Origin of the sequence: Lacrimispora sp., assembly GCF_032078915.1 — a bacterium.
In the GTDB taxonomy this organism is placed as follows: domain Bacteria; phylum Bacillota; class Clostridia; order Lachnospirales; family Lachnospiraceae; genus Lacrimispora.
The window spans coordinates 1-53,469 of record NZ_DAMAUN010000034.1 but is presented as its reverse complement, the minus strand read 5'-3'; the positions used below and the strand labels follow the sequence as shown (position 1 = coordinate 53,469).

At 39.4% G+C, this 53,469-nt stretch carries 59 protein-coding genes and 1 pseudogene; 14 read left to right on the top strand and 46 right to left on the bottom strand.

From position 1 onward, the window contains the following. The 5 genes from RT269_RS14710 to RT269_RS14690 all read right to left on the bottom strand — a co-directional run. Nucleotides 1-296 (bottom strand): response regulator (locus RT269_RS14710; protein ID WP_313183649.1); only part of this gene is annotated, 296 nt, incomplete at its 3' end. Nucleotides 297-641: 345 nt separating this feature from the next. Then, a complete protein-coding gene (locus RT269_RS14705; protein WP_313183647.1) occupies nt 642-2,273 on the bottom strand; it encodes a glycoside hydrolase family 43 protein in 1,632 nt (543 codons plus the stop codon). A gap of 19 nt (nt 2,274-2,292) precedes the next feature. Continuing rightward, entirely contained in the window at nt 2,293-3,465 is a 1,173-nt protein-coding gene (locus RT269_RS14700) for a glycoside hydrolase family 5 protein (protein ID WP_313183646.1), read from the bottom strand. 25 nt (nt 3,466-3,490) lie between these two features. Further along, on the bottom strand, nt 3,491-3,718 hold the full coding sequence (locus tag RT269_RS14695; protein ID WP_313183644.1) for an HPr family phosphocarrier protein: 228 nt from the start codon (nt 3,716-3,718) through the stop codon (nt 3,491-3,493). Between the two features lie 29 nt (nt 3,719-3,747). Beyond that, a complete protein-coding gene (locus tag RT269_RS14690) occupies nt 3,748-5,118 on the bottom strand; it encodes an MFS transporter (protein ID WP_313183643.1) in 1,371 nt (456 codons plus the stop codon). A 244-nt stretch (nt 5,119-5,362) separates the two neighbouring features. On the opposite strand from RT269_RS14690, the gene RT269_RS14685 reads away from it, so the two are divergent. Continuing rightward, nucleotides 5,363-6,226 (top strand): AraC family transcriptional regulator, encoded by an 864-nt coding sequence (locus RT269_RS14685; protein WP_313183642.1) that lies wholly within the window; start codon nt 5,363-5,365, stop codon nt 6,224-6,226. A 314-nt stretch (nt 6,227-6,540) separates the two neighbouring features. Here RT269_RS14685 and RT269_RS14680 read toward each other — a convergent pair whose 3' ends face one another. The 5 genes from RT269_RS14680 to RT269_RS14660 form a co-directional block, all read right to left on the bottom strand. Continuing rightward, a complete protein-coding gene (locus RT269_RS14680; RefSeq protein ID WP_313183641.1) occupies nt 6,541-7,035 on the bottom strand; it encodes a DUF4489 domain-containing protein in 495 nt (164 codons plus the stop codon). Between the two features lie 329 nt (nt 7,036-7,364). After that, on the bottom strand, nt 7,365-7,502 hold the full coding sequence (locus RT269_RS14675; RefSeq protein ID WP_313183639.1) for a hypothetical protein: 138 nt from the start codon (nt 7,500-7,502) through the stop codon (nt 7,365-7,367). 161 nt (nt 7,503-7,663) lie between these two features. Continuing rightward, nucleotides 7,664-8,521 (bottom strand): aldo/keto reductase, encoded by an 858-nt coding sequence (locus RT269_RS14670; RefSeq protein WP_313183637.1) that lies wholly within the window; start codon nt 8,519-8,521, stop codon nt 7,664-7,666. Nucleotides 8,522-8,706: 185 nt separating this feature from the next. Continuing rightward, entirely contained in the window at nt 8,707-9,126 is a 420-nt protein-coding gene (locus tag RT269_RS14665) for a cupin domain-containing protein (RefSeq protein WP_313183635.1), read from the bottom strand. Next, the gene (locus RT269_RS14660; protein WP_313183634.1) at nt 9,123-9,632 is read right to left on the bottom strand and encodes a flavodoxin; all 510 of its coding nucleotides are present in this window, start codon (nt 9,630-9,632) and stop codon (nt 9,123-9,125) included. The genes RT269_RS14665 and RT269_RS14660 overlap by 4 nt, the downstream gene beginning before the upstream one ends. Nucleotides 9,633-9,750: 118 nt before the next feature. On the opposite strand from RT269_RS14660, the gene RT269_RS14655 reads away from it, so the two are divergent. The 8 genes from RT269_RS14655 (at nt 9,751) to RT269_RS14620 (ending at nt 15,798) form a co-directional block, all read left to right on the top strand. Then, nucleotides 9,751-10,647 (top strand): LysR family transcriptional regulator, encoded by an 897-nt coding sequence (locus tag RT269_RS14655; RefSeq protein WP_313183632.1) that lies wholly within the window; start codon nt 9,751-9,753, stop codon nt 10,645-10,647. 124 nt (nt 10,648-10,771) lie between these two features. Beyond that, complete coding sequence (locus RT269_RS14650) at nt 10,772-10,963, top strand: hypothetical protein (RefSeq protein ID WP_331664163.1); 192 nt, start codon at nt 10,772-10,774, stop codon at nt 10,961-10,963. Between the two features lie 328 nt (nt 10,964-11,291). After that, nucleotides 11,292-12,200, top strand: coding sequence for a helix-turn-helix transcriptional regulator (locus tag RT269_RS14645; RefSeq protein ID WP_313183631.1), 909 nt, complete (start codon nt 11,292-11,294; stop codon nt 12,198-12,200). 92 nt (nt 12,201-12,292) lie between these two features. Beyond that, a complete protein-coding gene (locus RT269_RS14640) occupies nt 12,293-13,096 on the top strand; it encodes an SDR family oxidoreductase (protein ID WP_313183630.1) in 804 nt (267 codons plus the stop codon). Nucleotides 13,097-13,130: 34 nt separating this feature from the next. Continuing rightward, nucleotides 13,131-13,469, top strand: coding sequence for a nuclear transport factor 2 family protein (locus RT269_RS14635; RefSeq protein ID WP_313183629.1), 339 nt, complete (start codon nt 13,131-13,133; stop codon nt 13,467-13,469). A gap of 68 nt (nt 13,470-13,537) precedes the next feature. Beyond that, nucleotides 13,538-14,644, top strand: a complete 1,107-nt coding sequence (locus RT269_RS14630; RefSeq protein ID WP_313183628.1) for a DNA alkylation repair protein — start codon at nt 13,538-13,540, stop codon at nt 14,642-14,644. 27 nt (nt 14,645-14,671) lie between these two features. Further along, a complete protein-coding gene (locus RT269_RS14625) occupies nt 14,672-14,959 on the top strand; it encodes a Dabb family protein (RefSeq protein WP_313183627.1) in 288 nt (95 codons plus the stop codon). 290 nt (nt 14,960-15,249) lie between these two features. Beyond that, a complete protein-coding gene (locus RT269_RS14620; RefSeq protein ID WP_313183626.1) occupies nt 15,250-15,798 on the top strand; it encodes a DUF6143 family protein in 549 nt (182 codons plus the stop codon). A gap of 657 nt (nt 15,799-16,455) precedes the next feature. On the opposite strand, the gene RT269_RS14615 is transcribed toward RT269_RS14620, so the two are convergent. The 3 genes from RT269_RS14615 to RT269_RS14605 all read right to left on the bottom strand — a co-directional run bounded on the left by RT269_RS14615 (nt 16,456) and on the right by RT269_RS14605 (nt 18,668). Further along, complete coding sequence (locus tag RT269_RS14615) at nt 16,456-17,619, bottom strand: sensor histidine kinase (RefSeq protein WP_313183625.1); 1,164 nt, start codon at nt 17,617-17,619, stop codon at nt 16,456-16,458. Continuing rightward, nucleotides 17,612-18,292 (bottom strand): response regulator transcription factor, encoded by a 681-nt coding sequence (locus RT269_RS14610; RefSeq protein WP_313183624.1) that lies wholly within the window; start codon nt 18,290-18,292, stop codon nt 17,612-17,614. The genes RT269_RS14615 and RT269_RS14610 overlap by 8 nt, the downstream gene beginning before the upstream one ends. Nucleotides 18,293-18,368: 76 nt before the next feature. Beyond that, a complete protein-coding gene (locus RT269_RS14605) occupies nt 18,369-18,668 on the bottom strand; it encodes a hypothetical protein (protein WP_313183623.1) in 300 nt (99 codons plus the stop codon). A 144-nt stretch (nt 18,669-18,812) separates the two neighbouring features. Between RT269_RS14605 and RT269_RS14600 the strand changes: the two genes are divergently transcribed. From RT269_RS14600 to RT269_RS14590, 3 genes are all read left to right on the top strand, one after another. Beyond that, nucleotides 18,813-19,433 (top strand): recombinase family protein, encoded by a 621-nt coding sequence (locus RT269_RS14600; protein WP_313183622.1) that lies wholly within the window; start codon nt 18,813-18,815, stop codon nt 19,431-19,433. A gap of 583 nt (nt 19,434-20,016) precedes the next feature. Beyond that, nucleotides 20,017-20,265 carry a GlsB/YeaQ/YmgE family stress response membrane protein gene (locus tag RT269_RS14595; protein ID WP_313183621.1) on the top strand — a complete coding sequence of 83 codons (249 nt, stop codon included), beginning with the start codon at nt 20,017-20,019 and terminating at the stop codon, nt 20,263-20,265. A gap of 123 nt (nt 20,266-20,388) precedes the next feature. Beyond that, complete coding sequence (locus RT269_RS14590; RefSeq protein ID WP_313183620.1) at nt 20,389-20,631, top strand: CsbD family protein; 243 nt, start codon at nt 20,389-20,391, stop codon at nt 20,629-20,631. 704 nt (nt 20,632-21,335) lie between these two features. On the opposite strand, the gene RT269_RS14585 is transcribed toward RT269_RS14590, so the two are convergent. From RT269_RS14585 to pduA, 16 genes are all read right to left on the bottom strand, one after another. Continuing rightward, nucleotides 21,336-23,585: a DEAD/DEAH box helicase gene (locus RT269_RS14585; RefSeq protein ID WP_313183619.1), complete on the bottom strand. Its 2,250-nt coding sequence runs from the start codon at nt 23,583-23,585 to the stop codon at nt 21,336-21,338. 6 nt (nt 23,586-23,591) lie between these two features. Further along, a complete protein-coding gene (locus RT269_RS14580; RefSeq protein ID WP_313183618.1) occupies nt 23,592-24,908 on the bottom strand; it encodes an ATP-binding protein in 1,317 nt (438 codons plus the stop codon). A gap of 4 nt (nt 24,909-24,912) precedes the next feature. After that, nucleotides 24,913-26,601 (bottom strand): TerB N-terminal domain-containing protein, encoded by a 1,689-nt coding sequence (locus RT269_RS14575; protein WP_313183617.1) that lies wholly within the window; start codon nt 26,599-26,601, stop codon nt 24,913-24,915. 296 nt (nt 26,602-26,897) lie between these two features. Further along, complete coding sequence (locus RT269_RS14570) at nt 26,898-27,194, bottom strand: BMC domain-containing protein (RefSeq protein WP_313183616.1); 297 nt, start codon at nt 27,192-27,194, stop codon at nt 26,898-26,900. 12 nt (nt 27,195-27,206) lie between these two features. Continuing rightward, entirely contained in the window at nt 27,207-27,995 is a 789-nt protein-coding gene (locus RT269_RS14565; protein WP_313183615.1) for a glycyl-radical enzyme activating protein, read from the bottom strand. A gap of 18 nt (nt 27,996-28,013) precedes the next feature. Further along, nucleotides 28,014-30,542 (bottom strand): glycyl radical protein, encoded by a 2,529-nt coding sequence (locus tag RT269_RS14560; RefSeq protein WP_313183614.1) that lies wholly within the window; start codon nt 30,540-30,542, stop codon nt 28,014-28,016. A 20-nt stretch (nt 30,543-30,562) separates the two neighbouring features. Further along, nucleotides 30,563-31,342: an MIP/aquaporin family protein gene (locus RT269_RS14555; protein WP_313183612.1), complete on the bottom strand. Its 780-nt coding sequence runs from the start codon at nt 31,340-31,342 to the stop codon at nt 30,563-30,565. 4 nt (nt 31,343-31,346) lie between these two features. After that, nucleotides 31,347-32,465 carry a 1-propanol dehydrogenase PduQ gene (locus RT269_RS14550; protein ID WP_313183611.1) on the bottom strand — a complete coding sequence of 373 codons (1,119 nt, stop codon included), beginning with the start codon at nt 32,463-32,465 and terminating at the stop codon, nt 31,347-31,349. Nucleotides 32,466-32,483: 18 nt separating this feature from the next. Further along, entirely contained in the window at nt 32,484-32,747 is a 264-nt protein-coding gene (locus RT269_RS14545) for a EutN/CcmL family microcompartment protein (protein ID WP_313018724.1), read from the bottom strand. 14 nt (nt 32,748-32,761) lie between these two features. Further along, nucleotides 32,762-34,234, bottom strand: coding sequence for an acetaldehyde dehydrogenase (acetylating) (locus tag RT269_RS14540; protein WP_313183655.1), 1,473 nt, complete (start codon nt 34,232-34,234; stop codon nt 32,762-32,764). A gap of 21 nt (nt 34,235-34,255) precedes the next feature. Then, on the bottom strand, nt 34,256-34,999 hold the full coding sequence (locus tag RT269_RS14535; protein ID WP_313183609.1) for a flavoprotein: 744 nt from the start codon (nt 34,997-34,999) through the stop codon (nt 34,256-34,258). A gap of 7 nt (nt 35,000-35,006) precedes the next feature. Beyond that, complete coding sequence (gene eutJ / locus RT269_RS14530) at nt 35,007-35,900, bottom strand: ethanolamine utilization protein EutJ (RefSeq protein ID WP_313183607.1); 894 nt, start codon at nt 35,898-35,900, stop codon at nt 35,007-35,009. Next, a complete protein-coding gene (locus tag RT269_RS14525) occupies nt 35,875-36,507 on the bottom strand; it encodes a phosphate propanoyltransferase (RefSeq protein ID WP_313183606.1) in 633 nt (210 codons plus the stop codon). The genes eutJ and RT269_RS14525 overlap by 26 nt, the downstream gene beginning before the upstream one ends. Continuing rightward, a complete protein-coding gene (locus RT269_RS14520) occupies nt 36,504-37,052 on the bottom strand; it encodes a BMC domain-containing protein (RefSeq protein ID WP_313183604.1) in 549 nt (182 codons plus the stop codon). Before RT269_RS14520 ends, RT269_RS14525 begins: the two co-directional genes overlap by 4 nt. Before the next feature lie 28 nt (nt 37,053-37,080). Then, nucleotides 37,081-37,866, bottom strand: coding sequence for a propanediol utilization microcompartment protein PduB (gene pduB, locus RT269_RS14515; protein ID WP_313183602.1), 786 nt, complete (start codon nt 37,864-37,866; stop codon nt 37,081-37,083). A 17-nt stretch (nt 37,867-37,883) separates the two neighbouring features. Next, nucleotides 37,884-38,168 carry a propanediol utilization microcompartment protein PduA gene (gene pduA / locus RT269_RS14510; protein WP_097003575.1) on the bottom strand — a complete coding sequence of 95 codons (285 nt, stop codon included), beginning with the start codon at nt 38,166-38,168 and terminating at the stop codon, nt 37,884-37,886. A gap of 317 nt (nt 38,169-38,485) precedes the next feature. Between pduA and RT269_RS14505 the strand changes: the two genes are divergently transcribed. Further along, a complete protein-coding gene (locus RT269_RS14505; protein ID WP_313183600.1) occupies nt 38,486-39,706 on the top strand; it encodes a sensor histidine kinase in 1,221 nt (406 codons plus the stop codon). 20 nt (nt 39,707-39,726) lie between these two features. Then, the gene (locus RT269_RS14500; RefSeq protein ID WP_313183599.1) at nt 39,727-40,473 is read left to right on the top strand and encodes a response regulator transcription factor; all 747 of its coding nucleotides are present in this window, start codon (nt 39,727-39,729) and stop codon (nt 40,471-40,473) included. Between the two features lie 433 nt (nt 40,474-40,906). Here the strand turns inward: RT269_RS14500 and RT269_RS14495 are convergent, their stop codons facing one another. The 17 genes and pseudogenes from RT269_RS14495 to RT269_RS14415 form a co-directional block, all read right to left on the bottom strand. Next, the gene (locus RT269_RS14495) at nt 40,907-41,053 is read right to left on the bottom strand and encodes a hypothetical protein (protein WP_313183597.1); all 147 of its coding nucleotides are present in this window, start codon (nt 41,051-41,053) and stop codon (nt 40,907-40,909) included. A 423-nt stretch (nt 41,054-41,476) separates the two neighbouring features. Then, entirely contained in the window at nt 41,477-41,683 is a 207-nt protein-coding gene (locus RT269_RS14490) for a helix-turn-helix domain-containing protein (RefSeq protein WP_313183595.1), read from the bottom strand. Nucleotides 41,684-41,693: 10 nt separating this feature from the next. Then, nucleotides 41,694-42,173: a DUF2975 domain-containing protein gene (locus RT269_RS14485; protein WP_313183594.1), complete on the bottom strand. Its 480-nt coding sequence runs from the start codon at nt 42,171-42,173 to the stop codon at nt 41,694-41,696. 378 nt (nt 42,174-42,551) lie between these two features. After that, nucleotides 42,552-43,139 (bottom strand): hypothetical protein, encoded by a 588-nt coding sequence (locus tag RT269_RS14480; protein WP_313183593.1) that lies wholly within the window; start codon nt 43,137-43,139, stop codon nt 42,552-42,554. Between the two features lie 50 nt (nt 43,140-43,189). Continuing rightward, on the bottom strand, nt 43,190-43,474 hold the full coding sequence (locus RT269_RS14475) for a hypothetical protein (RefSeq protein WP_313183591.1): 285 nt from the start codon (nt 43,472-43,474) through the stop codon (nt 43,190-43,192). A gap of 171 nt (nt 43,475-43,645) precedes the next feature. Beyond that, a complete protein-coding gene (locus RT269_RS14470) occupies nt 43,646-44,293 on the bottom strand; it encodes a hypothetical protein (RefSeq protein WP_313183589.1) in 648 nt (215 codons plus the stop codon). A 211-nt stretch (nt 44,294-44,504) separates the two neighbouring features. After that, nucleotides 44,505-44,840 (bottom strand): hypothetical protein, encoded by a 336-nt coding sequence (locus RT269_RS14465; RefSeq protein ID WP_313183588.1) that lies wholly within the window; start codon nt 44,838-44,840, stop codon nt 44,505-44,507. 128 nt (nt 44,841-44,968) lie between these two features. Next, the gene (locus RT269_RS14460) at nt 44,969-45,316 is read right to left on the bottom strand and encodes a YtxH domain-containing protein (RefSeq protein WP_313183586.1); all 348 of its coding nucleotides are present in this window, start codon (nt 45,314-45,316) and stop codon (nt 44,969-44,971) included. Nucleotides 45,317-45,426: 110 nt separating this feature from the next. Further along, a complete protein-coding gene (locus RT269_RS30395) occupies nt 45,427-45,567 on the bottom strand; it encodes a lmo0937 family membrane protein (RefSeq protein ID WP_313183584.1) in 141 nt (46 codons plus the stop codon). Nucleotides 45,568-45,827: 260 nt separating this feature from the next. Beyond that, a complete protein-coding gene (locus RT269_RS14450; protein ID WP_313183582.1) occupies nt 45,828-46,208 on the bottom strand; it encodes a recombinase family protein in 381 nt (126 codons plus the stop codon). 276 nt (nt 46,209-46,484) lie between these two features. Further along, nucleotides 46,485-46,625, bottom strand: coding sequence for a hypothetical protein (locus RT269_RS14445; protein ID WP_313183580.1), 141 nt, complete (start codon nt 46,623-46,625; stop codon nt 46,485-46,487). A gap of 214 nt (nt 46,626-46,839) precedes the next feature. Further along, a pseudogene (gene tnpC / locus RT269_RS14440) lies at nt 46,840-48,353 on the bottom strand (IS66 family transposase). A 186-nt stretch (nt 48,354-48,539) separates the two neighbouring features. Then, nucleotides 48,540-48,881 carry an IS66 family insertion sequence element accessory protein TnpB gene (gene tnpB / locus RT269_RS14435; protein WP_313183578.1) on the bottom strand — a complete coding sequence of 114 codons (342 nt, stop codon included), beginning with the start codon at nt 48,879-48,881 and terminating at the stop codon, nt 48,540-48,542. Beyond that, nucleotides 48,875-49,237: an IS66 family insertion sequence element accessory protein TnpA gene (gene tnpA, locus RT269_RS14430; protein WP_313183576.1), complete on the bottom strand. Its 363-nt coding sequence runs from the start codon at nt 49,235-49,237 to the stop codon at nt 48,875-48,877. The genes tnpB and tnpA overlap by 7 nt, the downstream gene beginning before the upstream one ends. Nucleotides 49,238-49,958: 721 nt before the next feature. Then, nucleotides 49,959-51,875 carry a hypothetical protein gene (locus RT269_RS14425; protein WP_313183575.1) on the bottom strand — a complete coding sequence of 639 codons (1,917 nt, stop codon included), beginning with the start codon at nt 51,873-51,875 and terminating at the stop codon, nt 49,959-49,961. A 536-nt stretch (nt 51,876-52,411) separates the two neighbouring features. Beyond that, nucleotides 52,412-53,245, bottom strand: coding sequence for an HNH endonuclease (locus RT269_RS14420; protein ID WP_313183573.1), 834 nt, complete (start codon nt 53,243-53,245; stop codon nt 52,412-52,414). After that, nucleotides 53,238-53,469, bottom strand: a 232-nt coding sequence (locus RT269_RS14415) for a hypothetical protein (RefSeq protein WP_442913820.1), incomplete at its 5' end; no start/stop codon positions are given. The genes RT269_RS14415 and RT269_RS14420, both read right to left, overlap by 8 nt.

The following is a 53,469-nucleotide window of genomic DNA, read 5'->3' as shown; positions in this document are numbered from 1 at the left end:
ACCCGGTATTTTAAGGCCTGTTTAGCATATTCGAAATTATCATAGCCGCTTAATATGACCACACAGATATGCGGGTATTCCCTGGAAATCAGGCGGCTTAACTCCAGACCATCCATATAAGGCATACAGATATCCGTCAGAACCACCTCTACCGGATTGTCACGGATGTAATCCATGGCATCCTCCCCATGCTGAAAGCACCCCTTCAGTTCAAATCCCCTGCTGCCCCAGTCCATGGTTTCCTTTACTGCCTCACGGACTAAAAATTCATCATCAACAAGAATCACACGATACATAAACCTTCCCCATTTCTGACTCTCATTATAATACACAGTGCTTCTTTTGCCTAGAAAAAAACAAGGCTTAAGCAGACGAATCCTCTTAAGCCTTTGGTTTTATGCTATTCTGTTATTTTTTGATCCACTTTCCCCAATATTGATTCTTACTATATAGTTTTTTGATAAGTCTATTATACTATTGCCGTCATTTTGTTTCTTGTGATATAGTAGCAAAAATCATAATAATATTCATGTTTTTTTCCAAATATTATCAGATACTAGAGAGAGGTACCTGCTCTATTTTAATCACAACAAACAAAACTCGTATAAACTCTTGGTTGTTTTATTGTTTTTATGTATTATTTATGAAATATCTTCGTATTTAAAAAAATCAAAATCTGCAAAATGTTTGTGAAGCATTCGATCTGCACAGGTCATACCTACAAATGTTCCTGTAAACTCTCCATATTTACAATATTCATCTGAAAACTTCGTAGTATCAAACTCTTTGCCAATCCGAAAATACTGTTCTCCATCGTAACTCCATTCAAAAAAGGTCTTCCTATTATCAATTCGAAGCCGGAGATAAACAGGTGCATCCTTTACCGGAGTTCTAGTATCCAGATACTCTGTTCTTGTCCCGTTTTCCAACTGTATCACGGAAATAGCGCTTTGTCCCAATGTCTGACTATAATATTTCCTTAAATTGATGTAATTCATATTATCATAATACATGATCAGTCCTGCACTATGCTGATATATCTCCGGCTTAAATTCCATTTTAGTGGTTATGACTGCATTTACTGAGGTTAACTTTCTGGCAAGGATGCTCACTTTGTTTAATGATGTTCTGGATTCCTGACCTCGAATACGCACATATCCTGGCCTTGCTTTGACGTCTGTAAAGCTTTCCGGTGAAATTCTTGGTGCATAATACTGGATTCCTAATGTATCGCTGTTAAAATCATCAAAGCCCGGAATCTGCGGCATCGGGTATTCCGGAAGCTTGCTTTCTTCAAAATTTTCTTTCGCAAAATTGCTTTTATCTGCCATTCGCAGCCACCCATCATCTGTCCACATCATTTTCTGCATGGCTGTTTCTCTTCCCAGCGTACACCGCAGCTCTGGTACAAACGGTCTGGCTGTTAAATGTACCAGATAAACTTCTCCCAATTCATTTTCCACATAGCTTCCATGCCCTGATTTTTGCAGCACGGACTCTGGATTGTAATATTTCGGTTTTAAATGATCCGGATCTTTTCTTTCGTTAAACTCTCCGGGAATAGAAGTCACGATTGGATTCATGGGATCTTTTTCATAAGGACCCCAGACATTCTCTGAACGTCCCATAGTTACGCTGTGACCATACCCTGTACCGCCTTCCGCACACATGATGTAATAAAAACCTTTGCGCTTATACAAATGCGGTGCTTCAATGCATCCCCTGTCTGTTCCCCCCTGCCAGAAACGTTTGGGATAACCGATGATCTTCTTTTCAACTGGGGAATACTCTGCAATACAGACTGCACCCGGCTTTTCATATCCTTCCCTCGTCTCCCATTCCAGTGAAACTATATATTTTTTACCGTCATCATCATGAAGGATAGACGCATCAAAGCCTGCCGAATGAAGATAGATTGGTTCACTCCATGGACCCTTTATATCACTGGCTGTAATCAGATAGTTATCTACATCGAAATATCTTGCGTTCATAGAATTCATAACACCATAGATCACATAAAACAGCTTCTCTTCTTCGCAATATGTTAAGCATGGTGCCCAGATTCCTTTCGCGGACGGTAATTTTCTAATATCCGCCTGTTTTTCACTGCGAATGACATGAGTATACAATTCCCAGTTTTTTAAATCTTTAGAATGATAAATGGGAAGTGCCGGCATCCACTCAAAAGAAGATACTATGACATAATAATCATCTCCTGCCTTACATATACAGGGGTCGGGATTAAATCCTGGAAATATTGGATTTTTCAACATATTATCGCCATCTCCTTCTTTATGCATGTTCGATGGGAAACCACCCCTGGGCTACTGATTTGTCAAAATCCCAGGAATCCCAGCCAATCCATACCGGTTCATTGACCGTATCCAGCAACAGCTTATAATTCCAGTAAAAATATCCATTTCCGCCATTCCATGCATCCAGCTGTACTTTTGCAAGTTCCTCATAGATTTCCTTTTTTTGCTTAGGCGTATAAAATTCCTTTTCCACCCCTTCTATGCCATTGAGTACCGATTGTCCGCCTTTGGTGTCATGTCCGCATATAAGCGAATTAAACAAACTCCATTCTCCGCAAATCACAGGGCAATACTGCGCCATCTCTTTGATGGGAGCCTCATATTTTTCTTTCACATAAGTGACATATCCTTCCACACTTTGCGGACAACCGTCTATTTCTGCCATCATCAGATATTGGTGGGTATCCAGAATAATATTTTCAAACTCTTCTTTCAGCATGAAATCCTTCCAGACGGAAAAATTAAATCCATCATGAAATACGACTGACTTTTCTGCCGTCATATGTTTCCGAATCCGCCCGTACGCTTCCCTATAGAATTGTTTGAGAAACTCCATAGGAACCGGGGCGTTATTCTTTGCCATCTCCTTATCTGCCGGTTTGTACCTTTCCTCTATATTGAAGGAATCCCATGCTGCTTCCGTTAATGGTTCATTGACAGGCTCTATGCCAAGAAGACCTTTTCTATTTCCATATCTTTCCGCTAATTTTTCCAAAAGGTCTAAAGTGAATTCCACATTTTCTCTGCTTCCTGCCCAAGTACACACCCCGGATAATCCACCATTATCAAATCCGTTCTGGCCGCCTGGCACTGTATGCAGATCAATCAAAATCTGCAATTCATACTTTTCTGCCCAGCCAAACGCCTTATCCAGTTCTTCAATACAACCAATAAACGGCGGGCAGTCACCAAATATAAAATAAGGAACCGGTATTCTGACTGCATTCATATGATGAGATTTAATAATCGCAAAATCCCTTTCCGTGATATACTCACTGCGATGCACCTTTATTCTTGCCTCATATAATTCTTTTGACAACTGTCTGGGAAGATAGTATTCATCTTCAGCTGTTGTTCCGGCAAATAATGCCGGACTCATCCATTTCTCCAGCACCAGCCAATTACCAAGATTTACGCCTTTGATCTGCATTGTTGTCCTCTCCTCCTTCTCTTTACTATACAAGAAAATCTCTGAATTTTTCTGTCACTTCTATATCATCATCACTATCCACCAGTAATGTCAGCGGCTGTTCCAAATCCAAACTGAAAATTCCCATAATAGATTTTGCATCTACATAATATTTTCCAGTCTGTAAATCTACATCACAGCTGAATTTTGAACATATATGATTAAACTTCTCCACTTCTTTCATGCTGTTTAATTTTACACTTTTTTTTACCAAAATTTGAACCTCCGGTGATTTTTCTATTTTTATTTGACTGCACGTTCTTTTAAGTCTGCAATAATTCCATCAAATTCTTTATCCAGTTTCCAGAACTTCATAATAACCAATCCGATCGCATATACCCCTATTGGTATCAATACAAAGCAGATACGAATAGAGAACAATGCGGAAGCTGACTGTACTGCCGCTCCTCCTATGTATCCTCCCGCTGCCAGAATCCAGCCAAGCATTGCAGAGCCAAGACCGCTTCCAACCTTGTACCCGAAACTGCAGGCGCTGTTCACCAATCCAGCCGTCCGATATCCTGTCTTCCACTCTCCATAATCAATGGTATCCGATACCATTGCCCACATGGTAGCTCCGCCACAGGCTCCACCGATACCGCGAACGATACTGGAAATTATAATTAACGTTGCCGAACCGCCTGAACAGGTAAGAACCAGCATTCCCGCAATATTTACAACTAACCCTGCCACAAATACATCTCTTTTTCCAAACCTCTTTACAAAGTTTGCTATAAGAAACATACATAAAATTTGAGCTACATTCATTGTACTGTTAATGGTCGCTACCAAATTAGAATCGCCAAGAATTTCTCTTGCAAAATAAACAGTTGCACCTCCGCTGATCGAAAGATTCAGAAAGAAAATGGCAAGCACTACCGTAATCATAATCCAATACTTGTTTTTCAACAGTGCTTTCATTCCTTCTTTAAATGAAACGACAGTTACTTCCCCTGTTTTCTCTTCCTCCACCGTTTTTACTCTTTCCTTTGTACCAAAGAAATTAATTAAAAATGCAAACACGGACAATACCCCTAACACACAAAATGCCTTTGTCCATGCACTGGCATTATTTCCAAAGAATTCCACTAACGGCAGGGTAAACGTGTTAATGATCAATGTTCCTGCTGTTGCCAGCAGATTTCGGAAAATACTAAGTACGGAACGTTCATATGGATCCTGTGTCATTAACGCATTCAATGTAGAATATGGAACATTAATTGCAGTATAGATAATGGTAGAAGCCAAATTGTAAGTAATAAATACATACACTAATTTAGGTGTCTGTGCCCATCCCGTGGGTACTGAAAACAATAAAATTCCCGACACTGCAAATGGGATACACATTCTCAACAGCCAAGGTCTTGCTTTCCCAAAACGAGATTTTGTTCTATCTACAATCACCCCCATAATAATATCACTGATTCCGTCAAAAACTCTGGATACAAGCATAATTGTTCCTACTGCCGCTGCACTTACCCCAGCGTAATCTGTGTAATAAAATAACAGAAAAGCTGTCATTGCAGTGTAAATAATATTACACCCGAAATCTCCACACCCATAGGAAAAACGCTCCACAAATCTTCGCAAAGTTAATTTTGTCTTTATTTCCATAGTTTTCTCCTTATATTTTACAAAAAACGTTTGCCATAAAAGTTAATATCAAGTTCAGCGCGCTTTATATTGTGCTTAAAATATATCATAAATACATTTTTCATCATAGATTTTATCTTGACGATAAGGTAGGTTAATATTGACTTTTTTTCTCCATGCATTATACTTAATTTGAATTTATTCAGAACCGGACTGAAATCATTGATAATAAACTATCAAAACTTGGTTTAGGAGAGGCGCCTATATGAAAGAACCAGCAGAACAGCTTCGCATACATGAATATGTGGAAATACCATCTACAAAAGATATTTATTTCAAACATTATTTTGATCAGGGGCGTCTGGTATCTAACCACTGGCACAATGAAGTGGAGATTATTTATTTGTTAAAAGGAAATCTGGATGTCTCCATTGGCAGCAAGACCTTGCATTATCAGAAAAACGACCTTGTTCTTATTAATTCCAAAGTAGTTCATTCTACTGTATGTACAGCACCTAATGAATCTATATTGGTACAAATCCCTTATACCTTTTTAAAACGGTATATTCCGGACGTCGATAGATATATGTTTTATATAGACTGTTTTTCTACAAATCCGATTGTCCAGACAAAAATTACCCAGCTAAAAGAAACGCTTCAAAAAATGCTCATTGTTACAGAATATCATCCTGAAGGAGAATGGTTACACTTTGGTTCTCTTCTATTTGAATTGCTATATCTTCTATACCACGATTTTAAAATTACAGATCCTCAGGCCGGGTTTCAACAACAGGCAAAAAACCTAAATAAATTGGATTCTGTATTAGATTACACACAAAAGCATTACAACAAATCGATTTCGCTAGATGAAATTGCTGATATTGCAGGATTCCAGTCCCAATATTTTTGCCGTTTGTTTAAGAAAAATATGGGGGTGACTTATCTGCAATATCTAAATGAAATCCGCTTATCACACATTTATCAAGATTTAATTACAACGGAACTTCCTATCCATGAAATATTGGAGCTTCATGGATTTACCAATTATAAATTATTCCGGAAAGTATTTGCTCAGAAATTCCAAATGACACCTTCAGAGATCAGAAGTTCACAAAACAATAAGCAATAATAACTATACTTCCTTGCCGGACAGCTTATCACATTCCCTATTTATCTTATAGCCGAAAGTGCGGCAGATGCATGTATTGATGTTTCATTTAATAAAAAAAGCTGCCAATAATAAAACCCCCAGCGTTCTTGAGGCTGCTATGCGGAAATTCAGGTTTACCAGCTATTTGAGACAACAGTTAAATTTCACACGCTTCGCGTGTTCAATAGGGTCACGACCCATATAAAAAATGGCATTGGTTCTTTATCTCTCCAATGCCATTTTACTCTCTCCATAAACAATCTACACTGTCATTTGTTTTATAGAGGAGATTATTAATATACAGAATTTTTGCAGCCATTTTCGGTAACAATGGCGCTGAGTGTTGCACCACCGATAACAGGACTAACATTAAACGTAACTACAGCCAGATAGGTGCAGCAGTCATTCATGCAGGACTCACAATCACATACATTAAAACTAAAAGTATCAGATACCGTTGTAGCAACTGATCTGGAATATTCATATATTCCGCTAACCGGAATGAGGGCCATCTGATCTGAACACTCTTTAAAGATTTGAAATCTATAGCTACCTATTACACCTATAACAATATTCGCAGTAAAAGAAAGCAGGATACAGGGATGCTCAAATCCTGAAGTATTAATCTGTAATGTAGCAATAGTACTCGTTATTTCTACTCCAGTTAAATTAGCAAATGAAACATATCCTGGACTTCCGCATCTTAATACAGCTGCGTTTAATTCTTCTTGTTTCTTCTCACGGCAACAGTCATCGCAGTAGTATTCACATTCACAGTCATGATTCATATAAAAACTCCTTTGTTTAGGATGATTTTAATTAAACTTGATAACAATTTTATTAATTTTTACCTGCATCTTATACATTATTATAGTACGATAATTTTAGAATTGTGAATGGCCCAGGAAAATTGTACTTTTAAATAGCATCCTTATGAATATATCAGGCTTAAAGTCTTGCTTGTCCACAAAGCTGATACTGTCCCAATTGCTCAAAAAACGAAAACCAGGGCGATTCTGCCTAGGCTGATAGCCTTGACATTCAGAATTGTTTTTTAATAGTGAAATAAAAAAAGGCCATAGGCTATCCACATATGGAAAAGCCTATGGCCTTAATTTTAAATTGGCACTGGTACTTTTTTTAACTTTTGATAATCCTGATTCCAACTATCTTTTGTACTATCCCATATCTCTTGCTGGCCAATCTTTGCTTTTATATCTGCATGCTCCAGTGCACTGGTTACAATCGTTGCCATTAGCTCATCCCCTTTCCTCGATCAAGCAATCCGATTGATTCAGGTAATCTCTTATCTTCTTTTGCTGAAATCCTTCGGATGCTTGATTTCGCATCTATAATGGTATACCTGATAAGAAAACAGCCTCATGGCGTTTCACCATGAACGGTATGTGCGTTTCCTTAATTATTTTTGCGTTCTTCAACCATTTTCACAAACCATTCTACCATAGCAGGATCATAATGAGAGAAGAAGGAACTTTCATTTTTATCAAATGCAGAAATTATTTCCATATCGCTATCACTCAATTCAAAATCGAATACGTTAAAATTTTCTTCCATTCTCTCATAATGGGTTGATTTTGGAATAACAACAACACCACGCTGAATATGCCAGCGAAGCATAACCTGTGCCGTTGTCTTTCTGTATTTATCTCCGATTTCTTTAAGCGCCTTGTCTTCAAATAAACCCCCTCGTCCCTCGCCAAACGGTGCCCACGCTTCAATCTGAACGCCATATTTATCCATATACTGCTTGGCTGCAGTCTGCTGATTGTATGGGTGCGTTTCAACTTGATTTACCATAGGTCTGATTCTGGCAAAAGAAGCGATATCTACCATGCGGTCAGGATAGAAATTTGAAATGCCGATTGCACGAAGCTTTCCCTCCTCGTACAAATCCTCCAAAGCTCTCCACGCGCCATAGTAATCCGAGAAAGGCTGATGCAAAAGCATAAGATCAAGATAGTCCGTTTGTAGTTTTTTCAATGATTCTTCCACAGACCTTTTACAGTTTTCATAACCATAATGCTCAATCCAAACCTTTGACGTCAGAAAAATCTCTTCCCTTGGAATACTCGATTTTTTGATTGCGCTGCCTACTTCCTCTTCGTTAAAGTAGGATTGTGCTGTATCAATGGAACGGTATCCTGCTTTCAGCGCATCCAATACACAGCGTTCGCATTCGTCCTTTGTCACCTGGTAAACTCCGTAACCCAGTATTGGCATTTTTACTCCGTTATTAAGCGTTACATATTCCATAATAAACCTCCTCGTATTATTTCAAATTTGTCTTAAAGAATTCTTCCATTTTATTAAACGGAATCGCATCCTTGCCACCGCCATCATACAAGTCTGTATGCACGATACCGGGAAGAATTAGCAATTCTTTGTTATCTGCATAAGTATCACCTTATCTCATTCTTCTGTCATATTCAATTGTACTATCATACACCTATCTCCAAATTCTCGAATTCGCTGCCCGAAACCGGCTCGCACCATTCTGTTTTGCAGTTCTCTCCAGGTACTTCCATGGCCAAATGCTGAAACCATGAATTAGCCGAAGCGCCATGCCAATGCTTAACACCCGCCGGAATGTGAACCACATCTCCCGGCTTTAGCTTTCTCGGCTTCTGTTCCCACTCCTGGTACCAGCCCTCGCCAGCAGTAACAAGCAGCATCTGACCGCCGCCATGATCAGCGTGATGAACATGCCAGTTGTTACGGCACTTCGGCTCAAAGGTTACGTTGCCGATTGCCACCTGTTCGGTGGAAAGCATATTCAAATAACTCTGTCCGATAAAATACTTTGCAAACATATCATTTGTATTACCAATGGGGAACACACTCATTTCTGTTGGTTTCATTCTTTTGTCCACCTTTCCATCGCTTTTCTTGATTTTTCTACATTACTTCCGTGAATTGCAAGACCTTTAGCAACTTTAGCAGTCGGACACAGCCGTTTTATGTCCTTTTCGCTTACTCCCATACCGCTGCCCTCATGAGTACAAAACGGCTTAATCGTTTTGCCGCTGAAATCAAAATGCTCCAGAAACGCAAATACTGCCATGGGCATAGTACTCCAGTAATTCGGAAAGCCAAGATAAATGGTATCGTACTCACTGAGGCTGTCGGGATATGTCTTTAGTTCAGGGCGGGCATCTCGTTTTTGATCGGCCTGCGCCTCAGCGATGCACTCGTTGTAACCTTTTGAATAGGGCCTTACCTGTTCGATTTTTAATATATCTGCATCCGTAAACTCTTTGATGATAGACGCAGCAACTTCCGTATTTCCAACAGTAAGATATTTCAGTATGCCGCTCACATAGTTTTCATCCGCTCTTGAATAAAATGCTATTAATTTATCGGACATTTCCTGCACCTCTTTCTTTGCTCCTGCCTTTATTATAGAGCGGAATCCCTTGACCGGGAATCTCCGATGTGTTAATGTAGTATAAACTATAAGTTTATACTTTTGTTGGAGGTATGACATGTATAATCCACTTTTAAATACATTTATTACTGTTGTCGATTGTGGCAGCTTTGCAAAAGCAGCCGGAGTTCTGTATATTTCCTCAACTGCTGTTATGAAGCAGATGAACTCTTTGGAAAATCATCTTGATTTGAAGTTAATCGAACGCACTCCTGCCGGAATACATTTAACCGAAGCCGGAGCCGTCATATATCGTGATGCGAAATTTTTGATTGACTATTCCAAAAAATCTGTTTCAGCCGCAAAAGCAGCTTTACATGCAAATGACACAACCTTTTGTGTTGGTACCTCCTTACTGAACCCTGCGAAACCTTTTATGGATTTATGGTACCGTGTAAACAAAAAATTTCCCGAATACAAGCTGCACCTTGTCACCTTTGAGGACAACCACGAGGGCATACTCTCGGAAATTGAAAAGTTAGGAGAAAAATTTGATTTTCTTATTGGCGTATGTGACTCACAGAAATGGCTTTCACGCAGTAATTTTCTGCCGCTTGGGCGATACAAAAAGATGATTGCGGTATCGAGAGAACACCGTCTTGCAGAAAAAAAACGCATAGATATAGAAGATTTGTACGGAGAAACGCTGATGATGGTACAACGTGGGGATTCCGGCATAAACGATTTCATCCGCAACGATTTGGATAAGCACCACCCGGAAATCCATATTGAGGACACACCGCATTTTTACGATCTATCTGTCTTTAACCGTTGTGCAGAAACAGGAAATGTCCTGCTTACTATTGAATGCTGGCAGGATGTTCACCCCGGACTGATTTCCATTCCAGTCAATTGGGATTACAGTATCCCCTATGGACTACTGTACAGCATGGCTGCACCGGAGGATGTACTGAGATTTGTTCAGGCAGCAAAGAATATCATTGAGAATACTTGATTGAGGATAGCAATAGCAATTATACAATTAATAAATAACAGGGTATTTCTGACTCTGTGGCTTATCTAAAACCTATTTTTCTGAACATGAATATAATATTTTTCTGAAGATATAAAGAGGCGGTTTGTTTGACCGCCTCTTTGCTTTTTTAGGAGGTGTTACTATCGCTGCCACACGCATGATTTCCATTCGCCAAAACAAAGGTAAAACCATTGCGGATTGTCTTGCCGACCGCACCGATTACGCCAAAAATCCTGAAAAGACAAACAAAGGCGAATATATCAGCTCTTATAAGTGCGCCCCCAAAACAGCGTAAGGAGAATTCCTGTTAGCTAAGCGGATTTACAATGAATTACAGGCAGAGAACAGACAAATGATGTTATTGCCATGGGGATACTCCCCAACAAGCAGATTTGCCCAAAATCCTGTAAGGGAATTTTGAACAAAATCGTAAGGTGTGTACTGCCTAACCATGCTTGCCACTTTTGTTTCACCATCAATATGGATCTCCAAAAGAATGTAAATTATAAAGTTTTTCATTTAATTCTGCCAACAAATGTATAATTACACAATTGCTTTCACTGGTATAACATGCCATACTGTTGTCAAGTTATATATCTTATAATGTATGTGAGGTGATTACTATGCAAATGAATAGACTTTTTGAAATTGTATATATTCTGTTAAATAAAAAAACGACCACAGCCAAAGAACTGGCCGAAAGATTTGAAGTGTCTGTAAGAACAATTTATCGGGATATAGATATATTATCTTCGGCAGGTATACCCGTTTATGCAAGTCAAGGAAAAGGCGGCGGCATATCGTTGCTTGATGATTATATCCTAAATAAATCCGTGCTCTCGGAAGATGAGCAAAATGAAATTTTGTTTGCGTTGCAGAGCCTGACCGTAACACAAAACCCTGAAACTGACAAAGTGCTTTCAAAATTAAGCAGTCTGTTTAATAAAAGCAAGACCAATTGGATTGAAGTAGATTTATCGCCCTGGGGCAGCGATAAAAATAAAACATGCGAATTTACTATCCTTAAAAACGCCATTCTTAACCACCAGATTATTGAATTTACTTATTTTAATACATCTGGTGAAAAAAGCAGTCGAAAGGTCGAACCTATAAAGCTCATCTTCAAGGTTCACGCATGGTATCTCCAAGGGTTCTGTCTGGCCAAAAATGAATATAGAACTTTCAAAATCTCACGTATGTCTAATTTAGAGATAACACAGGAATTTTTTACGGATAGGATGCCGGAAGGACTTTCAGTAGATGAAAATGAGCAGAACTCCCAAAAGTGGATTAACGTACAAGTAAAGATTTCCCCTCAAGGAGCTTATCGAGTGTTTGATGAATTTGACGTAAATGAAATAACCAGAAATCAAGACGGCTCTTTTACGGTCGCGACCTCTTTACCGGAAAACGAATGGCTGTTTCACTATATCCTCTCCTTTGGAACCGATATTGAAGTATTATCTCCACAAAATATTCGTGAAATGATTCAAGGCAAATTGAATGAAATTATTTGGAAATACAAAAAATAAAAATGATAACTTGACCCAATGTCGTCAGGTTATAATCAGTATAATTGAAATATGGTAATGAATAACCATAAAATCATAAAAAGGAGGAAACTATGGCAGTTTTAACGGATAAATCATTTTACGAGAATGAACTAGATGGAAAGCGCGTTCTTGTTACAGGCGGAACAAAAGGAGGAATAGGAGAAGCGATTGTGAAACGCCTCACCCATGCAGGTGCAACAGTTATCACTACTGCACGAAAAACGCCAGATGAAATGAAAACATCAGATTTATTTATTCAGGCAGACATTAGCACACCCGATGGAACGAGTAAAATTGTAACCGAGATACTTGAACGTTTTGGCGGTGTTGATATTCTGGTCAATAATGTTGGAGGTTCTTCTGCGCCAACCGGAGGCGTACTCGCACAAAGCGATTTTGATTGGCAGTCAGCCTTTGAAACAAATTTGTTTGCAGCAGTTCGCCTTGATCGGGGATTACTTCCCCCAATGCTCGAACAGGGACATGGAGTTATCGTCCATATTTCATCTATTCAGAGGCGATTCCCCGGTGAAAATACAATGGCATATTCGGCTGCTAAGGCAGCTCTCACAAACTACAGTAAAGGGCTGGCAACAGAGCTTGCGCCCAAGGGAATACGTGTAAATACTGTCGCACCCGGATTCACTGAAACAAAAGCCGCAGAAGAACTTATGAAGCGAATGGCGGAAAGTTTAGGTACAGATTATGCTGGCGCACGGCAAAATTTGATGGATTCACTTGGCGGTATCCCATTAGGGCGTACTGCACGGCCAGAAGAAGTGGCTGAACTTGTTGCTTTTTTAGTATCTGACCGTTCTTCGTACATTATTGGAGCAGAGCATACAATTGACGGCGGTATTATCCGAACAATCTAAATGCACCTTATAAAAGAAAAGGAGAATAACAACTATGAATTTACAATTACCAGAAGCTATTGAAACTTTCTTTCAGGCATCAAATTCTTATGATAGCAACCTGCTTGCCAAGTGCTTTGCAGAAGATGCCATACTCTATGATGAGGGATTAGTTTATCACGGCCCAACTGCTATACAGACTCATATTGTAGAAGCAAATAACGATTTGCTGGTTAAGACTGATGTTACAAATGCCGTAGAAAAAAATAAGGAAACGGTTGTCACAGCTACACTTTCCGGAAACTTTGACGGAAGTCCGGTAGCGCTTGACTACTATTTCACCATGAAAGATCAGAAAATTGCCACGCTGAGAATCGTATTAGCTGGTGAATAAGAAGGAATTTGTAAAACAGTATTATTACTATTGGATTTGCAATTGCTGCTTTTAGGGAGGTGATAAAGTTGGCAGAAAAATTAAAAGATATTTATACGAAAGCTTTTTTGTTAGAGTTTAGCAGAAAAGTTCAATCGGTATACCCCGATTTCCGTACAGCCGACTATATTACTTCTGTAATGGATGAAACATGGGACAAGCTGGCACTCAAGGCTCGTACTCGACGGATTTCCGAAAAGCTTGGAGTTTTTTTGCCAGACAGATATGAATCCGCTCTGGACATTCTATTTGAGATTGCCGATGATTGTGTAGGGTTTCCCTATCTTTTTTTCCCGGATTTTGTAGCTGTATATGGACAGGAAGAAAAACATTGGGAACTTTCCATGAGGGCACTAGAATACTTCACACAGAAATCATCTTCTGAATTTGCCATAAGGCCGTTTTTACTGCGTGACCCGGAACGGGTAATGAATCGTATGACTGCATGGGCAAAGCACAGTAATGAACATGTGCGGCGGTTTGCCAGTGAAGGTTGCCGCCCCCGTCTTCCATGGGGGGAGGCGCTGCCCATGTTTAAAAAAAATCCGACACCCGTTCTATTTGTTTTAGAGCTACTTAAGGAAGATTCCTCGCTGTATGTGCGCAAAAGTGTCGCCAATAATCTCAATGACATTTCAAAGGACAATCCTGACCTTGTGCTTGAAAACGCCCGTCAATGGGCAGGTAAAAATTCCGGCACAGATTGGATTATAAGGCATGGTTGCCGAACATTAATCAGAAACGCAAATCCAGAAGCAATGGTATTATTCGGCTATTCAAAGAAACCGATACTTACCACTCACGCTTCAATAGCGGCACAGCCTACCGTATTGACGATAGGTGAACGCTGTGAATTACAATATGAAGTTGATATTCAACCAGGCGAATCCGTATATGTCCGTATCGAATATGGAATCGACTTCATAAAGGCAAAAGGACAGGTATCACGGAAATCATTCCTTTTGTCGGACAAAACAGTATCCGGCGGAACACATCTTACCGGAACGAGAGTACACAACTGGTCGGATATGACAACACGCCGTCACTATCCGGGCGACCATCGAATTGTACTTTTAGTGAATGGGCAGGAAGCCGCTCATACCGTGTTAAGGCTTCAACCGTCGCCAAACAGATAATATCATAAAAAATTGGAGAACAAAAAAATGATAACGAACACTTTGCTTATTAAATTAAAAGAACGAAATAATGAAACTATTGAAAAGACAAAATCTGTGCTTTTAAGCATGGAGGGTAAAATTGAAGTCCTACGAGGAATACAGGTTCAGGCAGATATACGACGCGGAGAATCTTCGTATGATATTCTCTTAATCACTCATTTTTCCTCAATGGAAGATATGGAGGCTTATCTAATTAATCCTGTTCATGTAGAAGTATCGAAGTATATTGCGGGTGTAATAGAATCAGGCGCATCTGTATGCTTTGATGAATAAAAAGCTGCTGCAGGTAAGGCTTGCCTGTAAACCACTTCTACACAAAGGCATTGAATCCTATCATGATATGGTTTGCAAAGCTCACTGCTCTCTTGACCGTGGCGATGGAATTGAGCTACCACCTTACAGGTATAGTGTGTCTGTATGCTATTTTAAATGTACCGTATAATTTCATAATCTATGACAAAATGAAGTGCCCGCATACCCCTGAAAAGATATCCGGTATTAACATTTCAAAATAATTGCCATATAATGTTGTACAAACAGAATTACAGGTAAGGAGAATGTTAATGTATAATAATTCATTTTGTCCCCCGATTTATCAAAAAGCATCAGAGCAAATCCCAATTTCATTATCTAAATCCCTTCAGGGCAAATATTTTGCGGGGTTGAGCCGTGAAGAATTTGGTGGGGGCAAACATGCATGGGCCGGCCTTTTTAATCCCAGTTGTTCCGGTGTATTGCTTTTCGTAAATGTTTTTACGGTAGGTAATGTTACTGAAATTCCTTTTTCCTTTCAGGTTTGGCTGAATGCAACAACATCGGGAACAGCGAAACCAACTGATATGCAAAGTTCCGCAAATACGGCAATACAACCTGTTCCAAAGCCGAAGATCCAGTTTTTATATTCAGATAATGTTGATGGGGAACCTACGGGAGGAACGTTGATATTCGGGCGGCGTTGTCCTGCTGAAACAACAATCGTATCGGAAGAGGATGGAAAATTTATTTGCCCGCCAGGCGGAAATTTCTTGATAAATTGTCTTCCCCCGGAAACAAGTGACGAAAAAATAGTGGGCCGCATTGCATTTGGCTGGTGGGAAGAGCCTTGTAAATAATGTCTGCTGAATGAGGTGGCATTCCGATGCTCGGGAGCCAGTCAATCTGCTCCGAAGAGCCACTCATTCCGATTAGAGAGCCATAGACATTGAATGGGCAATCCGATGTTGAGAGCCACCTTTTTAATCCTATATAATAAACTTGCGGATTATTCCGTAATGCTTCAAGAGGAAGACGCAGACATCGTTTAGAGGGTACAGGCATTCATCAATCGTACTTTCCATCCTGTTTTCCGCATCCCATTTTACGTTCTCGGCAATCAGCATCAGTCAAATACTCCGCTGAAAGGAATTGCCGCTTTTCAGCTTGTTTCAAAAAGTATCCCAATGCGGATAAACATCATCATAAAATAAGGACCGGCTCTGCAGAAGAAGAAATACATACCATTAATAACAAGGGAACCGGCTGCCTGGTTTTAGGCGCAATCGTGATAACCGGTCCTCATGCGGCCAGTTTTATCATTCAAGAGGATAATGCCAGTGGCGGAACCTGAAGCCGGGCGAGAGCGCTGCCTTAAGCATTATCTTTTGCCCGGCCGAAGTTTGTTATTAGTCTGCGTTTTTGGCGATATCCAATAATGATCCTGAAAGTCAAAAATATATAGTTCCATTGATGGGAAAGGGAATTCTTATTTGCATAGCTCTTCTTATTTACAGTTACAGAACTACGATAACTTTTGTGCCGATGTTAATTTTGCTTTCTAAAAGAATCTCTCCACCGTGCCGTTCTATAATAGTCTGTATGATGGGCATCCCCAGGCCGTTGCCGGGAATCTGTTGTAAGCGGGAATGCTCTGCTCGAAAGAACGGCTCGAATGCCCGTACCGCATCTTCTTCTGTCATTCCAATGCCTGTATCACATATTAATACAGAAATTTTTCCGTCAAGAGTATTTTGAAGTTTCGCCTCCACCGTGCCGCCGTCTTTGTTATACTTGACGGCATTTTCAAAAAGGTTGTAAAAAGCAGATCTCAGCAGCATACGGTTGCCTGTAATCAAACAGTCATTTTGGGGAAGGATACAACAGAGATTCTTACGTTGAATAGCTTCCTTAAGTTCTTCCGCTATCTCACAAAACAAAGTGCGCAGAGAAATCTCATCATCCAATTCTGTTTTTCCCTGGGAGGATAATAATAGCAAATCGCTGACAATACAAATCAGCCGGTCAACATTTTGCTCCATAACCAGAATGGTATCCTTAAAGTCGTCAGCGCTTGGTAAATCGTCCAGACGTAACACCTGTAAAGATGTCTTCATTGTGGCAAGCGGCGTTTTTAACTCATGGGCTGCGCTGGCGGAAAAGCTTTTTTGTTGCTCAAAAGAGTTCTTAAGTCTGTCAAGCATACTGTTAAATGAAGCGGTGATACTACCCACCTCATCTTTCGCAATACTTTCTTCAATGGGCTTGCTTAGATTATGCTCGTTGATGTCGTGTATGGTTTCACTTAGTACCGTAAGAGGCCTCAACGCCCGCCCCATGATCCAATAGGTAACGCCGAGGCCAAAAATAATAATTGCAATTAACACTGTGACGCTTTGAAGGGAAAATCCTCTTTGTGCGGCCGTGATTTTTGTTTGAGCCGATAGGTTATTCAAAGTATCCGTATTCATATCATGGTTACTGTCTATCAGGGTGCTGTCTATGGGGGTGCTGTCCAGAATCACTTTGTTCAGTTTCTCATAAGCACCTTCCTGTAATTGTGGGGTGACAAAGTAATAGTTAGCGCTCAAAATTGACACTATGGTCAGCATCGTTGTAAGCAGTACAAGAAGAAGTCCTACCAAAAGAGTAATTCTAAGCCTGAGAGAAATTTTATGCATCTTGGTTCCCCTCTCTTATGACATAACCCTGCCCCCGGATATTTTTTATGCAGTCTCCCCCACCAGCCGACAGCTTCTTTTTCAGCGAATGCATGTGATATTTAAAGGAGTGGGAAAATAAATCAACCTCGCTGTCCCATACATGCTCAATGATTTCTTCGGCACTGATAACTTTTCCTATATGGAACATCAGGTACTCCAAAATGGAATACTCTTTATTGGTAAGGTTTATGGGCAAACTGTCTACGGAAACAGCCTTGCCTAGCATATCCAGTTCAAGGCCGCCGCAAATTAAAAGACTTTCCTTATAAGTAAAAGACCAGCGCAAAAGATTTCGTATCCTGGCAGTAAGTTCTTCAAAATCAAAAGGCTTTGATAAATAATCATTTGCGCCGCAGTCCAGCCCCATCACCTTGTCCTCAATCTCGCTTCTTGCAGATAAAATCAATACCTTCAACTCGGTGTCTGTTCCGCGAAGCGTCCTCAATACTGTAATGCCGTCCACCTTTGGCATATTAAGGTCGAGTATAAGAAGGTCATATTTATTTATCTCAAGATATTCCAACGCTTCCTCCCCATCATAGGTTTGGTCTACCGCGTAGCCCACTTTTTTAAGTCCTTTGGCAATTGCTGAGGACAATAATTTTTCATCTTCTGCCAACAGTATTTTCATATCTTCTCACCTTCTTTAATGCCTCAAAACCGCACAATATCTGTGCGGCTTTGAGATAATTTTACCATTTGTTCGGTTATTCTTCAACAACCACTTTTTTCAAAAGTTCAGCTCCGTCCGGTATCGATGGCGCCTCATCTTCATCATAGACTTTCAGATTTGCGTCAGCAGATACGGTTATGTCTACGAATTCTTTGCTCAACGTGACGGCATATGCGGGAATACCCGGCATTTCACCTTCGGCATAGGTTTGGATATCAGCAATGATACTGCTTACTGTTCCCTTAAGTTCGTGGCTGGCTGCATATGCGCTCACTCCTGTGGTTGCGACTAAAGCCATTGCAAAAGCTAGAATCATAGTTTTCTTTAATTTCATTTTTAATACCTCCATAAACTTTTTGTTTTTTTGTTTCTCGGCTACATCTTGAGTATACATGGATGAAGGTTAGATGAAAGTTAGGTTTAAAAATACTTTTTTCTTTAGCGCTAATACTTTCCATAAATGTCTTTGCTTCTTCTAATGATTTCAAAAGAAACCACTGCAAATAGCAATTTAAGCGCTATAGGAAGCACCGAGTTTAAAATCGGAGAAAATACCGGCTTCCCGCCTCTCAGGTATAGCTTTGATCCTGGAACAAACAATCTAATCATAAACCCATATGAAGATGAAATTGTGCGTGAAGTTTTCCGTCTCTTCCTTGCTGGGAAATCCATTGGACATATCTTTAGATGTATGGAAAAGACAAATGGTAATTGCAATTGTAACAGCACTGCTGTCCGACGCCTTCTGACAAATCAAACTTATGCCGGAAAAGTTACATTAGGGGATTTATGTTGTGATGGTATTTATGAGGTGATTATTTCAGGAAAAGATTTTCTTTCTGCTAGAGCTATGCTGGAACATAACCAAGAAATTTATAAAAGAACATATGGATTTAATACAGAAAAATATGAGGTGATTTATATGTTAGGAATACGTGGGCTTGAGGAAGACATTAACAGGTGTCCCCATTACCTTAGAGATAAAGAAGGACGCGGAACTGACCATACAAGCTGCGGATTTTATCGGAACCTTGAGACTAAAAAAGAAATAAGCAATCAAAAACAGCCCAAGTGGTTTGAACAATACTATGATAGATAGGCATCTATATGGGAGTATTTGGAATCGGGACAAATGTAAGGAAAATTGATAGCGTTTTAATCAGAGGCAATACATACCCCGTTGCTTGCATGGCTTTGTATGCTCCCGGCCACCCTCCGCGACCGCTACTTTTTAAATTTTGGGGCGAGGACGGGATTTTACAGACGATAACTGAGCTAAAAATAATCCATACTGATTTTAAGTGTTATGATGGTGATCAAGTAAATGAGTATAGGTGTTATGTGGTTTTCGGTGGTGTTCGATTTGGATTCAGGCTTATTATCTATATCTTGAGCCGTCAATGGGTTATGGTCGTTTGAATAAATATCATCGCATATTAGCACACTACCACTATCAAAAAGGCGGGTCCGGATAACGGATACCCACTTTTAAAAATATTAGTTCATCAGAATTCCGCGCTGCATTTAAAGAGGTAGGTTAATAAAACAAATGAAGACATTTTCATCTTGACATAAATTAGATGTTATAAAATACAGAAAATATATTTTATTTTTTAAAATATATTGACATTATATGATAATATATGTTATATTTAGAAAATGAATTAAGTTGGGAGATTATTATGGGAATTATCGGTTGGATTATCATTGGCGCTATCGCTGGTTGGCTTGCAAGTATGGTTACCGGAAACGATAGAAAAATGGGTGCACTCGCAAATATTGGAGTGGGTATTATTGGAGGTCTTATCGGCGGATTCATAATGAGTTTTCTAGGCGGTGAAGGCATTTCCGGATTTAATCTTTGGAGTCTTTTAGTTGCCTTTATAGGCTCATTAATTGTTTTATGGATATTTAATAAAGTTAACAAATAAAATAAACAGCTATTTTTTATTGTCTTTGAAGTAAAATTGAATGGCAAAATATGTTGACATAAAAAGTAGCTTATATTTTAATAGGTTTGTGGAAAGATTAGCTAAATAAAGGAGGCGTAATTTATGAATGATTCTATTAGAAGTAAAACGGATAAAGTTGTAGGTACTGTGAAGGAAAATATTGGAAAAGCAATAGACTCTGAACAAATGGAGCTGGATGGTAAATTGCAAAAGCTTACCGGCGAAACTAGAGAAAAAGTTGAAGAGACTAAGGAAAAATCCGTACAATTCAGCAAGGATATCAAAGAAGCAATTGCTGAAAAGGCAAATGATTTAATTGATTCGGTGAAGAAAAAAAATAAGTAAGTACTTGTTTTGATACTTTAACCTTGCTTTTTCTTCAATTAAATCTAATGTTTTAAACAAAACTGACGGAACAGACAGCGAAAGACCGACTATCGGCGTAAAACTAATAGTCGGTCTTTTATATTCTGCTTTTAATGTGACTCTCTCAGACGCTAATTAATAAGCATACTCCTCTTCCTCGACCAATCAATCCGATTGATGCATGGGGCCTCTTATCTTCTTTTGATGAAATCTTTGAAAACGGCACCCAAAGGAAACTCCTCGCATTATTCATTCCTCAATAGACCGAATTATTGTCTTAAATGATAACATTACTATATATTGGTCATTCTGTTAGTTCTAGCTCTGCCACAGTTTCCTCATTCCTCGATACCGTGATACTGATGCCGGGAGAGCATGGTCTGGCCTTGAAGGCTTCATGTTAGAATTTATAAATTTGAATTATACAGAATTTTCAGATAGTACAAAATACAATCTAAATTTATTCGCAGTTGCCAACTTCTCTATCATTCCATTAAACAATTTTAAGTGTTACTTGTTTCATTTCGCTATCAATTCTGCGAATTCTCTTAATTCCGAATGTATAAAATATGTCAATCAGTTCTCTTGGGCTTTCAGTATGTGTAAAAAACATCTATCATAAGTGATAATTCCCTAACAGATTATTTGTACTAAAATAATTTTAAAGCAAAGCGAACCATCCGCTATTTTACAAATCCCTGTCTCGTTTCATTGTTCCCCATTAATACAGATCCCCTGTACTCAAGTGCCTCTTTTAACCCTTCAAAATCCAAATAGTCCTCAATAAATTGCTTGCGTAGCAAGTTAAAAGGAATAAACTCGTTATATTTACCGTCGATCTGCACTTTCTCAGGTAAAGGAAGCTCATATAAATCTAAATCAGATTTTAAGATATCGGAAATAATATGTTCCAATTCTTCTTTCGCACCAGTAAAATTTACCTCTAAATAGACACAAGTAATCCAAGGATGTTTACTTCTTATTTTCCTTTTCAACAACGCATAATGAAGAGTTAATAGCTGTCGTGTCCCCACCCAAGGGAACACTGCGTATTTTATATCGGAAAGAGGGGTAACCAGATTTTCTAAAATACCGCTATTCCGGGCAATGTATTGTATTTCCGTTAATCGTTCACGGCACCTTTCACTAAGGTACGGATACGACAAATCACCTTGAAGAATGCTGCGGATCTTTTTTACTAAAACAGTATGCAGCTCCGCATCGAAATCCACGTCCCAGTCAACGACTGAAATACCTGGTACTTTTTTAACAAATATAACCTTTGATTTTGTATTGACATCAACCGTTTCCCATGTCATGCCCGCCAATGCAAAACGAGTACCAACAGGATAAATCTTATCAACAGTACCGATTGTACGGTTTTCATCTTTAACAAGCAAATATTCTGGTGCAAGGAAAACCGTGAGAAAATGATGACTATTTACAATTTTTTCTCCTTCTCTGCCGATCATCAAGCCCCCATGTTCTGTTCGCTGTAATTGCTCAATATTAATAAGATGAGTCAATAACTGTTTATAATCCTCCTGGGAAATATGGCTAAAACAACCCAAAGTAAGGATAACCTGTGCAAGAGCTGCAGGGGAAAGTTCACCACTACTTTTTAAGTGGCTCATCGTTTGATGATACAGAAGGTTATAGGCATGATGATGGGGATAAATTGGTTCTATCCAATGGTCCTTAATATACAGCTCAATAATAGCAATCGTTCGGATAAATTCCCAATTGATAGGCCCCAGTGTATCAGCTGGATTGATTCGGATATCTTCAACAAAGGTGAATAGCAGTTGTGGAACCTGACCTCGGCGTCCACATCTGCCAAGCCGCTGTGCAAAGCTGGAAACGCTGAGCGGAGCGCCGACCTGTACTGCCTGATCGAGCGAACCAATGTCAATACCCAACTCCAATGTAACGGTTGCACCGGTGACAATTTTATCATCACTTGATTTCATCTCATCCTCTGTGTTTTCGCGAAGTAACGCAGAAACATTTCCGTGATGAACCCGGTAAACATCGGGCGCTTTTTTTTGTAACGCAATTTCACGAAGATTCGCCATAACAAGTTCGGTTTCTTCCCGGCTGTTTGTAAAAATGATAGTCTTTTTATCAAGTGTCATCTTAAATAAATATTCATAATGCTCACGATCACCCATATTCCCGCCTGTTGCAGCCTTGTTATCGCTTGCGTCGTTGTCAGCGATATCACGCTCATCGTGCAGGTTAACAAAACGTTCCACATGAAGTTTGATACGCTTCTTTCCATCTTCCGTTATAGGAGCGGCACAGCTACGACCGGTTCCTGTATTTAGCCAATTCTGCGCGAAAGACACATCACCCAGCGTTGCCGAAAGGCCGATACGCCTTGGATTTACGCCAGTCAGCTTTTGAAGACGTTCTAAGATGCACAACAGCTGAACACCCCGGGAATCGCGCATAAACTGATGTACTTCATCAATAATGACAAATCGCAAATCAGAGAACATTTGGAGGCAGGCGCCACGCTTATTGGTCAGAAGGCTTTCAAGTGATTCCGGGGTAATTTGGATAATCCCTTCTGGATGCTTGATCAACTCATTTTTCTTGGTTTGTGATGCGTCACCGTGCCATTTGCAGACAGGAATATGTGAATCAACAAGTAACTGCTCAAGACGTTTGAACTGGTCGTTAATAAGAGCTTTCAGCGGCGAAATATACATTACGCCTACCGAACGGGAAGGCTTCTCATACAGCTCCGTAAGCACAGGCAAAAAAGCCGCTTCGGTTTTTCCAGAGGCTGTACCAGAGGAAAGCAGTAAATTGTCATCACTGTCCCAAATGACCTCGCAAGAGGCAACCTGAATTCCACGTAATTCCTCCCATTTGTTCTGATATATGAAATCCTGTATGAAAGGAGCAAGTCTGTTAAATACATCCATCTTAGTTTACACCTCAAAATCTAAAAAATCACTGTGTATCGTTTCATCGGACAGACCACCCTTGGCCATCTCAAAGCTGTTGCTGCCTAAAATATCAGACACACTTCTCTTTGGGTTCTGATGCAGAATATTGACAAGTTCGATGAAATCGCGGATGATTTCTCTCGGAGTGATATGTGTGCCTGCACCAACACGATTATATTCCACCGTCAGAAAGTACAGTAAATCCTCGTGACTCATCGTAGGTGTATAGTTGTATAGCTGTGCATGAATGTCCCGCAGTTTTTCAACGAGAACATACACCTCTTCTTGTGTAAGCATTTGCAGCCTGATAATGGGAGCTGTTAAGTCCTTTATCTCGTCAGTGGCAAAATGTCCTTCTGCAAGGCGAGACCGAAGTGCTTCATAACTGAACAAACCTTTGTATTTATCTTCAATACACTGAGGTGTACCGCCGATTAAAAATCCAATATGCTTTGCTTTGCCCTGTAACACGTCGTTATACATGGTCAGAATTTTTTCATAATTGTTTTGTCTTGTGATGGAGTTTGGAATCTTAAAGATATTGACAAGTTCATCAATGAAAACCAATAACCCCTTATATCCGGCGTTTACTAAAAAAATAGCAAATATTTTCAAAAAATCATACCATGTTTCATCTGTAACAATGAAATTAATATCCAAATCTGCCTTTGCCTCTTTGCGGGATGTATATTCACCGCGAAACCACTTCAGTACATTTGATTTCATTGCGGCATCATCTTGTTGGTAGGCTCTCCAGTAAGCAGCAATTGCCTTGGCGAACTCAAAACCGTTAACCATACCCTCAAGAGAACCAGCTACGGCATATATCTGTTTTTCAACTAATCGATTGAACTCTTCGCCTTCTGCTTCGGACTGTGCTCTTATAGACGCTTGTATGCCTGAGATCCATTTTTCCAAAATCAACGGCAGTGCACCACCATCCGGCTTTGATTTCGTTGAAAGATTTTGGATCAGTTCTTTGTATGTTGCAAGTCCCTGCCCTTTAGTTCCCGCAAACCGCCGTTCAGGTGAAAGGTCAGCATCAACCACAGCAAAGCCTTTTGCAGTCGCATAATTGCGTATGGTTTGAAGTAAAAAACTCTTACCGCTGCCATACTTACCAACAATAAACCGAAAAGAAGCACTTCCATCCTCAATCATTTCAATATCATGTAAAATCGCTGCGATTTCCTGTGTTCGTCCTACCGTGATGTATTCAAGTCCTACGCGGGGAACGACACCGCCCTTTAATGCATTTATTAGTATATTGGCTATCCTCAACGGCAATTTATTTTCCATAACATTACACCATTTCCTTAATTTTAGTTATATATTCTTCATATATAGTTAAATAATCGTCAAGTTCAAGAATGTTATCACCAATTGTGTCAATCGCCTTTTCATTAATACTGTCAGCCAGCACTTCCAGCATAACTCCGTTGGCATCTGCAAAATGTTTCAGATTTGTATCCCCTTGAAGGATTAATTTAAGCGCATTCACTTCTGTTTCCCCGAGTATATTAAAAAGACTTGTCCAATCGTCTTCAATTGCTGCAGAGGCATCGGCAAAAACAGTTTGAGATATAACAGGACTGGCCTCTACTGTGCTTGATTCAAAATATATCATAGGCTCAGTATCCGGAACAACTAGTTTTTCCTGAGTATTATCAGCTTCCAGTCTTATTTTATGAAGAGAAGTTTCATCCACGGATACAACAACTTTTGTCGCTTCTTTGTAATACTCATTCACCGCTTCGTGAATAATATTTTTAAGGGAAAGGCCCACAGATTCAAGCTTTTTTATAAACTCTCTGTCAACCGCATTAATATCAGCAGACAGCTTGTGTCTGAATTTTGTAACTTTTCGTAACTCGGATTCTGTTTGTTTCATAATATAGCCAATGAGCTGCCGGCCGCTATTCATAGCCAGCGTGGAGCTAAAAGACCAATTGTTTTTAGAACATATATATATTTCTTTATCGGAAAACACAACTTTCTTATCCGGTATCTTAATCGCTGAATAAAACAATGCATCCTTAAAAGGCGTCCATACAGACATCTTATTTGTCGGATAAAAAATCAAATCGTCAAAAATGATACCAGCTCTATTAAAAATAATTCTAATTTTATGGATTACTGTACAAAAACAATCTCTGAGCTGCCCTTTTGTATCGTCGGTAAAAAAAACTGATTTTCTGATATCATACTTTGAAATATTGCAAAATAAATCAAAGTTGTCGTTCATGTCTGTTTCGTACATGAATACTTTGGCATAATATGCTTGCAGATTATTTTCACAGACAAATTCCTTAAATGGCTTGGGGAGGTCATAATAAATATGATAATCCTTTATCCATTTAATCACATATTTATCAATCGAAGAGTTAAAACGCTTGAAAGCTCTCCAAAAAAACATAAGCTTATCAAGGCCTTCCTGAGAATCAACCACTCCGATATTATGAATCAGCTCATAAATATAAACAAAGGCATATGATAATGAAACGTTTGTGACATTACCTTTTCTTACATCAGTCCGCCACGTAAAATATGTTCTGAGCTGCGCATAACTCATTTGCTGGTAATAAGGAAAGTAGTTTAAAAACTCTACATAACCATTGTAATTATCCTCGTAATCCTTCATAAAAACAGCTTGTTTATAGAATACTTTAGAATTGTTAATCCGTGTTTGTTTGTCATAAAAATGAGAATTGAATTTAAAAGGAATCTGGATATCTCTTGCTATTTGTCTCATTTCATTAAATATCTTACGATTCTCATCAACGACAGGATTTACTACTTGTGCCTGAGGTATAGAAAATGCCTGATTACTGTTTGTTCCTCCGTCAATTTCAATCTCAGCAAAAACCTCATCTTCAGAGGAAACAGAAGTGACACTTTGTAGAAACTTTTTTAATTGATTTTCCTTTTCTTCAAAAAAAGAAATTTGGCCCGGTATTTTAACAGATTTATATTTCTTGTCATTATTGTTCATACGCATTTTAATTACGAGAAATACCCGCTACCTCCTTTTTTTGATATAATCAGTCTCTCTTAAGAGTCTATTCCTTTCAATCATTGACAGCTGAAACAAACTTAATTGATCATCATCTTCATCACAATTCTTTTATTGCGGCCTATATAGATAATATATCATATTAATTTGGATAAAGCAAACAAATGTTCTTACCATTGATTCATTTCTGGTAACTTAAAAATGGTTCTCAGAGCATCACTCTAAGAACCATTTTATTTCTTTTGCCTCACCCGAGAGTTATTCGTACTATCAGCTTATGAAAGCTGCTTTACAGACTCCATTGACGCATTTACAGCTGCCGTATCACCCATGATTGCAACAAGGACAATATGCTGGGGACAAGTTCCATTTATCTCTGCTACTTCTACGTCTGCAGTCTTTTCAGCAACATCCATAGCTGCTATAATAGAGCCTAATGGTCCCTGGATCAGCCCAACTGCTTCAATGCTTCCATCTGCCAGCCAATCCTTTATTCCCTTATCATGAATCCTGTTTTTAAGTAACGTCATTACGCTCTTTGACGGACGATTGATGATTGTAAAAGACATCATATCTAATCTCCCTTATCCACCGATCTGGCAATCCAGACCTGACCTTTTGGCAACTTTGAGCAGCACTTCCATCTGTTCACTTTTCATGGGTTCTATTCCCTTTAAGGAATAGTCTTCTCCGAGTCCTTCATATTTTGCCTCCCCTAATCGGTGGTACGGCAGAAGATGAAGACGCTTTACGCCCTGTATGGAGGCCGCGTAGGTGGTGATCATTTCAATCTCCTTTTCCGTATTATTGAATCCGGGAACAACCGGTACACGAATGATCAGTTCTATTTTTGCCAGGCCGATCCTCCTGATATTTTCCAGTATTCCTCTGTTTGACTGTCCCGTAAATTTCAGATGCTTTTCCTCATCCGCGTGTTTCATATCACACAGTGCCACATCAAGCCAGGGAAGAAGCTGTTCAACTACTTCATATTCTCCAAACGCTGATGTTTCAATGGCAGTAGAAATCCCCTCAGACTTGCATGCCTCCAACAAAGATTTGGCAAAATGAGGCTGCATCAGAACTTCCCCTCCGGAGATTGTTAAGCCGCCATGGGAACGGTAATAGTAAATCATGTCTTTCCTGATCTCTCTCATGACTTCCTCTACCGTCATTTCCCTCCCGATCAGCTTCTGTTTTCCCTGAACAAGCATATATTGCGGTTCTCTGGTCAGATTCTCCGGATTGCAGCACCATTTACATCGCAGAGGGCATCCCTTCAGAAAAACGAGGGTTCTGATGCCCGGTCCATCGTGAACGGAAAATCTCTGAATTTCTGAAACAATTCCTTTCGCCTCATATATTCCCTGCATGTTTCGCCTCTCACTCTCCTAGAATACCTGCTCTGTACGATTAATAATGTCATCCTGAAGGCTCTTATCAAGGTAAATGAAATGAGCACTGTAGCCGGCCACACGGACAACCAGATTCTTATATTTATCCGGATTCTTTTGTGCATCAACCAAAGTCTCACGGCCCACTACATTATACTGTACATGCATTCCTTTTTGATCAAAGAATCCTCGTACCAATGCAGAAAGTTTTTCCAGTCCTTCTCTTCCGCTAAGTGCAGAAGGATGGAATTTCTGATTGAACAATGTTCCATTTGATACGATCATATGGTCTAAATGTGCAACCGAATTAGCTGCTGCTGTCGGCCCATTGGTGTCCCTTCCAGATACCGGTGATACACCGTCAGCCAAAGGTTCTCCTGCCTTTCTTCCATCCGGCATTGCGCCAGTCTGTTCACCCATTGGCACATTGGCAGATACCGGATATAAACCTGGCTGGAATTGCCCTCCCCTGACGTTTTTGTACTTTTCCACTTCACGGCAATATACCAGTGCAGAAAGTCTTGCCAAGTCATCCGCTGCTTCAATATCATTTCCGAATTTCGGCACATTTTCCATATCTTCCAGCATACTGCTGTAATCGTCAGAAGCTTTCTTCCCTGTTATTCCATGGGATGTAATCTCTGCAAGACGGGTAATCTGGTCCGGAGTCAGGCTCTTTCCTCCTTCTGTCAGACGGCGTACTACTTCCTTTAAAATCTCTGCATCCACGGCTTCCACAGATGTTCCACCGAAGTTGTCCTCCATGGCTTGTTTGATCTGAGCAAGGGTATACTTTTTCTTATCAAATACAAGTTCCTTGATGCACATCAGAGAATCGCCCACATTTGCAACACCAACGCCCTGAGGTCCGGTAAAGTTGTAATGGGCTCCACCGCACTGAATCGACGTTCCTTTTCCAATGCAATCGTCTACCATAGATGATACAAATGGAAGGGGAGCTCTCTGACCATGGGCCATATCAACTGAATTATCTGCATTGGTAAGGAATCTTACACAGTATTGCATCTGTTTCTGATAAGCCTCCAAAATCTGCCCAAAGCTTGTAAAGGAAGTGAATTCTCCGGTTTCAGGCGTAATTCTTACCCCATCCAGGCAGCCATTGTAAACCACCAGTTCCAGAACCTTTGCCAGATTAAAGAATGCTGCATCATGCCAGCCTTCCGTTTTTCCGCCAACCTGTGGCTCCACGCAGCCGATGATTCCATAATCCCTCGCATCCTCCAGAGTAAGCCCCCGGTTTACCAGTGCCGGAATAATTACCTCGTCATTGTAATATGCAGGCATACCAAGGCCCAGTCTTGAAGTTTCGGCAGCCTTGATTAACAGCTCATGAGGAGAACCGTTCCAAACACGGATAGAAATAGATGGCTGCGGAAGTTTGGTATGCTGGGTTGCTTCCATGCATGCAATAGACAATTCGTTGGTTGCATCGATTCCTGCCTGATCCTGTCCACCTACAATCAGGTTCTGGAACATGGGATAGCCGCCAAAGCCCTTGGTGGATCCGGTATCACGGACTTTGTTAACATCATTGAACTTCACCCACAGACAATCCAAAAGTTCCTGTGCTCTTTCCTTTGACAAATTCAAGCTATCGATATCTGCCTTATAATATGAATACATATACTGGTCAAAACGCATAGGAGAAATGGAGTGACCATTGGATTCAATCTGTAGGATTGCCTGAACAAACCAGAAGGATTGTAAAGCCTCATAAAAATTGTCCGCCGGATTAGCAGGAACTTTCCTACAGTTTGCTGCAATCACCCTCAATTCCTGAACCCGCTTCATATCTTTTTCTTCTGCTGCCATCTTTCCTGCCAGGTCTGCAAAACGCTCCGCATAACGAATAGCTGCTTTTGATGTGATGATCACCGCATTTAAGAAGTGGGTCTTCTCAATAGAGTCAGGGCAGCCTTTATCCAGATTCTCCAATGCCTTCTCTGCATCTTTGATGATGCCTGAAAAACCATACTTTAAAACCCTTCCATAATCAACGCTGATATGGCCTACACCATTAAAATAATAATTTCCCACAGTAAAAACATTGTGATTCATAGCTGTCTTTGTATCATCATACATTAATTCTGTTGCCAATTCATTTACAGTACGGCCATTCCAGTATGTAAAGCACTCTTTCAACCGATTTTTCACTTCATCTGTAATGGTAAATACATCACCCTTACGCTGTGCAAGAGAATCAAACTCTTCCAAAAGCCATTTGTTAGAGAATTCCGGGAAAATCTGCGTGGATCTCGGCGCAGTCGTGAGATTGCCTACAATTAATTCACCATCACGGATCACCAGGGTCATATTTTCCAGAATATATTCCAGCGCTTTTGCTCTTCTAAGAACCATCGGCAATGCTTCTGTCTCTTTATAAGACTTTGTTATCAGTAAAGCCCTCTCTGCTTCCACTGCCGGTAATGCCTTATATAATCCATCGATTAAGTTTTGAATTCTTGGGCTTGTTTCTACTGGCCCAATGTTTAATATCTGCTTCATGGTCTTTTCCTCCATCTCCACTACATTTTTTCTCTCAAAGGTTTCATGACTTTTTTATAAATTCCTCCGCCTAAAATACCTCCGAGAAAAGGTCCAAAAATCGGAACAATCAATCCATAAAAATTGCTGCCTAATGCGTATTTTCCCCAGCCTGCAGCCATCACAAACAACCTTGGGCCAAAATCTCTGGCAGGATTCATGGCAAATCCAGTCAGTGGGCCAAAGGCAATCCCACAGAAAACAACGATGGCGCCAATGGCAATGTCTCCGATTCCCGTATCGGGTGCAGAAACATTTCCTTTGTCTGTAACTGCATATATGGTAAGTACCAGCATTGCTGTAATGATTGTTTCATTAATAAATGCTTTGAACATTGATACCCCGGCTGCTGCTCCTGTTACAAAGATCCCCATAGCTCCGGTTCCTTCTGCAGTTCCTCTTACCCAGCCGTTCCCTTCTTCCATTCCATTGATTCCGGAAGAAAACAGATAGTATACAATTGCGGCAGCACAGAAAGCGCCAAGTATCTGCGCAGCTATGTAACACACAGCCTTTTTCTTGTCAAATCCGTCCCATACAACCAATGCTGCCGTAACTGCAGGATTTAAATGAGCGCCGCTCACACCTCCCACAATATAGATTGCAATCGTAATAGCCCCGCCCCAGCATACTGCCATAAAAGGATAACTAACATCGCTCATTTTTAACACCATAACTGCTACAGAGGCAAATCCAATGGAAACAAATATGAATGTGCCCAAAAACTCTGCCAAACATGGAATCAGTGTTTTTCCCTTCATGCCCTTATTTTCCTCCTGTATAGCTGTTTTTGTATAAATCCTTTAAATTTTCTGCTAATGGCTGGAGGGGATTTGTCTTTGTGCAGTTATCTCCTAATGCAGCCCTTGTCATCCGGTCAAGATTGTCATAAAAATCTGTCTCTTTGACACCTGCTTCTTTGAAAGAAGCCGGAATTTTAATCGCTTCAGACAGCATTCTTACCGCCGCCTGCAATACTTCAGCTCCGTTTTCAGCATTTTTAGGAGAAAGTCCAAGCCTCCACGCCAGAGTCCCATATCTTTCCCTTGCTCTTTGATCGGCTGCATTGTAACCTATAACCCTTGGAAGCAAAATAGCATTGGCTCTTCCATGGGGAACGTGCAATACTCCGCCAATCGCATGCGCCAGAGAATGATTGATTCCCAGGGAGGCATTGGTAAATGCCATTCCCGCCATACAAGACGCATCATGCAGAAATCCTCTTGCCTCTAAATCATCGCCGCTCTTTACTGCTGTCGGAAGATATTCAAATACAAGCTCCACGGCTTTTTCTGCCAAGGCATCTGAGAAATTACTTGCATCAGTAGAAACATAAGCTTCCAAAGCATGAGTTAATACATCCATCCCCGTATCAGCAGTAATGGCAGGGGGCACTGTTTTAGTCAGGCCGCCATCCAACACTGCTATATCCGGGAGCAGAGCATCATCGACCACTGGAATTTTGCGCTGATCCATTGTAATAACAGAAAAATTAGTTACCTCTGACCCGGTTCCGCTTGTTGTAGGTATTGCAACAAACATACGGTTTTTTTCTTTTTCTGCAACTTTTCCACTACAGTATAGAATACTTTTTGCTGCATCAATGGTGGATCCGCCACCGCAAGCAATAATCAGATCAGGATCCGTCTTTATAAAAACCTCCGTACCTTCTGCAATCAATGCTGTATCCGGGTCAGGATAAATATGGTCAAAAACAGTTATCTGCGCATCCGTTCTTAACTGTTCGGTAACAGGCTTAATGTTTCCACTTTTAACCATAAACGGGTCGGTAATGACCAGGGCGCTTTTATAAGCCAATTCACCCAATACCTGTATGGAACCGGCGCCGAAATATACTGCCGGCTTAATCTGAAATTTTTTCATTTTGATACCCGCCTTACCTTATTCAAATTCAATGGTATCAACAATTCCCACAATGGACATATCGCCCACCATGCTCATATCGTTGTCTACGCTGCCGCCCCAGTCAACCAAAACACAGTCTCCAACGCCGGCACCAACCGCATCAATTGCCACATAAGGAGTTTCACTTTCCATCAGCTTTCCTGTCTCATCCACTGATTTAATAACTAAAAGCTTTCCTCCCACCAGTTTGGCTGTCTTCTGAGTGGCAACTACTTTGGCTATCACTTTTGCCAAATGCATGTTATCACATCCTCTCAGATCCCGTTCATTATTCGGCGCACCAGGTCATCAACTACTATATTTGATGTAGAAGTTACAGTCTCCTGCTCAGTCTTCCCGTACCCACAGGCAGAAATATCCTTTTTGATTTCCTCCAGGGAACGCACTCCATAAGCTATGCGGCGTATATTAATCAGGTTCATGGGTCCAACGTTATCAGATGTGGAACTGCCTCCCACTGCACCACAGCCCAATGTCAGGGCCGGAACAAGATTTGTAGAAGCTCCGATACCGCCAAGGGTTGCAGGAGTATTAACCAGCAAACGGGACACATTCTTCTTCAACGCGAATTCACGAATAATATCTTCATTCTGAGAATGAATCGTCATGGTATGCCCTTTTCCCTCATTGTTTAAGATCTCCAGACAACGCTGGCAGGCGCTTTCCCATGTCGGCTCCGTGTAAAATGCAAGAACCGTTGTCAATTTTTCTCTGCTGTATGGATTTTTTTGAGAAACCGTGTCCTGGAAAGAAACCAGAACTTTTACATCTCCCGGTATATCAATACCGGATAGTCTCGCCAGCTCTTGAGCGCTTTTTCCGACAATCACCGGATTCATGGTCATATTAGGGCGAAGAAGGAATCTTCCCAGTTTTTCGGACTGTTCTCCTGTCATGAAATAAAAGCCCTGACGCTTCATTTCTTCTGCAACCACATCTTTCATATCAGCCTCTACCACGACTGACTGCTCAGATGCGCAAATCACACCATTGTCAAAGGTTTTACTTTCCAATATCTGGCTTACGGCCCTTTTCACATCTGCGCTGCGTTCTATAAATGCAGGTCCGTTTCCAGGTCCTACTCCTATAGCCGGTGTTCCTGAACTGTATGCAGCCTTTACCATTGCTTCTCCGCCGGTAGCTAAAATCAAACCGATATCCTTATGCTTCATCAGAGCATTGGTTCCATCTACTGTCGGGACATTGATGCATTCGATTAAGCCCTCCGGTGCTCCGGCTGATATACTTGCATCCTGAAGAATTTTTATAGTCTCTTTGATGCAGTTCAAAGCTGAAGGATGAGGAGAAAATACAATTGCATTTCCAGCTTTCAAGGCGATCAGAGATTTGAAAATAACCGTTGAAGTAGGATTTGTGGATGGAATCAGGCCGGCAATGACTCCCATTGGTACGCCTACTTCCATCACTTTCATTTCTTTATCATCACGGATGATTCCAACTACTTTCTGATCCTTCATTGCTTCATAAACATACTTGGCAGCAAAAACGTTTTTAACGATCTTGTCTTCCCATCTGCCATATCCAGTTTCCTCTTTTGCCATTTTCGCAAGCATTTCAGCATTTTTAAGTGCCGCTTCCATCATGGCCTTTACAACCTGATCCATTTTTTCCTGGGAAAACTCCTGATAAGACGACTGCGCTTCTTTTGCCTTTGCCACCTTGTTTCTGACCTCCTGTATGCTTTGAAGGTCCTTATCATATTCCATCACGGCTGATTCCCCTTTTTCTTAAATAATTTCTACAATAATGTTCTTTTCGTTTAATGCTTCTCTTGCCGAAGGAGTAATGACACTTCGGGAAAATACTCTGATCCTCTGTCCCTGATGAAAGCCTTGCACATCTTTCATGGTCAGCACCTGAAAAACCTCTGATGATATTTGTTCTGGTGAACGGCTCTCCGAATAAATAGTTATTTCCGGATAAAGCATCTTCTTCAATCGGGAAGAAAATTCCTCCCGTCCAATCAATATGGCTCCAAATTCTTTCCACTTTTCCTCATAGCCAATCATCATCCGGTTATAGGGCCCATTGAGGTTCATTCCTTTTTCCCTTGTATGGCCGCTGTCCGGACTGCAGTTTTCCGTTACTGCCAGAATCGGTATCTTCTTCATAAAGCCGGCTGCAATCGCCATGGAAACCAGATTATCCTGAATTCCCATCGCTCCCTTTGCCAGAGTATTTCTGGTTAACACCGGAATAATGATTATATTGATTTCATTCATTTCCCGGTATAACATTCCCCCATCCATAATATAGCGCGGGCCCAGCCTGTCTCTGATCTCACTCGATGCCAGACTCTGAAAAGCCGGAGTTACCGCTATCCTGGCTTCTGTCAACAACAGCTCATCAACCATCTTCTGATATTCCAGATAATCTGCAGTTCCCCCAGTAAGCAGTACCAATGCCTTTTTATCCATCATCGGCAGAAGACTTTTTAAAATATTTCTGATAATTTCTTCTTTTTCTATCATTTTATTACTATGCCTTCTCTTTCACAGATGGAATTGACATGGCAATTCCTATGGGTGTCACCAACAGAGGGTTTTCCGGTTTATAAACTTCAATTCCAAGATACTTTTGGAAAACAGTCTCAATTCCCTTTATGCAGCTGGTTCCTCCTGCTAAATAAACAGGGCCCTCCTGTTCTTTCATAAAGGAACAGGTAATATGGGCCATTTTTTCCATAACAGGTTGAGTCATGGTAAAAACCTGCTGATAGTTATCCTGGCTCTTTTTGTACTGCTCCGCCTCTGAAAATTCCAGCTTCATAGCACCGGAAATCACCAAAGTCATGTGTGTTCCACCAGTGGGTTCATCCATGGAATATAATACCTGACCATCTTTTACTGCTGACACACCGGTAGTACCGCCGCCTATGTCCACGACAATTCCATCCCGGATTCCCATCATCACGGCGGCGGCTTCCGGTTCATCAACTAAATGAGTCACATGAAAGCCGGCATTTTCCACAACATTACTAATCACTTTGGTATTTCCGGCTATGATACCGGGTGGAATTGCTGTCGCAGCCTCTGCCAATTTCGTGTTCAACCGTTTTTCCAGTCTGCCTTTCAGCCTCTCCAGTATACGGACAGCATCTAAGTATTGCACTACAATTCCGTCCTTCACCACGTCGGCCGACTCCGACTCAAATGCTACCGGACGGTTTTGCTGGTCTAAGACCGTCACCACGATATTTGAGGTTCCCAAGTCCACGCCTACTTTCAGAGGCAGCACAAATTGTTTTAAATCTATGAATTCTTTATCGGAAGTTGCTTCCATTTGAAGCAGATATTCATTAGAACTATCCATTCCAGACTGCTCTCTGATCACATTACCATTCCTCTCACTTAATAATCTGGACAGTGGCACCTGACGGGGCTCCTGCAGCATTAGCTTCATCTGTATCAATGTGGAACTCCAGTGCAGACTGCCCGGTTACCCGGATTACCACTCCGTACATGGTATAGCTTCTTTCACCCGGAATTTCTACAGATACCGTATCTCCGTCATTTACATGATAATACAGAGCATCCGCAGGACTCATATGGATATGGGGCTTTGCAACAATAACGCTTTCCTTCATAACCATCATTCCCTTTGGCCCTATCACACAAATGTCTGCTGTGCCGCTCAAATCTCCTGAAAGACGCACAGGAGGATTTACACCTAATGAGAACGCATCTGTACGGCTGATCTCAACCTGGTTTTGCTTTCTCACCGGGCCTAGAACTCTTACACTTGAGAAACTGCCTTTTCTTCCGGCAATACACACGGTTTCCTTTGCTGCATACTGCCCCGGCTGTCCCAAGTCTTTTGCCTTTGTCAGCTCATATCCCTTTCCAAAAAGAATCTCCATAGATTCCCCGGTCAGATGGATATGACGGTTTGACACTCCCAAGGGTATTCCAGTTCCCGTTGGCTGATCTTCCAGTATAGACAATATCTTTTTTACAGTGAATTCCTGATGATCGGTCATGTTTCATTTCCTCGCTTTCCTCTTGCATGAATGCACAATTTTTCCATTTGTCCCTTTTCTCTTGGGCATTTGGGATCCTTGCACAGATTACAAGTGTACGCTTGTTTTTTTTCTTCCTCAGGTTCACTGTCTTCCATTTTCTCGTTTTCTTTCGGGTTCTCCCCATATTCTGCTTCGTCGGATTTTTCTTCAGCTTCTTCCGGTTTTTCTTCAGCCTCTGCCGGTTTTTCACCGTATTCCTCATGTTGGGTTTCTTTCGCTTCTGCAGATTCTTCCGTTAGCAGCCAGCCCCGCAACCCTGCGGCCATCCGAGGTATAACATGAGCAGACACTACTGTTCCGACTTTTTCTGCGCTTACCCGTGCTGCAGTGACCCCCGCTTGTACGGCCCCCACATCACCGCAAAGCTTTACCGTAAAATAGGCTCCGCTCGCATTCTCTATGCCCACCAGAGAAACATTTGCTGATTTAAGACCAGTATCTGCCGCTTCCACCGCTGCAAGCAGACCAATTACTTCAATTAATCCCAACGCTTCATCTTTCAAAAGGCTCTACCTCATTTCCGTGCCATTTTTACAGAGTGGGCGTTGTAACGGATACTGGATTCTGTCCCATACCGCGAAGAACGGAAAGTCCCACATCCCTTGCAGCCAGCACAGACTGTCTGACAGCTCCGGAATCGCCTGAAAAAGTCACTATAATTTCATTGGAAAAACATGTGCCTGATGCTGGGCTTGCATATGTAACAATATCAACATTAGCTGTTTTCATAGCCATGTCTGCCATCAAAAGACCTACTGCTGCCGGTGCTCCTACAGTAATTCCAAACGCTTTTCCAACAGGTGCCTGAAACGCCTTGTTAAGCGCATAGCTTGCACGGGCAGTGTAATGAAGCTCAATATGTCCTGCATCGCATCCATACACATTTCCAAAGTTTCTATCAAGAGCTGACAGCATAATTTCTACGGCACGTCTGGCATCGGATACATCCTCTGCCGCAAAAATAATCGTACTTCCGTGTCCTGCTCCGCCTTTTGTATCACGGCAGAATTCCACGCTTACAACCTCTGTGTTTGTAGCTTTTACCGCCTCATCTGCTGACATCACGTGAGGTGCGCCACCTGTTCTGGAACTCACGATACCGATAGAACGGTACTTGGGATCCAGTTTCATATTTTCATGCAGATGATAATCCAGATTTGCGATCACCAGTCCAACTGTGTCTCCGATTCCAGCTCCCACAAACTCAGTAAGATTGCACGGAGACGAATTACATACATTTACACTTTCTGCCGCCGATCCTTTTTCTCCGGAACCGCTAACAGAACTTAAAATCTTATCTAATAAATCCTTATCCATGATCTACCCTCTCCTGTTTATTTTTCCTGAAATTTTGGTAACATTTTCTCCACATCTGTATGTGGTCTTGGAATTACGTGAACAGACACAACCTCTCCCACACGCTTTGCAGAAGCCACGCCTGCATCAGTGGCTGCCTTCACTGCGCCGACATCACCGCGTACCATTACTGTTACTAAACCAGAGCCAATTTTCTCATAGCCGATTAAAGCTACATTTGCGGCCTTTACCATTGCATCTGCTGCCTCAATTGATGCAACCAATCCTTTTGTTTCGATTAAACCTAATGCTTCCTGTCCCATTTTGGTACCTCCAAATTTAATTTTTATTTATGTAATCATGCAAATAGCATGTCACATTTTCACAAATAAAAGTGTGATTTTTTTGTTTTCGTTATAGATATTATCATATATATTTGCGTTCCCTTAGGATTCCAGGAAGTACTTCTGGTACTTTCCCTATGTATTATCTGGTATTTTTTCTACCACTTTTTTTAACTATCCACCTTTTAAGGGAATTTCATGGTGGAAAAAATACCACTTCGTAAAAGTGAATTGAAAAGGCTAATCAACTATGATATGATTTTATATATCTTAAATTTGAGGAGTTGAGTTTTTTCATGAATTCAGAATTTGATCTTTTACTCGAAAACTTAATTGACTTCAATGAATTCAGCAAAATTCAGTCTGAGTTATCAAGCATCGTAAGCTTTTCTGTTGTAACCGTTAATACGGATGGGAAACCTTTTTCTTCTCTTAGTAATTTTTCTACTTTTTGCCAATTAATCCGCTCTTCTGATACAGGCCGTCAAGCCTGTGTATCATGTGACAATTACGCCTTAAAACACTCCCTTGAATTAGGACATTCCATTGTATACGACTGTCACTGCGGGTTAAAGGACTGTGCAGCTCCCATTATTGTCAATGACGTTCTTTTAGGCGGTGTTTTGGGAGGACAGGTTCTGGTTAATGAACAAGACAGAGAGTTAATTGATACGGAAAAGCTGGCAAAACAATTTCATTTATGCAAAGAGGATTTAGACCGGGTAGTATCTGAAATTCCTGTTGTTGCAGAAGACTACATACAGCGGTGCCTCAGGTTTTACAGTTTTTTTGCTGAATATATTGCTGAAAAAAGCTATAAGACTATCATACAACAGCAGCTTGATCGGGAAACAATAGAGCGAATCCGGCAGCAGCAAATTGCTTCCGCTCAGACTTTAAAAAGGATTCAGGCACAAATGAATCCTCATTTTCTTTTCAATGCTTTAAACTCCATAGCCCGAACAGCGCTTTTGGACGGATCTGAGGAAACGGAACAGCTGATTTATGATTTATCAAATTATCTGCGTTATACGATCAAGAATACATCTGATACCCCAACCATCGAAGAAGAACTTAATAATCTAAACCATTATCTGAATATTCAAAGAGCCCGTTTTGGGGATAAGATTACCTGCCATATTAATGTGGAAGACAGCATAAGAAACTGCCACATCCCCAGTATGACTCTTCAGCCGCTGGTGGAAAATTCCTTTATTCACGGATTAAAAGATTGCATGGTTAATGGAATTATAAAAATAGATATTACAAAAACTAACAAGAATCATAAAAATGATATCTTAATTCAAATTTATGATAATGGATGTGGTATTTCAAGAAATATAATTGAATTGCTGCAGACAGAGGAAAACCTTGATAATCCTGCTTCTGGATTAGGATTATTGAATACACAGACCCGTATAAAAAAAATGTACGGTCCAGAATACGGCATAACCATTGACAGCGAAGTGTACGCATATACGAAAATAGATATTCTTCTCCCAGTCACTTACCATTAGCATCAGAGGAGGCGGGTTGTATGTATAAACTTTTAATATGCGAAGATGAATCGTTAGAAAGAAAGGCACTGAACCTGTTAATCCAGCGCCATTACCGCAATATTCATTTAGTTGGATATGCAACCACCGGTTTTGAGGCCATTAAGTTAGCCCACCAACATTTACCGGATATTATTCTGATGGACATTGAAATGCCTCAATGCAATGGACTGGATGCGCAAAAAGAAATTTGTCGGTTTCTTCCCAACGTTAATACAGTTATTATAACTGCTTACAATGACTTTTCTTATGCTCAGCAAGCAATAAAATGTGGTGTGATTGACTTTTTGCTAAAACCCATTGCTCCAAATGATTTGTATAACTGCCTGGATAAAATATTAAAATCTATCAAAAAAGCAGATTCTTCTTCTACTGTTCCTCCTGAATATACAGATTACATTCAAAAAATACTTGATTATATTGATTACCACTATTTAGACAATTTAAATTTAAGCGACCTGGCTTCTGAATTTAATTTAAATGAAAAATACCTCAGCAGATATTTCAAACAAAAAATGGGAACTTCTTTTACAGAATATATCATAAAGCTAAAAATTGAGAGATCAAAAAATATGCTAGAATACTCAGACGCTCCTATTTATGAAATTGCAGCGGATCTAAATTTTAATGACGCTTCCTATTTTACAAAGGTATTTCAGAAACAGGAAGGTATTTCTCCTTCCCAATATAGAAAAAATACCGCAAACTCCCGGCATTTCAAATCGTAAATAAACTACTCTCCATAAAAAACCTTTCATCTCAATAAAGACCAATCCGCACACCAATAGTGTGGTCTGTTGCGGAATAGAAATAGAGGTAAGTACTGGTGAATCGATAATCGTCATTATAGTAGAATTTACCGCACATATCGTAAACTCCTAATTCATTTGGCCTTTCTGCTTAACCACGTGAAGGCCCCCATCATTGCTTGTCCACCCCACTTCGGACAGGGTGTCACTACCTGAATAAGTATATCCCTTACTCTTGTTTCCACCCTTGGAAGCAAACTTCCACTGAGTCTCTGTTGAGCATGTGGAAGTTTTGATCGTCAGGAATAATGCCAGCAGCATGGGAGTGACACCTTGGTTATGAGTGTTGCGTCATCCTCTGTACTTTCCTTTTAATCAACATGGGATACCGTCTTAGTCTGTTTATTGCCTGCTAATCAACGCATGTGATCCCCCTTTTACCGAATGCGGAGAAGTTCGTAACGTCAGCATTTGCACTTTCTAGGTACTTCTGAAATATATATTCTTCTCTCAGCAAAGCCCCTGAATAAGCCTGTTCTTTAATCTTTGTGATTATCACGCTAACATTTCCTTACAACCTCGGGCCGCTTGCACATGCCGATATGTAATCAACTTCTTTGCGCTGGCTGTGCCATGCTGACAGCTTCATTAGTGGAAGGTCTGGGAAGTTGTGACTATCAACATCTATCAGCCCGATCTAATATCAGTTTTCTGGATTTACAACAATAAAAAACTACCAGCTTAATACTGATAGTTAATAGTTTTCATTAAATATTCAATGGCTTTACATCATGCTCATAAACTCTGCATAGCCGAGTAATACATCATGAATTGAAACTTGCCTTTGATTATCATTCTCTCAGACATGTTCACGCCACTATTCTGATGGAGAATGTCGTTTTTCTCCAAATAGCCGAAGCCATTTCTCTTTCTCCATAGGCTTAACCTCGCTACTGTGTCACGACAAACCACATTTTTGTACTCAACTATTCTTATATTCCAAAATATCGCCAGGCTGACACTCTAACACTTTGCAAATAGCTTCTAAAGTTGAAAATCGGATCGCTTTTGCTTTGCCATTTTTTAATATCGAAAGGTTAGCCATTGTTATCCCAACGCCCTCCGAAAGTTCTGTAACACTCATTTTTCTTTTAGCCAGCATGACATCAACATTAACTATAATTGCCATATTCGTCACCTCATATTGTCAAATCATTTTCCGATTTGACATCGATAGCGTCTTGTAAAAGTCGTTTCAATACAGACGTAAAAACGGCAATTAAAAATGCGCTACCCGAGATTAGCAAGCCCAGTAACACAAACCCCGGCGTGTCATCGTCTAATTGCACCAGTGTATAAAAGAAAGGTAATCCTCCCACTGTAACAATAATAAAAACAACGATAGCGCAGCGTGTAATAATATCCAAGGACTTTACAGACAATTCCGAAAACGCACAACCGGTATCAATATATTTCAACAATTTCATTGCTTGATGCAGCGCAATAAAATAGGGTATGGAAGCTGCGTATGTCCCAATAAACCCGATATATTCCATGTTATATGGATCAGGCCTGTTTTCAAAAAAAGCAATCCATGCAATAACACCACATATGACAAGCATGACAACTCCAGCGAAAACAACAGCGCACCGAAGGATGATAGTTGAACAGCGTTTCATGAAAGCACCTCTCTCTTTTCAGTTTACTTGATTATAAATATTTTTTATCGTTTGTCAATAAATATTTTCTGAAAATAGAAATATCGTCATTGTTTATTGCTTTACTATACTCACTTGTAAGATAAGATGCCACTTTGTAATCCGAAATGCAGTGTTTGTAACTGACAACTGAATATTTGTAAACGAGATGCCACTTTTGTATTCGAAATGCATGTTTCTTGTTTCTTTAGGCAAAATACACTACGCTTGGATTTTCTCAGACCACTCTCGCTGTCGAAAAAACACCTGTGAATTCCCACTCTGAATTATTCAAAATCATATTTTTATAGTAACTCATTTGCATTTCTAAACTTTTGTGCTGTTCTTCAAATTTCGTGCTCATACGGCAGTAGGCCGCAACACGTTTCTTTTGATTTTGAACGTCGGCATGGAGTCTCCAATTACAGTATCCGTATTTTCCAATTCAACCGGAATAAAAGAAAGATTTTCTTTTACTGTTTGCATATATTCCTTGCATTGCTTATATTCTTCAATTTCATCTTTATTAAGATCCCCATTATCCAAATCTGGAATAGAGATGATGTAGGTATAGCCGTCGTTGGCTCCGAGTTCTTCAGAAGGCGAATATCCGGTGATTTTATCCAAACTGGTTTCTGAATCAACCAGCTTTTTATACTCTTTCGTTTCCAGCATTACAATTTCCATAATGTTACGGCTTGTATTCCAGATTTTTTGCGTATATTCGTCAGAGACTTCCTTTGTACGCTTATCAGGATCCATGTTAATTACTGTATCTAAAGCTTTAGTGGCAGACGGACTATAATAATAGAGGGATATTTCGTGGTATCCGTTCATGTTGTCGTTATACTGTTCCAGCTTAACACCTTTATCCATGTATTCTTGAGATATTGTGAATTTAAGGCCTCGTTCCTTGACTTCAGTGATAACATTGCCGTCAGCACTCACTGGAGGCGCACCATTTGTTTCAGCCTTTTGCGTAGAACTACAACCAGATACTACAAGATATTGCGTTTTCCGGCATATCCTGTTACAAATATTAAACGACCTTCTGCCCTATTGATGACATTTTCCTTTCTCATATATTCAATTTCAGTTTGAATTGTAGTTTTGCCGATAAAATAAGTGGCATCAATCAACTCCAGCAATTTTTTGTTGACATTTGTATAATCTGTGGATTTTGTATTTGAATATTTCAGATCATAGGCAGCCAAAAGGTTTAAACGTATGTTTTCTTCTTTAGTTGATCCACTTTCACGCCCTGTTGCAAACCCGATTCCCACATTAATTTCATTATTCTGTCGCAATTTATTAGCTATCGGTAAAAACACATATTTTTACACAATAAGCGGCAGCTTGCGATTTCCGCAAAACATTCCGTTGATTTTTATAAATTATTATATCTTTTGTTATACTTAAAATCCTTGTATTTTTAATACCGTTCCGACACACTGCTATTCCAATAAGGTGTTTGGTGAATATTTATAAAAATCCAGAGCGCCTTTTGCCATGCACAATGTCACAAGATTTGTATACTGGGAAACATAGGAGAGTGTATCTGAATCTTCTGTACTAGTGGCCCCCAGTGTTTTTAATGCAATATCAGTTGCCTCTAACTCTTTATTTCCAATTATAGATACGGCTGTTTCTGTGAATTGTTCCACCATGTAAGTGATTAGTCCGCACAATGTTTTAAATGTGGACTCCAATCCCCTTTCAACGATCATTGGCTTCAAAAGATCGTCAAACAGATCTTTTACCTTGTTCAACGGCAGTATTGGTTTGAACATGTCTATTAAAATATAGTAGATGATCTGTTCTTTTGTGTAATAAGAATATCTGGAGTTTTTTACTTCATGCTCTGCAGGGATAAGGTTCTCTGCGAGATACGAGAAAAACATTTTCCGGGTAACCTCAACGTTTATAGATCGAAGGTATTTCTCGACCTTGGAGTAGTTTACATGATCCGGAATTTTTTCAAGATCGATTGTATTATATTTTCCTTGAACATTTTTAGAAATATCAGTTACAACTTTCTGAACAATGGATTCATCATTGTCTTTTATTGAATCGCCCGGTTTTGCTACTCGCTTTTCACTCATGTCTGTACCTCTTATTTTTCAGTTTAGTATTCTTATACTAAAGCTGTAATTTGCCTGTCCATTAGGTGTTACCTTAATGATAAAGTGATTATCTATATTTGTCAACCTCATAATATAAGCAAAAACGCAGTATAATTCGCTGCGTTTTTACGATTCTTACTGTTTTAGCCGTACTGCTCGTCAAAAAAATTTCACCGCGCTTATGCAACACTTACTGCTCAATCGTGTTTCGTTGTTGCTCATTTTCCTTCTTCAACTGATCTATTTCCCTTTTTAACTGTTCATTTTCTTTTTTTAACTGATCCGACATCGCCAGTCTTATCTGCTCATTTTCTTCTCTCTGTTGGGAATTTTCCTTTCTCTGACGTGCAATTTCCCCACCTCGTCCAGCATATATCAAGATCAACAGCCCCAGTATACCAAGAACAATTGCCCCGATGTTGGCTAAAACGGGATAAGTTATAAATAGCGGCAACAGATTGGTAAGGCCCAGAAATCCTATTACAAGAAAAGCCAAACTAAGAATAAAACTCATCATTTTTGCCATAAGAAGCACCTCCAATTCTATTAATAAGTTATTGTATGCATTGATTGCAATCCGCCACATGCAGGTCAGCCAATCTGATGAATGCCGTCAATTGACCAGATATGGGAATGTAGTTGAGGGGAAACGGGCTATGTGGTTTGCTCCATACCTTTTTTAATTTTCTGATGCTCATCTTTCATTTCTTTTGCTATATTATCCGTTTTTTCTTCCACATCCTCAATAGCATCGGAGACTTTCTCGATGGTATCAGTTGCCGTATTCTTTATGGCTTTTTCTTTTTTCTGAATGAAATCGCCGATGTCCTCTGTCGTGTCAATCGCCTTATCCTTTATTTTTTTTCTTGATTTGGGAGCGATCAAAGCTCCTGTTATTACACCTACAACGCCTGCAATACCCACGCCTATCACGAGCCTTTGCATTTCCTTTGTTTTTGCCTGCTTCCTGCTAACTAATTCCAAAAGATATTTTGTTTTCATAAATAAATCCTCCTAATTTTTAATTACTTGGCATTGTTCAACCGTTCAAGTCCAAATTGCTTTTTACTTTTCAGACGACCGGAATGAGGAATGAAATTTAGCCATTAATTTTATCTTCCCCTGATTATTCTTATTAAAACCGTGATAATGGCAATTACCAGAAGAATATGGATAAATCCACCCAACGTATACGAAGTTACTAAGCCCAGAATCCATAAAACAATGAGAATAATTGATATTGTCCATAACATTACGCATCTCTCCCTTAGTGTTAGTTTAATAAACTTGCTCTTTAAATTTCTCTGTTGATTTTATTACTAAAAACTTTGTTAAATTATTTATATATTTCCTCTCTTTTTAGCTGTAAAATCCAATCTTTACACTTATACAGCTCTTTAATGTATCGGACACTTTTATTTGTAACATAAATGTTATACTCTTATGTTACACCATATGGTAATACAAGTCAATGCTTTTTGAAATTATATATTCAATGGGGGATACATGTTCTCTATAAAGCCGTTCCGACTAGAGGAATTTCTTTCCCATGATACAATGCTGAATTATGACCAATATATTTTTCATTGGATAGAATTCGGTCGATGGTTGATGTACTCCATTGCTCTTTAACAGTGATAGTTTTGATACCCCGATCTTCAAGATATTTCTTGATCTTGTGACAACCATATCCCTGCAGAAACAAATCATAAATAAATCGTGCGATTTTAACTTCTTCCTCAATCACTACATGGTCGCCATTATTATCTCTACCATATACAAGAAACTGTGAGTGATTCAACTTTATATGTCCATGGAAACTGATCTGGTGGATACCCCATTTGATAGCTTCACTTTTTTGTCTGCTTTCTTCCTGATAAGCCGCTACTGCCATAGTAATATATTTTTTTTACCCGAGGATCATTAGACCAAATGTCCTCAGTTTCCTAGTAGACAACCACATTTAATTTTGATAATTCATTAAGCATAAGAAGGGCATCTAATATATTGCGCCAAAGCGGCAAAGAGACTTCATTAAAATCAAATCCACTTTTCCATTTCTGCAATCATTCATTAACCGCTGGACTTCATCTCCATTATCTACTCTTGTACCAGATTCCTGTTTAGCATAAATACCGGGAAAATCCCAAGCCGGATTATCACAGATTTTTTACGCATAGTAAGCTACTTGTGCCTTTAGACTATGCCTTTGCTCTTCATCCTCTGTGCTGACACGGCAATAGGCGGCAACCTTTAACCCTTTATCATCTTGATTTCGTCTTGCAGGAATAGTAATAATCTGCTTCCTCATTTTAAAACCTCCTTAACGCAAAAATGCAGCACCCGCTTGGGTACTGCAAACTTCAATTACTATTTTAGATATGAAAAAAGCTACATTCTCATTTGTTTACAATCAGGTTTCTGCATCAGTATTTTTTGCTGAAAGGTAAGCGCCTAATAAAAAGGCGGTTCTAAAAAAATCACCCCAACCATTGTTAGTTGGAGTAATTTACTATAATTCACATTCAATCGTTTTTGATAGATTGGAGTTTTTCACTCCAAGGAGCTAACTCATCAAGCTGTTCGTCAGTCATGTTGGCACTGGGACAATGCTCAAGAAGATATTTGAGATAACCATAAATATTCAGGTCATGAGCCTTTGCCATCTCGACCATTGTATAGGTGACCGCACTGGCTTCAGCTCCTTCCACAGAGCTGCTGAACAGCCAGTTTTTCTTTCCGATGGTAAATGGACGGATTGCATTCTCGCTGAGATTGTTTGAAAAGCTGCAGCGCCCATCTTCCAGATAAGTCTCAAGATATGGTTTCCTGTTCAAAGTATACTGCACCGCTTTATACATTCTGGAATTCCGAACGGGCCGCTGTTTATCCAGCCACGACCAAAAAGCCTCCAGAACAGGTTTTTCCTTCTCGAGACGAAGCTGTTTACGTTTTTCGTAAGAACAGTGTTTTTTATGAATGGAATACTCTGTGAAAAACAGCTGGTTGCAGAACTGGACACCTTGTACTGCCGGTTGGCCGTAATCGTATTGTTTTCCTTTCGGAACCGCATCGATAAAATACCGGCGGGTATGCGCCCAACAACAGCAGTGTTTGATTCCGGGGACTTTATTGTAGCCCTGATACCCATCCGTTTCCAGATACCCCTGAAATCCAGACAGAAAATCTGCCGCGTTCTGACCGGCTCTGGTCGGTGAGTACCCATAGAAAATGATTGTCAGCAGGCCATCTTCACCGCTGCGGAACAGCCACATGAAAGAATCTGTTTCCGCTTTTCGATCAGGTTCATTTAAGACCTGGATTCTGGTCTCATCAGCCATAGCAAAGTTCCGCTCAAGGAGTTTCCGGTGGAAGTAATCGTACATCGGCTGAAAGTAATGCGATGCACAGTAGATGATCCAGTTGGCAAGTGTTGTCCGGCTCAGTTCGACTCCATACTGTTTCCAGTCTTTTTCCTGACGGTACAGAGGTATGGCGTTTGCATACTTCTGGTACATCGTCCAGGCAACTGCAGAAGAAGAGGCAGGACTGTGCTTCATAAGCGGAGCAGGCGTTTCTGCTTTAAGGATGACAGGAGTATCGTTGCTCCCCGTCTTGCATTCCGGACATCCATAATGGGTGCTGTAATACTCAACAACCTTTACTTTTGCAGGGATATATTCCAGTTCCCTGCGTACGAAATCCTGACCAATCGGTTCTAGATGTGTACTGCAGACAGGGCAGAGCTGTTCTTCCTCAGGAAGTTCAAGAATCACTTTTTCAACCGGAACACCCTTAAATTTATCTCCGGTTCCTGTTTGGAAAGATCCTGTTCGCTTTCCGCTTCATTGAACAGATTCAGCTGTCCCGGCATTTCAAGTAAGTTTTTTTCACTTGAAGTATCAAAGAGTTTCTTTGTGAGATAGTCGATCTGCTCCTGCAGAACTTTCTCTCGTTCAAGACGCTCTTTTTCCTGGGAGTCCTTGTCTTCGATAATAAGACGGAGAGATTTAATCAGTTCCGTCTGTTCAGACAGCATTGTTTTCAGTTGTGAAATGATATCTTTCAATTCCCGAAGTTGGATGTCTTTTGCACTGGAATCTACGGCTTCTCTCCTTGTCTTTGATACCTCTATTATACCAGAAAAGAGGCATTTTTGCGAGAGAAAGGAGCACCGAAAACACAAGGATTACAGCACTTTTATATGCATGATCTTGTGAGAAAATCAGGTCGTTTTCAGTGCTTTGGGCTGGTCAATATCAATGTCTGACATCAGCCAGTCGAACTGTTTCCAGGTTAAGTTCCTTACTTCGGACTGCTTCAGGGGCCATTGATAACCGCCTGGAACAGAGAGCCGTTTGTAAATCAGAACATAGCCATCCGGTTCATGAAGCAATGCTTTCATACGGTCACGGCGTCTGCCGCAGAAAAGAAACAGTGAATTCGATACAGGATTCATTTCCAACTGCCCCTGTACAATGGCACAAAGGCCATCAATGGACTTACGCATGTCTGTGTAACCACAGACAATGAAAATTTCATCTACAGCAGAAATGTCGGCTAGCATAGGAACTCCTTCAGAAGATTCAGGGTTTCTGAAAGAACCACTGGATTCACGTCATTGCGAATCCGGATTTTAATGCCATTCATTACAACTTCAATCGTATGTGGATTGTCAATGTACATGGTTTTCTGCTGAGCTGCTGAAACAGAAGGCTGTTCTGGAAAGCAATCCGGAATTATGTCAATGGGAACCACGTCCTGTTTAGGATATGGGACCTCAGAGTGACCATAATTAGGTTCGGGAATTTCGCCACTGGCTTCTTTATAACAGCGGCTTACCCAGTTACAAAATGTGCTTGCTGCAATGCCGTGCTCACGGCACCAGTCGGCATCTGTCATGCCGCAGTTGCGGCATTCCATGATGAGTCTAAACTGTTCCGATTGTGGAACACGTGGTTTGCGAGATGATCCAATAAATCTATCCTCCGTATCTGTAGTGAATTAATCCAACTTATTATCACTACAATTATGCAGATTTTAAAGAACGTGGGCAACCCGCTCGGTTATTAGGCGCTTACGCTGAAAGAGGGCTAAAATCGTGCATTTTTTGCCCTGATTTTAGCCCTTTTTTTCTCCCAAATCCACGACATCTTGTGGTTAAACCCTACTTTTTGCTTTCCATTCCACAACGCCGCATCCGAATCACGCTCTCAACATTTGTTGAGGCTGTAATTCGGATTATTGAATGGCGTGACTACTCCTTGGCAGAAGTTATTTTTCCTACCGTCCTTTATTCTTATTACTCCATTTTTTCAAAGCTTTCATCTGATATATCTTTCACCAATTCATCATTTTTTTCTATTAATAAAATAAATTTCATATTTTGAAACAATTTTCAAATAGTAATTAGATTGGAAATCAATATACTGATTTAGTAATTCCAAACGCTCAACCACTGTTGTTCATAAAATAAATATACTAATTATAGCATGATAACTTTTATGAATTTCTTATTTAGAGGCTTTCAATAGAAACGCTCCTCTTCGGTATCACTTAGACAATCTCCAAAGTAATTAAGTAATAACATAGTAAAATATGTCTATATCTAACGAATCTCTTCCTAATATGATGATATCTTTATTTAAATTCTCTGGTTTTTAATCATTTTTTCCAAGTTTTCATCTCCTATTGTTATCAAACCTATATTTCTTTTTAATATTACTTGCTTCAAATACAACTCATTAATTGGTTCATAAAATATTTCTTTTTCTAAAAGTTTATTCGTTCGCTTTAATAGTTCATTATTTTTTAAAAAATCAATTAATTTACTACATGTTATTTGCGACTCACGCATTGGTTCATCAGAAAATCTTGTTAAAGCATAATCATTTCCAGCAACAAAAACACCACTTGGAACACCTTTAATTGTTCCCCTAAAGGTATTAAAGTCACATAAAAATGTATTATCCAAAATCTGCTCATCTGCCCTTTGGAAATTACTTAATAAAATTCTATAAATATTATCAATTCTATAATCCGCCTCCAAATTTAGCTCAATCAAAACATCCTGTAAATTATTAGTAATATAATTAGCTAATCTATCTAGCTGCTTTCCTGCTTCTATGATTTTATCATTCATATTATAATATTGTGTTATATTCCCTGGAAACCCCCAGGCCTTTGACTCTACTAAAAATAAATTATTATCTAATATAAATATGCTATCGCATTCATAAGTATCTGCATTTTCATGTCTCTTTATTTTCCCGCATATAATGCCCTCTTCTTTTAATAAACGAAGCAGACATTTTTCAAGTTCTTTACCTCGAAATTCAAATACATTTGCCATAGATAATACCACTTCAGAAATAAGAGTTGATACAACTAAGGTAGGAATCATATAATAATAATTTCCATAAGATATTAGTGGTGCATCAATTATATCCTTGTTTTTTTGATATGTTAGTAATTCTAATACTAACTCTGCATTATCGATGCCTAATTGCAGCAGATTTCTTTTTAAATCTTTTTTCTTTATCTGAACACAAACTTTATTTATATTTCCGCTTATTATCTTTGAATTTCTGTTTATCAGATGCTGCTGACATATATATTTTATCCTTGCAAATCCTTTTACAAAGTCAAGTATGTTTATTATGACGTCATCTTTATTTTTATGTACTATTTTACATTTACAATTCGAAATATCTATATATAATTGTTTTTGCAAAATAAACTTTGTCCTTTCAATATCCCACTTTTCTTCTTCCATCATAGGAAACTTTTCAAGTGCCATCGCTTCAGTAGTAGTTACACTTCGTTCTCGCATTTCCCAATAAGTTCTTATTATATGACCCCAAAAATTATTGCTACATGTAATTATTTTTTCATTGCAATCAATATTTATTCCACCAAATTGCCAGCTTTCTGTGATCATATCAATATTATTTTTCACCATTATCGCAGCTACATGCCCGCGTGATTTCATTACATCACTTATATTTATCTTTTCGCATACATGATTATTTTTTTTGTAAAATACTATATATTCTAGTATCTCCTTTATTTTAACACTTAAATTATCATATAATTCTCCATAAAAGAGCAAATTATTATTTATACCCTCAAATGATTTCTTTGGTTTTAGAAATGAGCCAAGCTGATTATTTAGATATTCATTCCCTAACATTAATTCCCTTATAGCAATTAATGAATACTCCATACACACCAAAAATGAAGTAAGTTCTTTGGAAGAGTCTATTGAATTTGCCTCTATATAATCAGGATCGTTATATAAATCTTTATATAGCATATTGATATATTTAGATTCCTCTAATAACTTGTCCCAAATTTTATTCTCCCCACCTGAAAGTCTAGTCCTTAGCCAAATATCTAATTGCTTTATTTGGGCTGCATATCTATGGGACCCTGGATAAGGATTGATGGTAAACTTTAATGCTTTACATATTTTAAAAAAATTTTCTTTACTTTCATGCTCAAATGCTTCATAGATATTATCAATATTATATCTACTGTAATTTATATATTCATATTGCATAATTTATCTCCTAACATAAGTTTTATCAATCATTTTTAACGAAATTATTCAAATATTTTATAATATTTTGTTATAATAAATGGCACTAACCACATTATAACATGATATTTATTTATAAAGTAATAAATTTTTTGTAATTTTTTAGAATTATATACTATTTTCATAACACTATTTGTGAATATACATCGATAGATATAATAAAGACGTGAACATATTGTTCACGTCTTTATTATATCCTGATAGGTAGGTATATATAAACCAAAGGCAAAAAACTCATCAAAAAGCCTTCAGCCCTACCACTTATTATAGAAGATCTGTTTTTACAAAGATTACTTCACCCACTCTTCAAAAGCTTTGCTGGTAAAAGACAACCTTCAATTATAAACAGAAATTGTCTATTTTTCTATACACCAACTTATTTGATACCTACACTCAATTCGAGCATCCTTCAAAATAAATATCTATTTAAAAGCAAACCGCTCCCCCAATTTTATTGTCAATTTGAGGAAGCAACCTAAAGATTACGAGGTATTGGATTATAAATAATCTTCGATATACCAGTCACAATTTGCTAAAGCTTCATACAATGCCGTTCTCCAAGAATTACTATCAGCTTCATAAAAGCTTTCATACATCATCTGTAAATGCTTCCTCACATTATTTACTCCTGCTTCCCTTTTTAAGCTTTTTATATAGAATTCTATATCATTCAATTCTTTTGCCGCATGTGTGCTATATAACTTTCCAAGTTCAAATACATCAAAACTTTTTTGAATTCTCTTTCCCATTACTTCTTCCATTTCATCAAATGGTATTTTTATGGAATATTCAGCTACAGGAGGAAATGTCTCAATTATCAAAACATATAGCCAACGTACTGGTCCATAATCATCATAATAAGGATGCCATAATTCTTCCTCCTCTATCTCAGCATCAAATACATCTTTATTGCTATTACAATCTCTACATGCAGGAATCAGATTTACTGGGGTTACTACTGTCGACGCATATTGTGATTTCGGCAAATAATGATCTAAAGTAGCAACATCCCGAACACTACAAAAAGGACATATTTGTATGGAGTTCAATAACTTATTATAGAAAATCCTTCCGGGTTGATTTAAATTAACCATTCTATATGTATAGACCTTTTTCATTTCACCAATAGGTACTTTTCCATTTATCAAATTCTTTTTAGGAAATTCAATAAGCTTATGCTTAATTGCTTTTTCTTGATATATTTTTTCATCCTGGACAATTTCAGTTACACACCCTTCTAATTGTTGTTTTAAGTCTCGATTAGAAACCTTGCTAATACATTTATCAAAAACATCTTTTACTTTTTCATTAGGTCTTTCTACTTTATTCATGAGAACTTCCTTCATTCTTATTGGCTAACATTGATCGCAGTATCGCCTGAGCCTCAAATCCTAATTGATTATCAAACTCTTCCATTACTTCTTCAAATGTATCAAGCTTTTCTACACTTTCCAAAAGCATTTTATGTACACCTGATTCTGTTACTTCATGTCTAAATACTTCGCTTGTAAGAACTCCTAAATTCTCACCAAAGCATTCAATTTGTAACCGCTCA

Coding starts and splice junctions, on each gene's coding strand:
- RT269_RS14680 (WP_313183641.1), bottom strand. CDS start 7,035: ATGAATCATGACTGTGAATGTGAATACTACTGCGATGACTGTTGCCGT.
- RT269_RS14690 (WP_313183643.1), bottom strand. CDS start 5,118: ATGGAAATAAAGACAAAATTAACTTTGCGAAGATTTGTGGAGCGTTTT.
- RT269_RS14590 (WP_313183620.1), top strand. CDS start 20,389: ATGAATGATTCTATTAGAAGTAAAACGGATAAAGTTGTAGGTACTGTG.
- RT269_RS14655 (WP_313183632.1), top strand. CDS start 9,751: ATGTATAATCCACTTTTAAATACATTTATTACTGTTGTCGATTGTGGC.
- RT269_RS14555 (WP_313183612.1), bottom strand. CDS start 31,342: ATGAAGGGAAAAACACTGATTCCATGTTTGGCAGAGTTTTTGGGCACA.
- RT269_RS14620 (WP_313183626.1), top strand. CDS start 15,250: ATGTATAATAATTCATTTTGTCCCCCGATTTATCAAAAAGCATCAGAG.
- RT269_RS14465 (WP_313183588.1), bottom strand. CDS start 44,840: ATGGCAAAAATGATGAGTTTTATTCTTAGTTTGGCTTTTCTTGTAATA.
- RT269_RS14625 (WP_313183627.1), top strand. CDS start 14,672: ATGATAACGAACACTTTGCTTATTAAATTAAAAGAACGAAATAATGAA.
- RT269_RS14445 (WP_313183580.1), bottom strand. CDS start 46,625: ATGAGGAAGCAGATTATTACTATTCCTGCAAGACGAAATCAAGATGAT.
- RT269_RS14610 (WP_313183624.1), bottom strand. CDS start 18,292: ATGAAAATACTGTTGGCAGAAGATGAAAAATTATTGTCCTCAGCAATT.
- RT269_RS14705 (WP_313183647.1), bottom strand. CDS start 2,273: ATGTTGAAAAATCCAATATTTCCAGGATTTAATCCCGACCCCTGTATA.
- RT269_RS14560 (WP_313183614.1), bottom strand. CDS start 30,542: ATGAAGCAGATATTAAACATTGGGCCAGTAGAAACAAGCCCAAGAATT.
- RT269_RS14645 (WP_313183631.1), top strand. CDS start 11,292: ATGCAAATGAATAGACTTTTTGAAATTGTATATATTCTGTTAAATAAA.
- RT269_RS14460 (WP_313183586.1), bottom strand. CDS start 45,316: ATGAAAACAAAATATCTTTTGGAATTAGTTAGCAGGAAGCAGGCAAAA.
- RT269_RS14535 (WP_313183609.1), bottom strand. CDS start 34,999: ATGATAGAAAAAGAAGAAATTATCAGAAATATTTTAAAAAGTCTTCTG.
- RT269_RS14635 (WP_313183629.1), top strand. CDS start 13,131: ATGAATTTACAATTACCAGAAGCTATTGAAACTTTCTTTCAGGCATCA.
- RT269_RS14640 (WP_313183630.1), top strand. CDS start 12,293: ATGGCAGTTTTAACGGATAAATCATTTTACGAGAATGAACTAGATGGA.
- RT269_RS14580 (WP_313183618.1), bottom strand. CDS start 24,908: ATGGAAAATAAATTGCCGTTGAGGATAGCCAATATACTAATAAATGCA.
- RT269_RS14505 (WP_313183600.1), top strand. CDS start 38,486: ATGAATTCAGAATTTGATCTTTTACTCGAAAACTTAATTGACTTCAAT.
- RT269_RS14525 (WP_313183606.1), bottom strand. CDS start 36,507: ATGACCGATCATCAGGAATTCACTGTAAAAAAGATATTGTCTATACTG.
- RT269_RS14665 (WP_313183635.1), bottom strand. CDS start 9,126: ATGAAACCAACAGAAATGAGTGTGTTCCCCATTGGTAATACAAATGAT.
- RT269_RS14670 (WP_313183637.1), bottom strand. CDS start 8,521: ATGGAATATGTAACGCTTAATAACGGAGTAAAAATGCCAATACTGGGT.
- RT269_RS14470 (WP_313183589.1), bottom strand. CDS start 44,293: ATGAGTGAAAAGCGAGTAGCAAAACCGGGCGATTCAATAAAAGACAAT.
- RT269_RS14540 (WP_313183655.1), bottom strand. CDS start 34,234: ATGGAATATGATAAGGACCTTCAAAGCATACAGGAGGTCAGAAACAAG.
- RT269_RS14595 (WP_313183621.1), top strand. CDS start 20,017: ATGGGAATTATCGGTTGGATTATCATTGGCGCTATCGCTGGTTGGCTT.
- RT269_RS14585 (WP_313183619.1), bottom strand. CDS start 23,585: ATGGATGTATTTAACAGACTTGCTCCTTTCATACAGGATTTCATATAT.
- RT269_RS14425 (WP_313183575.1), bottom strand. CDS start 51,875: ATGCAATATGAATATATAAATTACAGTAGATATAATATTGATAATATC.
- RT269_RS14660 (WP_313183634.1), bottom strand. CDS start 9,632: ATGTCCGATAAATTAATAGCATTTTATTCAAGAGCGGATGAAAACTAT.
- RT269_RS14685 (WP_313183642.1), top strand. CDS start 5,363: ATGAAAGAACCAGCAGAACAGCTTCGCATACATGAATATGTGGAAATA.
- pduA (WP_097003575.1), bottom strand. CDS start 38,168: ATGGGACAGGAAGCATTAGGTTTAATCGAAACAAAAGGATTGGTTGCA.
- RT269_RS14420 (WP_313183573.1), bottom strand. CDS start 53,245: ATGAATAAAGTAGAAAGACCTAATGAAAAAGTAAAAGATGTTTTTGAT.
- RT269_RS14675 (WP_313183639.1), bottom strand. CDS start 7,502: ATGGCAACGATTGTAACCAGTGCACTGGAGCATGCAGATATAAAAGCA.
- RT269_RS14615 (WP_313183625.1), bottom strand. CDS start 17,619: ATGCATAAAATTTCTCTCAGGCTTAGAATTACTCTTTTGGTAGGACTT.
- RT269_RS14700 (WP_313183646.1), bottom strand. CDS start 3,465: ATGCAGATCAAAGGCGTAAATCTTGGTAATTGGCTGGTGCTGGAGAAA.
- RT269_RS14570 (WP_313183616.1), bottom strand. CDS start 27,194: ATGATGTCTTTTACAATCATCAATCGTCCGTCAAAGAGCGTAATGACG.
- RT269_RS14565 (WP_313183615.1), bottom strand. CDS start 27,995: ATGCAGGGAATATATGAGGCGAAAGGAATTGTTTCAGAAATTCAGAGA.
- RT269_RS30395 (WP_313183584.1), bottom strand. CDS start 45,567: ATGTTATGGACAATATCAATTATTCTCATTGTTTTATGGATTCTGGGC.
- RT269_RS14450 (WP_313183582.1), bottom strand. CDS start 46,208: ATGGCAGTAGCGGCTTATCAGGAAGAAAGCAGACAAAAAAGTGAAGCT.
- RT269_RS14485 (WP_313183594.1), bottom strand. CDS start 42,173: ATGAAACGCTGTTCAACTATCATCCTTCGGTGCGCTGTTGTTTTCGCT.
- RT269_RS14550 (WP_313183611.1), bottom strand. CDS start 32,465: ATGAAAAAATTTCAGATTAAGCCGGCAGTATATTTCGGCGCCGGTTCC.
- RT269_RS14575 (WP_313183617.1), bottom strand. CDS start 26,601: ATGAACAATAATGACAAGAAATATAAATCTGTTAAAATACCGGGCCAA.
- RT269_RS14545 (WP_313018724.1), bottom strand. CDS start 32,747: ATGCATTTGGCAAAAGTGATAGCCAAAGTAGTTGCCACTCAGAAGACA.
- tnpA (WP_313183576.1), bottom strand. CDS start 49,237: ATGGAATGCCGCAACTGCGGCATGACAGATGCCGACTGGTGCCGTGAG.
- RT269_RS14605 (WP_313183623.1), bottom strand. CDS start 18,668: ATGAAATTAAAGAAAACTATGATTCTAGCTTTTGCAATGGCTTTAGTC.
- RT269_RS14490 (WP_313183595.1), bottom strand. CDS start 41,683: ATGGCAATTATAGTTAATGTTGATGTCATGCTGGCTAAAAGAAAAATG.
- pduB (WP_313183602.1), bottom strand. CDS start 37,866: ATGGATAAGGATTTATTAGATAAGATTTTAAGTTCTGTTAGCGGTTCC.
- RT269_RS14600 (WP_313183622.1), top strand. CDS start 18,813: ATGATTTCAAAAGAAACCACTGCAAATAGCAATTTAAGCGCTATAGGA.
- tnpB (WP_313183578.1), bottom strand. CDS start 48,881: ATGCTAGCCGACATTTCTGCTGTAGATGAAATTTTCATTGTCTGTGGT.
- RT269_RS14500 (WP_313183599.1), top strand. CDS start 39,727: ATGTATAAACTTTTAATATGCGAAGATGAATCGTTAGAAAGAAAGGCA.